This is a genomic window from Nocardia sputorum, from assembly GCF_027924405.1.
Taxonomy (GTDB): Bacteria; Actinomycetota; Actinomycetes; order Mycobacteriales; family Mycobacteriaceae; genus Nocardia; species Nocardia sputorum.
Genome location: NZ_AP026978.1, coordinates 1,198,902 through 1,254,217 on the forward strand (window position 1 = coordinate 1,198,902; position 55,316 = coordinate 1,254,217).

Sequence of the window (55,316 nt, forward strand, 5' to 3'; positions counted from 1 at the left end):
ACGCAGAACCGGATGACGACCTCGCCGGATGTGTCACGCGAGAAGACGCTGCTGTCGAATTCGAACAAAATCAAATATGGCAATCTGCTGACCTTGCCGGTCGCCGACGGCGGCATTCTCTACGTGGAGCCGTTCTACAACGAACGCAACACCGGGCCGAACACGGCGACCTTCCCGCAGCTGCTGCGGGTGCTGGTGAGCTATCGGGACGAGGCGGGCAACGTCAAGGTGGGCTACGCCTCGACCTTGACGGACGCGCTGAACCAGGTCATCCCGGGCGCGGGCACGCTGGCGACACCGTTCGGCGGTGACTCGGGCACCAGGCCGAAGCCGGGCACCGCTCCGGCGCCCGCCGAGGGCAACAACGGGACCGGCGCCGCGTCGACCCCGCCGCCCGCGTCGGTGCCGCCGCCCGCGCCGGGATCGTCCTCGGCCAAGGACGCCGCGGCGGCCGAGCTCAACCGCAAGATCGAGAACGTGCGAAACGCCATGCGCAGCGGGAACTTCCAGGACTTCGGCCGGGCGCTGGACGAGCTGGAAGCCGCCGTCAAGGCGTATCAGGACGCGGGTCGCTGACCGGCGACACCGGTCGGAGAGGCACTGATACGAAAGACGCCGCCATCGTGCCGATGGCGGCGTCTTCGTATTCGTGACGCGGGAGACGTCAGCGACCGAGCGAGTCGATCAGCGCGCTGTTCTGGCTGAGGATCTGCTGGAGCTGGTCCCGCACGCCGTACTGCTCGGCGAGGTCGGCCGCGGCGGACTCGGCCTGCTCGATCACCGACTGCGCGGCGCTCACGGCGGGCTGGGCGGGTTCGGGCACGGCGGGGAGTTCCTCCGCCTCGACGAGCGGCTCGGGCGCGGAGGTGCCCGGGCGCAGGTACTTGCCGCAGGACGGCCAGGCGCCGGGGCCCTGGGTGGCGAGCACGTTCTCCGCTACGCGGATCTGCTCTTCCTTGCTCGCGGTGTGGGCCGAGCCCTTGCCACCGTTGGCCGCCCAGGTGCTCTGCGAGAACTGCAGGCCGCCGTAGTAGCCGTTTCCGGTGTTGATCCCCCAGTTGCCACCGCTCTCACACTGCGCGACGCCGTCCCAGTCGTGGGTCGCCGCGGAGGCGGAAGCGGTGGAGAATGCGAACGGGACGGCAACAAGTGCGCCGGTGATGGCGGCGAGGCCGAAGGCGCGGGTGCTGATCTTCCGGTTCTCAGTCATGGTCGTTTCCCTCCCTGCGCCCGCCGGCACGGCGACGAATTACTGCCGTGTCCCTGTCCCCAGGTCGTCGGGGATCCTCGAACCGCGGGACAGGGTCACCGGTGTTCGGCGGTTCGAGTTCGAGCCCGTCTCGGATGATCCGGGCCGTGGAGTGACGGTAACGAAGAAATCTCAGCAGATCACATCTGGATAACGTCGGAATTGCATGAAGCGAATAACCCGAATATCCCCGTTTTTCCTGGTGGGAAACGTCATCAACACGCTGTGGTGATCGTACGTTATCGCATCGTTATGTGAGTGAGATCACTGCGATATAGTGAAGTACATCACGTTTGAAGTGGTTATCTCGTGGCAAATCTTGTGGGGCGCGGCGTCGGGGCGTGTCTTCCGGGCCGCGGTTGCGGCCTGGTATTTCCGGGGCGCCGGCGTCGGCTCCTGGCCGGCGTTCCGCGGCCTGTTCACCTTCCCGAAACCGCACCTGAGCTGGCGATTTGCAGTCTCAGCGAACGCGTGTGTAATGTTGTGTTCACCGACGCGGGGTGGAGCAGCTCGGTAGCTCGCTGGGCTCATAACCCAGAGGTCGCAGGTTCAAATCCTGTCCCCGCTACTAGCGAAACGGCCCGGAACCACGAGGTTCCGGGCCGTTTCGTTTGCGTTCGATGCCCCAGCGGGTGGCCATCGAGGAGTCGGCCGACATGCGGCTCCGACCCTCCCGCTGGTCCCGGTTGCGGCTATTGCCGGTGCAAGCGCTCCCGCACGGCGTCCATGCGGGCGCGGAGCTCCTCCGGCGTGATCACGCCGCGCTCCATCAGCGTGTGCGCGGTGACGACCACCGAGCGACTGCGTACCGGGAAATCCTGATAGATCGTCTCGCCCAGGGCGTCCTCGGCATGACGGCGTTCCAGGTTGTCCAGGGCGCCGCGCCAAGAGAGGCATTCGCAGGTGGCCTGCATGCTCGACTCCCACGGGTCGGGTGCGCGATCGAGTTCGGGCAGCGCACTCTCCCGGCGCGCCGCGGGATCCAAGGCGCTCAGCAGGACTTCGTACGGACCGCTCGTCACCGGCGTCCCTCCTTCCTCGTGGCGGACTCGACTCGGTTCGGTGGCTGCTGCGCGGTCCAATCGACCTGGGGCAGCGCCACACCGATCATGGTGTCCCGGGTGACGATGGCGGCCAGCTGCTCCTCGGTCCAGCCCTCGGTGCCCTCGGGGCGCATCGGCAGCACCATGAACCGCGACTTCTGGTTCGAATCGTGCACCCGGATCTCCACGTCGGGCGGGAAATGCAAGCCGAATTCGGCGAGCACCTCGCGGGGCCGGCGCACCATGCGGCGACGGTAGTTGGGCGTGCGATACCAATCCGGGGACATCCCCAGCACCGGCCGCGGATAGCACGAGCACAGCGTGCACACGATGACGTTGTGCACCTGCGGCGTGTTCTCCAGTACGTAGAAGTAGGTGTAGTCGCTCGGTGTCCCGGACCCGGTCGGATCGCGCCAGTCGATGCCGACCTCCTTGCACGTCTCGGTCCCGTCGGCGAGCAGGCGCGCCTTGAACTCGGGATCGGTCCACGCCTTGGCCACGAGTTTCGACCCGCCGTGCGGCCCGACCGATTCGGCCCACTCGCTGAACCGGCGGTGGTCCTCCTGGGAGAACAGGCCCTTCTCGATGGCGAGTTCCCGGACCGCCGTCTCGAGCACTTCGAACTCGCTGATCTCCTCGCTCGTCCGGATCGGCGCGTGCGCGTCGTGATCGTGGGTCCGGCTCACTGGGCATCCTCCTCCGCGGGCTCGAGCCAGCGCTCGGAGACCTCCGTCTCCAGGGTGTCGACGTCGAAGCCGGTGTATGTGGGCCACAAATCTCTCTGACGGAATCGCACGACGTAGAACGGTTCGACGCGACCGTCCTCGCGTCCCCACGCCTCGTCCTCCGGGATGATCCACTCCGGGCGGTGCTCGACGACGACCCCGGTGTGCCCCCGGGTGTAGGCCTGGGTGCGGGTGTGGAACATCGACGTGGCGTCGCGGACCCGCACACGATCGCCGATTCGGTACTTCCTGCTCATGCGCGCGCCTCCAGTCGGGCGCGTACTTCGTCCAGCTTGGCCGACAGTTCGTCGGGGGTGATCAGACCCTTGGCGACCAAGGTCTTCGCGGCGACGGTCGCCCAGCGCGCGTAGTAGGGGAGACCGAAGTACAACGTCGCGCCCAGGTCGTTCTCCGCTCGCCTGCGTTCTTCGGAATTCCACACGCCGCGCCAGCCGAGGCATTCGCAGGTGACGTAGGTGCTCATCTCCCAGGGCTGTTCCTCCTTCTCCCGGTATTCGACCGGGATGTCCGGCTGTCCGCCCACGTCGTGCAGCACGTGCCGGAGGGCGGCGAACAATTCGTTGGAGATCTCGTAGGGGGAGTCCAGCGGTTCGCGGAAGACCGGTGCGAGGTCCGCGACGCGATGCTGCAACTCGTCGAATCGGTTCGGTGCGCTCATGATGTCTCCGAAGTGACGGATCCGGTGTCTCCGGCGCGGCGTTCGCGGCGGGTGTATGGGCACGCGCCGCCACTCATCGAGGCGGGAGTGGAAACGAGCGCCATGGGGACTCCAGCGGGACGGCCGGCCCGGCCATCGGGCAGGCGGGTGCAGTCAGGCGGGGGGTGTGACCCCAGTCACAATCACATGGTTCGGAAGCCAAGGGTACACGTCAAGATCGATTTGCTGAAGGATGACTGCGGCGCGGGGCGACGGCGCGCATCCTCTCGGATCAGGCTCTTGACTAGCCGGAAATGTGGAGGAGACTAGTCATTACACCGGAACACCGGTAGGTGAGCGCACTGCCAGCTGAGACGTCGGCAGGCAGTGAAGGCAACCGACCCAGGATCCGGCTAGGCCCCCGGCAAGCCAGCCGAAATACCGGAGTATTCAGCGACGACTGAGGCTCACGGTTTCGACGAGACTACCGGGGACTGATCTGTGTAGGGGGTTTTTCACCTGGGTTCCAGGCGCGCGAGCGCGACGCGGCGCTCCGGCCGAATCGGCTCACTCCAACGGAATGCTGATGGTTGACTAGCCGTGTGCCGGCTGTCTCGGCCCGCACATCGGCAACCCATGTCAGGAGGCACCCGCAATGCCCACTCATGACGGAAGCTGGCCGCAGGGAACGCCGTGCTGGGTCGACTGCCAGGTCGACGACCCGGCGCGCGCCCGCGAATTCTACGGCGCTCTCTTCGGCTGGGAGATCGAGGACAGCCCGCCCGAGGCGGGGGGATATCTGATGGCGATGCGCAACGGCCGCCCGGCCGCCGGCATCGGACCCAAGCCGGAAGGCATGCCGATGCCGTCGGTGTGGACCACCTATCTCGCCGCCGACAGCGCCGACGCCGTCGCGCAGAAGGTCGGCGCCGCGGGTGGCTCGCTGATGATGCAACCGTTCGACGTGCTCGACGTCGGCCGCATGGTCGTCGGCGCCGATCCCACCGGAGCGGTATTCGGGGTCTGGGAGGCCAAGGCACACGCCGGCGCTGGCATCTACAACGAGCACGGCGCCTACTGCTGGAACGAGCTGCACACCAGCGACTACAAGCAGGCGCAACAGTTCTACGCCGACGTGTTCGGCTGGCACTACACCGAGATCGGCGACGGCGAGCACTTCGTGTACTCCACGTTCAGCCTGGCGCAGGACGGCGACGCCGTCGGCGGCGTGAACGACTCGACGAAGATGCCGGGTGACAACCCGTCGTATTGGCTGGCCTGGTTCCAGGTCGACAACACCGACGACGCGCTCGCCAAGGCGGGCGAACTCGGCGCGACCGTCATGTCGGGCCCCGACGACAGCCCCTTCGGCCGCATGGGCATCGTCCAGGGCCCGCAGGGCGAGGTCTTCGGCATCATCGATCCGACGACGACCGTCGGGGAACCGCCGACCGGCGGGTGAGCCATCGGCAGCGACAACCGAGCCACCGCGCTCGGTTGTCGCTGCCGCGTGGGGTCAGTCGGGGCGTGCCGATTCGGGCGACGCCAGACCGTGCTGATGGGCGTAGACGACGGCGTGGATGCGATCGCGCACGCCGAGTTTGGCGAGGATGCGGGAGACGTGCGTCTTCACCGTCTCCTCGCCGACACCCAGCTGTGCGGCGATCTCGGCGTTGCTGCGCGCGTCGGCCAGCAGGAGCAGCACCTCCAGTTCGCGCGCGGTGAGCTGCTGGACTTCCGGCGGGATGCGCGGCGGCGCGAGCGTGCTCGCGAAGCGGGAGACCAGGCGGCGGGTCATCGACGGGTCGATCAGCGCGTCGCCGCGTGCCGCGATCCGGATCGCCGTGACGAGTTCTTCGGGCGGCAGGCTCTTCAGCAGGAACCCGCTCGCGCCCGCCTGCAAGGCGCGATACAGGTTGGCGTCGCTGTCGTAGGTGGTGAGCACCAGGACATGCGTGCCGCCCGCGCCGACGATCGCGGCGGTGGCGGCCAAGCCGTCGAGTTTCGGCATGCGGACGTCGAGGATCGCGACATCCGGTCGCAGCCGGGCGGTCTCCGTGATCGCTGCGCGGCCGTCGCTCACCTCGGCGACGCAATCGAGGTCCGGCTGGCTGTCCACGACGGCGCGCAGGCCGGAGCGGAACACGCTGTGGTCGTCGGCGATCAGGACGCGGATGGGCGGGTTCACGATCCTCCGATCGGCACGGACACCGTGGTGTGCCAGTGCGTGGCGTCACGGCCGTAGTCCACCGCGCCGTCGAACAGCTCGGCGCGGCGGCGGATTCCGTTCAGGCCGCGCTGGATCGAGGGGTCGGCGGAGACCGGCTCACGGGGGAGGGGATTGGTCGCGCTCAGCACCACTCGCTTCGGCAGGTACTCCACGTCCAGGCGGACGTGCGTGCCGTCGCCGTGCCGGAGCGCGTTGGTCAGCATCTCCTGCACGATGCGGTACAGGGTGAGATTCAGCGAGTCCGGCAGTGTGACGGCGTCACCGCGCACGGTCGTCTCGACCTGCAGCCCGGCCGCGCGGACATGTTCGATCAGCCCGTCGATGTCGGCTAGTCCCGGCTGGCGCTGCCCCTCGTCCTCCCGTCCGTGCAGCAGGTCGAGCTGGCGGCGCAGATCCACCATCGCGGCCCGGCTGCTGGATTCCACCGCCGACAACGATCGGGCGGCGGCCGCGTTCGCCGTGCCGCCCAGGGCCAGCCGCGCCGCGCCCGCGTGGATGCCGATCGCACTGACGTGGTGGGAGATCACGTCGTGCAGGTCGCGGGCGATGGCCGCCCGTTCCTCGGTGACCGCGCGCTCCAACGCCGTCCGGTGCTCCTGCTGCCGCAGGCGGGCACGCTGCTCCAGATCGGCGATGTAGGCGCCCCGCGCCGCGGTGTAGCGGCCGACGAGCCACGGGACGCAGCCCGCGGAGACGGTCGCGGCCAGCAGCAGCCGCCAGTCCTGCGCCGCGGCGGTGTCGGTGACCAGGTGCGCCCCGGCGACTCCGGCGCACAGCGACAACATGGTCAGCACCGAACTCGGTCCGGCGAGCCACGCCCCCGCGCGGTATCCGGCCACCAGGAACCCCACGTCGGCGAACCGCACCGGGAATCCGTGCCGATACAGCAGCAGCGCGGCCAGCAGTCGCACGAGCACTTGCGCCACCGCGACCACGCCTGCGGTCCGGGGCGGGGCGGCCAAGGCGAGATCGGCGGCGACGATGGCCGTGACAGCGGCGACCGTCTGCCACGGCGCCACCGCGAAGACGCCGCACAGACCCAGCACCACCGCGTCGATGACGGCGGCCACCACGGCGACCACCACCGACTGGCGGGCCAGCGATCTGCTCACGTCCAACAGTTCGTCACCGCCTCCGTCCGGTTCCGGTGCCGGGTCCTGGGGCGATCCTAGTGATCCGGCTGATCGGAGACGCCGCACGGACGACAACTCTGCCCGCGCGCGGGCGCGCTCGCGTCCCCCGTGCGGGGGACGCGAAGTCCCTCGCCGGCGCGATGTTTCCCCAGGCCCGGGCACGTAGCGTCGAAGGCCGAGGCCAGAGGAAGAAGGAGAACTCATGGGTCGTGTGGAGTTCGAGTTGCTGACCTACGCCATTCCGGCGTTCGCGGTGCTCATGCTGGTGGAGTGGATCGCCTACCGGCGCGATCCCGACCGGTCCGGCAACGGCGGATCGGCCCGTGACACCGCTTCCAACCTGACGACGTTCACGGTGGGCAGGCTGGTCAAGCCGCTGATGCAGCATCTGGTGCCGTTCTCGGCCGTGGTCGTGGCCGCGGCGATCACGCCGCTGCACCTGTCGCCGCGATCCTGGTGGGTCTGGGTGCTCGGCTTGATCGTCACGGATCTGTGCTACTACTGGGCGCACCGTGCCGACCACCGGGTCCGGCTGATGTGGACCGCGCACAACGTGCACCACTCCAGCCAGCACTTCAACCTCTCCACCGCGCTGCGCCTCTCCTGGCTGCATCCGATCCCGAATATCCTGCGCGGGCTGGCGTGGGTGCCCGCGGCGCTGCTGGGCTTCCCCACGTGGATGATCTTCTTGTTGCAGGGCATCGGGCTGCTCTACCAGTTCCCGATTCACACCCAGCGCGTCGAGACGCTTCCGCGTCCGATCGAGTTCCTGTTCAACACGCCCTCGCACCACCGTGTCCACCACGGCTCGAACCAGCCCTACATCGACAAGAACTACGGCGGCATTTTCATCATCTGGGATCGCCTGTTCGGCAGCTTCGCCGCCGAATCCGAACCGGTCCGCTACGGCCTCACCAAGAACATCGGCACCGACAACCCGCTGAAGGTCAACTATCACGAATTGGCGGCGCTGATCCGCGACGTGCGCGGCGCGAGCACCTGGCGGGGGCGGCTCGGATACATCTTCGGCCCGCCCGGCTGGACCGAGCATGCCGTGCCGGTGCCCGAGCCGGTCGAAACTCCGGTGTCGGGGCGGGCCCGGGAACACGCCGGACAGCTCGCGTCGTGACCGGGTGCGGAGTTCGTTCACCGATCTGAGCTTGCCTTGAATCCGGTAGCCGGGTGCTTCGGTGCATCCGGCTACCGACGCGCGTGCTCGGAGGCGCCGAACTGACGCGTGACGGTCCGGGCAGGCGACCACGGGGGCGCGGGCATCGGCCGATGGCGACGACTCCGCGGCGGGCGATTCGCCGGGTCAGTCGCCGTCGAGATAGAACGTCACGCGCGCGATGCCTTCCCCGCTGCTCGCGAACTCCACGACGGCGACTCCGAATACCGCGCCGAGCCGGACGCTCGCCGTGACGGTGTGGCCGGCGGCGATCACCTTGCTCCAGCGCATGTTCCGCACCCGATTGGTGAATTCCTCCACCGACACCGGCGTGCCCGCGGGCAATTCGATCTCCGCCCGAGACCCGAGCAGCTCGCGCGCCCGGCTCAGATCGGTGCTCGCCGCGGCGGCGAAAAGCCTTGTGGTAGCTCGTTTTCCGCGGCGGCCCACGCCACCGAGCGCCCGCATCATGCCCAGCGCGCCACCGACGCCCTGGTTGACGATCAGCTGCGGCCCGAGCTTCAGCGCCGCGGCGATCCCGGGCAGCCCGGTGCGCAGCAGTTGCCAGATCATGTTCGCCAGTTCCCAGTGCGCGGCGAGAGAGGCGATCTTCCAGACGCCGTCCTGCTCGACCAGCCGGTAGCGCAGGTGCATCGGGACGAGGACGGTGGCGCCGGTCGACATCGTGGTGACGACAGTCAGATCGCGCAGCACCGTCGGCGGATGGACCAGGTCGCGGTCTACCCGGAACGCGATGGTGTTCGGCCCGATGAAGGTGTCGTAGAACCGTTCGATGGCGGCGCGGCCCACGTGCGGGCGGGACCCCACCGGGTCGTTGACCTCCGCCCCGGCGGCGAACAGACCCACCCACGCGGACTTGTCGTGTGCCGCGACCGCGCGCGGTGACGCCTCGACGGCCGTCAGCAGCGCTGCGGCCGAGGGATCCAGCGGCATGATGACAGAACCTCCGTAGACGCGAGCCGGACTGGACACATGGTAGAACAAGTTCTAATTTTGGCGTCGCGTTCCGGTGTCCCGCCGGTCGCGTCCGCAGGACAAGGGAACTCGATGGACTGGTATACCGGCAACACCGTGTACGACACAGTACTGACGATCGGCTTCGCGTTCGCGGCGTTCGTCGTGGTCGGCGGCTTGTTCGCGCAGAGTCCCTACGGCCGCTTCGCCTCCGGCAAGGTCGGTTTCAATCTCAATCCCCGTCTGGGGTGGTGGTTGATGGAGATCCCGGCGACGGTGGTGTTCGCCCTCTGCTATCTCGCGGGCCCGAACCGCTTGGAACCCACGGCGCTCGCCCTCGCGGCCATCTGGGTGCTGCACTACGGCAACCGTGGCTGGTTCTTCCCGCTGGCCATCCGGCAGGTGCCCGGCAAGCGGGGCAGCTTCAATGTCTCGGTGCTCGCCGCCGGTATGTTCGTCACGGCGCTGCACGGCTATCTCAACGGCTCCCTGTTCAGTCACGACTACCTCGATCAGTACGGGCCGGAATGGCTGACCGATCCGCGGTTCCTGCTCGGGCTCGTGGTCTATCTGAGTGGCTTCGCTCTGCTGGTGCGCTCCGAATCCATCGTGCGCAACCTGCGGGACAAGGCGGATCCGGGTGCGGCCGAGTATCGGATCCCCTACGGCGCGGGATTCCGGTTCGTCAGCAGCCCGGCCTATCTGGGCGAGCTGATCGCGTGGGCGGGCTTCGCGCTGGCGACCTGGTCGTTGGCCGGCGTGGTCATCTTCCTGATCACGGCGGGCAATCTTGTGCCGCGTGCCCTCGCCACGCACAAGTGGTACCGGGAGAAGTTCGCCGACTATCCCGTGGACCGGAAGGCGTTGATTCCGTTCGTGGTCTGACCTCCTTGCCGAACCGGGGTCGTCTATCCATCGATTGCCCAACGATCGAGTCATCGATTTGCATCGGAATAACTACTAGTAGCAGGCAAATATCTGGTGTTTGAAACTGTGTGCCAATGACCGATGCATAACCGATGCACTCCGTCGGTTTCGGACTAGAGTCGGGTCATGGGTATCGAGTACGCGAGCGTCATCGATCTACCCCGGTCCGAGGTGTTCGCCTGGCACGGTCGCCCCGGCGCGCTGGCCCGCCTGGCGCCGCCCTGGCAGCCGGTGTCGCCCCGCGCCGAATCGGACTCGCTCTGCGACGGGCAGGCGGTGCTCGGACTGCCCGGTGGCCTGCGCTGGGTGGCGCGGCACGATCCGGGCGAGTACGACCCGCCGCGCCGGTTCGTGGACGCGGTCACCGTCGACGGAATCGGCTCGCTGCCTGCCGGACTGCTGCCGTGGCGGCACACCCACGACTTCGAGGTCGTCGACGAGACGCGTACGCGGGTGGTGGACCGGGTGGACGCGCCGGTTCCCGCCACGGTGCTGCGCCCCATGTTCGCCTACCGGCACCGGCAGCTCGCCGACGATCTCGCGGCCCATGCGCGGGCGGCCGGAGCGGGCTTCGTGTCCAGGACCGTCGCGGTGACCGGAGCGTCCGGCCTGGTCGGTTCGGCGCTGACCGCGTTCCTGTCCACCGGCGGGCACCGTGTCGTGCGGCTGGTCCGGCACGCGCCGCGCGCCGCCGACGAAAGGCTCTGGGACACCGCCGACCCCGCGCCGGACCTGCTGGACGGTGTGGACGCCGTAGTGCATCTGGCGGGGGCCTCCATCGCAGGCCGGTTCACCGAGGGGCACAAGCGCGCGATCGCGGGCAGCCGGATCGGGCCGACCCGGAAACTCGCCGAGGTGGCGGCGCGCGCGGCGGTGCCGGTCTTCGTGTGCGCCTCCGCGATCGGCTACTACGGCGCCGATCGCGGCGACGAGGCGCTGACCGAGCGGTCGATGCGCGGTGCCGGTTTCCTCGCCGATGTGGTCGAGGAGTGGGAGGACGCGACGGCTCCCGCCGCCGAAGCCGGTGTGCGAGTGGTGCGCGTGCGTACGGGCATCGTGCAGTCCCCGCGCGGCGGCACGCTGCGGTTGTTGCGCCCGCTGTTCACCGCCGGGCTGGGCGGGCGCATCGGCAACGGCAGGCAATGGCTGTCGTGGATCGGGATCGATGACCTGATCGACATCTATCACCGGGCGCTCTGGGATGCGGGCCTGTCCGGCGCGGTCAATGCCGTTGCGCCGCAACCGGTCCGGAACGCGGAATACACCAAGATCCTCGCGAGCGTGCTGCACAGGCCCACCCTGTTCCCGGTGCCCGCATTCGGTCCCGCTCTGCTACTGGGCCGCGAAGGCAATCGGGAGGTGGCGTCCGCGAACCAACGCGTCGTTCCCGCGCGGCTGGCGGAGGCCGGGCATCAGTTCCGCACCCCCGCCCTGGAACCGGCGTTACGGCACCTGCTCGGCAGGCTCGCGGACTGAGCCCGGGGGCGTGTGCTTCGGTGGGCGAACGGGCGTGCCGAGTCCGGCGGCGTGTGCTCGCGTGGGGCCCGATCGATGCGGCCGGCGGTCCGCGCCCGCGACGCAGCGATCCGGCTGCACGCTGTGCCAGGATGCGGCCCGAGCGCGGAAGGATCTGTCAGGCACGGGCAGCCGCTGAATCGGCGTGCGCGAGATGCCGCCGCCCGCCGGATGATCGAACCCGGCCGAGCCGGGGCGGCATGGTCGGTGCGGCCGGAGAATCGCAGGCGCGGTGTGTGCACAGCGCTCACCGGTGACCGGTGCGGAGCTTTGCCGCACGACGAGGTCCGCTACCGCTGGGCGTTGCTGATGCGCCGGTGCCGAGATCCCATGATGCATCGATTTTGCATCGTACTGCCGACTGGGTGGAAAGGGTGGCCAACCGAGGTGGTCGGCCCCCAGCCCACCGCGCTGAACGGACGTGACGGCACAGTGTGAAGTCGCGCCACGCCGCCTTCGCTGTGCCCGGAAATGAACCCCCGAGGGCGGCCATCGCCGCCTCGGGGTTTGTCGAGTTCCATGACGGCCAGTTCGCTCAGCGCGTACTCGCCCGGCCCGAAGGCGTCCGGCCGACCGGCCTGGTAGACCCCAAGGTCGTGGCGGCTGCGGGTCGCCGATCCGAGCCGGGACGGTGTGCCGACGCGGGATCGCGGCGTGTCCGTTGATAGGGGCGGTTCGGCGGGATTCGCCCGGGGGTGCTCAGGCGAGCCGGTCGGCGGCGTCGACCAGGCTCTCGACCCGTTCCACGTCCTCGGGGAGGAAGACCACCTCCCACCCCGGGCCGCCGACCAGCACGCGGGCGCCCGCGCCGAGGCAGGCGCGCACCGCGGAGGTCAACGCCGTGGACTCCTGCTGCGACCACAGCAGTACGGCGGCGGGGCGGTCGAACCGGGCGAGGGTGTCGGCGAGCGCGGCGGCGGGCACGTCGGCGCCCAGCATCCGCGCCCCGGCGCCGCGTTCGGCGAGTGCCGCGCGCAGCACCTCCAGCGGCAGCGAGTGCGTCTCCCCGCTGGTGCAGGCGAGCACCACCGGCGCCATGCCGTCCGGGACCGGCGGCGGGTTCGTCCGGTGCAGCACCGAGACGACGCACCAGGAAAGCAAGTGCTCCACATCGATGCATCCCTCGCCGCCGAGCTGCCGATCGACGATGTCGGCGAACGCGGGGCGGCACAGCAGATTCCAGGTGTCCACCACGCCGAACGCGCGGACGTGCGCTTCGATCTGGTTCGACACCGCGGTGGTGTCCAGCGCGAAGGCCGCGGCCAGCAGCGCCTCCCGGCGGCCGAGTGTGGGCGCGGGCCCGCGCACCGCGGCCGCCGCGCCCGCCGGGCTCGCGCCCGCGCGGATCAGCGCCAGCATCCGTTCGAGCATGGCGATGTCGGCCTCGGTGTACAGGCGGTGCCGACCCGGGCGGTGCTGCGGCGGGCCGATGTCGTAGCGGCGGTTCCAGCTGCGCAGCGTGGCGGTCGGGATACCGAGACGCTCGGCGACCGCGCGCACCGTGTATCCCGCCGCGTCGGACACGGGGACGGGACCGGTGGGCATCGCCCCATTCTGCCCGCCGCCGCCGACGGGATCCGCTCCACCCGGCTGATCGGTGGGTCCGCGCGGCGGCATCAGGTCACCGTCGATTTCGTGCCGGGGCGTTCATGCGGGCCACCCCGGCGGTGCTTGCCCGGACGCGCGCAGGTCGGCCGCCGCCGTTCGGGAGGGTGAGCAGCGGCGGCGGGCCGGTGCGACGGCCTGGCCCATCCGCACGGCCCCACTGCCACGGGCAGAGGGGCGATCCGCCGGCTGGGCGGCCTCTCGCGTCGGCCGACCGCCAGGGCTGCTCGCGTGTGTGGGCTCATCGGTGCGAGTTCTGGAAAGCGTGATGCTGCGGCAGCGCCGGGGTGGGTGTCGTGCGGCCGGGCGCGCAGCTGGTTCCCGGGGCGTGTGCGAACCGGTTTCCGGCAGGCGTGGGGCCCTCGATGCTCGGCGCTGTCCTCCGCGTCATTGCTCCTCCGGGATGCGAATGCGTTGCATCAATTGTGCATCGTTCTATGCTAGAGTGGTCGGCATCGCCGATTTCCGAGGAGTTAGCGTGCACCGTCGCAACTTGCTGCGTACGTCGACCCGCCTGCTCGCCGGGCTGGTGTCGGCGCTGTCCGCGACCGCTCTGGCGGCGGGTGGCGCCTCCGCGGCTCCGAACCCGCTCGGCGGCCCCGCGCCGGTGCCGCGGCTGGAACTGGAGCGGTACACGGGGACGTGGCGTCAGCTCGCGGCCGTCCCGCAGTACTTCAACCTCGCCTGCGCGCGTGATACCCAGGCGAATTACGCACTCGACGCGGCGGGCGACATCGCGGTGCGCAACACCTGCACCACGTGGACCGGCACGCAGAACGAGATCAACGGCACCGCGACGGTCAACGACCGGGAGACCGGCGCCCAGCTGCACGTCAGCTTCCCCGGCGTGCCGACCCAGGATCGCCTGGACGGGCCGACCAACTACATCGTCACGGCGCTCGGCCCGGACTATTCGTGGGCGGTGGTCACCGACCCGAGCCGGATATCCGGATTCGTCCTGGCGCGCGCCGCGTCATTGGACGCGAATGCCTGGCAGCAGGTGCGCGCCGCGATCGTCGCGGCGGGCCAGAACCCGTGCCTGTACCTGACCTCGCCGACGACGGGCGGTGAGTCGCGCATCGTCCCGCTGTGCGCGGGGTGATCCGGCATGTTCGGCGCTCGCGAGGGTCGCGTCGGCGGCGGTGGGGCTGAGCCGCCCGACGCCGCGCCGGCGCGAACCCTCACGGGCGCCGAGCACGACCGCGCTCGTTCGACAAGGAGGCTCGATGACTGTCACTGCCACACAGCCTGAGCGTGCGCGATGACCGTCACGATCGCTCTGTTCACCCGGGACCTGCGGGTGCGAGACAACCCGGTGCTGACCGCCGCCCACCGGGAAGGCGCCGCGGTGTTGCCGTTGTTCGTGCTCGACGATGCCATCCTCTCCGGGCGCTTCGCCGCGCCGAACCGCGCCCGGTTCCTCGTCGCCGCCCTCGCCGAACTCGACGTCGAACTGCGCGCCCTCGGCGGCGGCCTGGTGCTGCGCCGCGGCGACGTGGCCGCGGAGGTCGACCGCGTGGCCGCACAGGTGCACGCCGAGAGCGTGCACGTGGCGGCCGACGTCAGTGGCTACAGCCGGCGGCGCGAACGGGCGCTGCGGGAGCGTCTCGCGCGGCGCGGCTGCCTGCTGCACACCCATTCCGCCACCGTCACCGTCGCCGATCCGGCGACGCTGCTGCCCGCAACCGGGCGTGACCACTTCGCGGTCTTCAGCCCGTATTTCCGGCGTTGGTCCGACGCGCCGCAGCGCAAGCCGCTGGGCAAACCGCGCAGCCTCATGGTGCCGCGGGTGCCGAGCCTGCCTCTGCCGGACGCGGGCGAGCTGTGCCAGGGACCGACGTCGCCGCAGCTCGCCGTGGGCGGTGAGACGACCGGGCGAGAAATCGTGCGCGATCGGCTGTCCGGGCCGGTCGAGCAGTACGCGCGCGACAACGACGACCTCGCCGCCGACGACACCTCGCGGCTGTCGCCGTATCTGCATTTCGGTTGCGTGTCGCCGGTGGAGTTGGTGCACCGGCTCGACCTGTCCACCGCGGGCGGGCACGCGTTCGCCCGCCAGCTGGCCTGGCGCGACTTCCACCACCAGTTGCTGGCCGCCCGCCCGTCGGCGGCCTGGTCGGACTATCGGCCCCGCTCGGTTCGCCCGCGTGACGACGAGCGGGCCGTCGACGCCTGGCGCGAAGGCCGCACGGGGCATCCGATCGTGGACGCCGGTATGCGGCAGTTGCGCGCGGAGGGGTGGATGCACAACCGCGCGCGGCTGATCACGGCCAGCTTCCTCACCAAGTCGCTGCGCGTCGACTGGCGGGTGGGGGCGGAGCACTTCTTGCGCTGGCTGGTGGACGGCGACCTGGCGAACAACCAGCTCAACTGGCAGTGGGTGGCCGGCACGGGGACCGACACCAGGCCGAATCGGGTGCTCAACCCGCTGCGCCAAGCGGAGCGTTACGACCCGGACGGCGAGTACGTCCGGCGCTGGGTTCCCGAGCTGGCGCACCTGCCCGGCGGACGTATCCACCGGCCGTGGCGCGAACACGTCGATCCGGCGGACTATCCGGCGCCGATCATCGACTTCGTCGGAATGTAGCGGTTCACCCGGGTCGACGGTCCGTGACGAGCATTGCGTCGGCGACCGACTCGAAGGCCTGCACCACGTTCTCCAGTTCGTCGCCGAGGTCACGCATCTCGGCGACCGCCATGAGGTCGTCGGTGTCGAAGTACCATCGCGCGAACAGGCGGCGGAAAGCGTCGTCGGCGTCGTCCGCCAGCCGCCGGATCTCCGCTCGATATCTCTGCGCCTCGATGGAATTCAGCGGGGCAGTCAGTGACCGGGCCGTGTGCTGCCCGCATTCCTCGACGATGCCGATCACCTCGGTGAGTTCGTCCACGAGCGTCGTCGCGCGGTGCCCGCTCGCGCGCTCGGCCGCCGTGCGCAGGTGGACGACGACGCTGTGCAACGCCCGGCCGAGCGCGCACCGGCCAGCCGCATCCGGCACGCCGAACAGTTCGCACACGAGTGCGTCGCTGCGATCGGCGACCACCACGAGCCGCGCGTGCGCCGCCGCGAGGTCTGCGGGGTCGCGACACAGCATGCCGAGTATCGCCGCGGCTTGCCCGACCGTGCCCGCCACGGACCGGAAACAGTCGTGCGAGTCCTCCCGGATCAACGGTTGCGATGACGCCACAGATACTCCTGACGGTGGATCGAGATGTCTGCGTGGTGTGGGGATTCCACGGCCGCGACCGGCGCCGCGACACAGATGATTCGAAGAGCGAGACACCGCGGATGAAATCTCGTGGATCCACCCGGGCGTGAGCTTCCGAATCCCGTTCGGGCGCGCTTGAATTGATATGTCGAGGATCTGCCACGCCCGAGGAAAGGGGCCTGTCATGGGCACCGTCGAAATCGCGATCACCATCGGCCGCATCGTGGACACGCTGCAGAAGGCGCTGATCCTGCTCATTCTCTGATCGACTCGGGAAGCCGGGCGCCCTGACGAAGGTTGCCCGAAAATCACCGAATACCTCGAATTATTCCTCGGTCGATCAGTCGCCGGACACCGACCGGTGGAATTCCCCTGCGTCGGAGACGATGTCGGCCAAGCCCGGGCGCCGCGTCTTCCAGCCGAGCCTGCTGCCCGCCTTGCCGCTCGCGGCCGGATCCCCCCGCCTGCGCGAGCCGTAGCGCACGGGAAGTCGTGTCCGGTGATTTCCCGCGCGGTATCGAGCACCTGCCGGTTGGAGTAGCACGTGCCGATACGGGTACCGATTCAGTTGCCAGGAGTTTCCCAGCAGGGTATCGGGCTGTCTCGAGATCCCGCGTCGAGGATCGTTTCCGCGGTCGAAGTGCGGCCGAGGGCCCGACGGGCCGGATGAAGGCAGGTATGCAGGTGTCTTCCCGGGCACACCGCTGTCAGGTCGATTACCTCGCAGGTAATCGACCTGAGCGGCGTTCTGGGCGAGGCTCGGGGCATGGCGACGAACAACATGCGGCAAACCCGCTCCCCCTTGGCTGGTGCGCTGCGCGGCCTCGCGGTCGGACGGATCGCGCTGGGGTCGGCCGCTGTCCTGGCCCCGCGAACGTTGAGTAAAAGGTTGGGTGTGCGCCCCACACCCGAACTCGAGTACATGACCCGGATCTTCGGCGCGCGGGCGATCGCGCTGGGCCTGGGATATCTGACGGCGCCGGCCGAGGAGCTGCCGCGCTGGCAGCGCCTGGCGTTGCTGGTGGACATCCTGGACACCACACACGGCGGGGTGCGGATCCTGCGCAGCGACGTCCCCCGGCCGACCGCCGTCGCGCTGGTCGCTCTGACCGGCGGTTACATGCTCGTCGGCGCGACCCGGCTGGCCACGGACCTGTGGTGAAAGTCTTTGGCACACTGGTGCGATGGCGACCGTTGTGGCATTCCACGCGCACCCCGACGACGAGACGCTGCTGACCGGCGGGACGCTGGCGAGGCTGTCCGCCGCCGGGCACCGGACCGTGATCGTGGTGGCCACCGACGGCCACATGGCCGATCTGGACGGCCGCGAACCGCTGCGGCTCAGCGAGCTGGAGGCGAGCGCGGCAGCGCTCGGCGTGCACCGAGTGGTGCACCTCGGCTACGCCGACAGCGGACACGGTGCGGTGCTGTACGCCGACCCGCCGGACCGGATGCGGTTCGCCCGCGCGGACCCGGAGGAGGCGGCTCGGCGGTTGGCCGCGATCCTGCGCGAGGAGCGCGCCGAGATTCTGCTCAGCTACGACCGCAACGGCGGGTACGGGCACCGCGACCACGTCCGCGTGCACGAAGTGGGCAAGCGCGCGGCCGAACTCGCAGGAGTGTCGCGCGTCCTGGACGCGACCCTGCCGCGTGAGGGTTATACGCGCCTGGTTCATCTGTCGCGGCGGCTGCGGGCCCCCGTGAACTACGACCCGTCGGTCCTCGACTCGCTGTACAGCCCACGCTCGGCGATCACGCACCGCGTCGACGTCGGCGCTCACGCCGCGCAACGGAAGACCGCACTGGCGGCGCACCGCTCGATCCTCGAGGGCTCCAGCCGCTTCGCCACCATCGCGAAGGTGCTCCTGCGCATGCCCACCCCACTTCTCGCCCGGGTGATGCGCTGGGAATGGTATGCCGAAGAAGGCGTCATTTCCGCACCGGCGGTCCCGCTCGACGACATCTTCCGGCCCGCGTCCCGTTGAGCGGTTCCGCCGCTGGGTCGGCGATGGCCGGATACACCGGCTACCCGGATGGTGTTCGGTCGACCCGGGGCTGCGGATCGGCGGGCTCGCGCGGCAACACCACCGTGAAGGTCGCCCCACTCCCGGGTTCGCTGTCCACCGATACCCGTCCGCCGTGGGCGGTGACCAGCGCTTGGACGATGGACAGGCCGAGGCCGGTACCGCCGCTGGCCCGGGTGCGGGAGGCGTCCGCGCGATAGAAGCGTTCGAACACCCGGGCGGCGGCCTCGGGTGACAGGCCGGGTCCCGCGTCGATGACATCGATGCGGACGCGATCGGGCGCGGGTGTGAGTCGCACGGTGATCGCCGCTTCGCGTGGGGTGTGGGTGAGGGCGTTGCCGAGCAGGTTGCCCAGCACCTGGCGCAGGCGGGCCTCGTCGCCGACGACGTCCATGGTGCCCGAGCCGTCGCCCACCACCAGCGTGATCGGCCGGTCCGGCGCGTCGGGTGCGGGTTTCTGGCGGGCGGCGATGGCCCGGGCGTTGTGTACGGCGTCACCGGCGAGCGCGAGCAGGTCGACGGGTCTGCGCTCCAGCGGCCGCTTCTCGTCCAGTCGCGCGAGCAGCAGCAGATCTTCGACCAGCAGGCCCATCCGCTCGGCCTCGGCCTCGATCCGGCCCACCACCATTCCCGCGTCGGTGCTGGCGCCCTGCCGGTACAGCTCGGCGAACCCGCGGATAGTGGTCAGCGGCGTGCGCAGCTCATGGCTGGCATCGGCGACGAAGCGGCGCATCCGCGCCTCCGAACGGCGGGCCGCCTCCTCCGAGGCCTCGGTCGCCGCGACGCCGTGCTGGATCTGCGCGAGCATCTCGTTCAGCGACCGCGCCAGATGGTCGACCTCGGTGTCGACGCCGCGCACCGGGACCCGCCGGTGCAGATCGCCGCCCGCGATCGCCGCGGCGGTCTGCTCCACCTCGCGCAGCGGCCGCAGGCTGCGCCGGATCACCAGGTAGCCGATGGCGCCCAGGGCCAGCAGAGCCGCGGCTCCGGTGCCGATCTCGAAGAAGATCAGCCGCGAGACCGTCTCCTGGTTGTCGGTCAGCGGCAGGCCGACCGTGGTGGAACCGTACTGGTTGGTGGTGGTCAAAACGCGCCAGCGCACCGGGGAACCGTCCGAGGAATCCACCGTGCGCGGGGTATGCGCGTTCGCGCCGTCGAGATCCGGGGTCCCCGCCGCGCTGCCGGCGCCGGGTAGGTCTTGATACACCTGCCCGTCGGCTCCGGTGCGCAGTTCGAAGAACCGGCGCGGCTGCTCGCCCGGCGACCTCGGCGGTACGGGCGCGGCCGGCAAATCGGCCGGAATCCATTGCGTGCGGCCGTCACTGGTCGTCACCTGCCGCATCGGCCGCGGCTCCGCCCAGGACCGGGCCGCGTCGTAGAGCTGCTCGTCGGTGCGTTGGGTCAGCGACCGGCTCAGCGCCGAGGTCACCGCCGCGCCCGACGCGAACAGCGCCGCTGTCGTCAGCAGCAGCAGCACGATCACCAGCCCTACCCGCAGCGGGACCGCCGAGATCCGCCGCGCGAGTTTCTCCCGTACGCTCACGCCCGGCTCGCCTGTGGTTCACGCAGCACGTATCCCACGCCGCGGAGCGTGTGCAGCAGTTTCGGTTCGGTGGTGTCGACCTTGCGCCGCAGATACGACACGTACGACTCGACGACGCCCGCGTCGCCGCCGAAGTCGTAGCGCCACACGTGGTCGAGGATCTTCGGCTTACTCAGCACCTTGCCCGCGTTGACCATGAAGTACCGCAGCAGGGTGAACTCGGTCGGCGACAGCGACACCGGCACGCCCGCCTTCCACACCTCGTGGCTGTCGTCGTCGAGCACCAGATCGCCGACCGTCATCCGGTTGACGCCCGCCTCGGCGGACTGTCTTCCGCTGCGGCGCAAGATGACCCGCAGGCGCGCGATGACCTCCTCCAGGCTGAACGGCTTGGTGACGTAGTCGTCCGCACCGAGGGTGAGCCCGGTGAGCTTGTCGTCGACGTCGTCGCGGGCGGTGAGGAACAGCACGGGCGCGGTGACCCCGTCGGCGCGCAGCCGCCGCAGCATCCCGAATCCGTCCATGCCGGGCATCATCACGTCCACGATCAGCGCGTCCGGCCGGAGTCCGCGCACCCGGTCCAGCGCCTCGGTTCCGCTGAGCGCGGTGGCCACCTCGAAGCCCTGGAACCGCAGGCTGACCGCGAGCAGTTCGATGATCATGGGTTCGTCGTCCACGATGAGGACGCGGGCTTCGGGTTCGGTACCGGTCATGCACCCATGGTTACGCTGCGAGCCCTGAGCAATCTGCGAGCAAGCTGGATGTTTCCTGTGAACGCGTCGACCGTCGCGTGTGCTGCGGCCCGGGCGGCGCGGCTTGCTGCTGCCGCTGCCACCCATGATGCACAACCGGCTACGCGTGCCGAGCGGGGTGGTCCGTCTGAACGGCTCGGTCACAGACCGAACAGCAATGCCCCGGCCGATGTCGGTGCTCGACGTCAGGGCGGCCCCCAGCGGAGCGTCGATGGGTGGCGGCGTCGCAGGCCATGCCCCGGACGGTGGCCGTGTGCCGACGTTCCTGCCAGCGGCATTGTTGAGCGGTCGTGACGCCGCACGGTCCCCGAACCGCGGACGCGATATCGCCGCGTCGTGGGACGCGGCGATATCGCGGACCGGATCGGTCAGCTGATCGGCGCGGTCAGGTCGTAGACCGTGACGTTGCCGACCGTCTTCGCGGTGTAGTGGGCCTTGACCCACTCGGTGATCTCGTCCGCCGCCGACTTCTCGCCACCGGAGCCGGGCCGCATACCCTGCCCCTGCGCGATGAAGTAGTGCACCTCGCCATTCGCCACGTATCGCTGGAACTGGGCCAGCGTCGGCGCGTCGTCGCCGCCGCTGAAACCGCCGATCGCGATCACCGACGTGCCGGTGCGCAATTCCAGGCTCGACGCGGTGCCGGAGCCGATGCTCGCCGCCGACCACCGGCTGTCGGTGTTCTCCAGCAGGGCGTCCAGTTCGGCGTTGTCCGCGCTGCCGCCCGGTCCGCCGCCGGGAGCGCCACCCGCAGGAACTCCGTCTTCGGTGGGCGGTTCGGTGCCGGTGGGAGCCGCATCGCTGGTCAGCGGTTCGGTGCCGGTGGTAGCCGCGTCTCCGGTTGTGCCGGACGCTCCGTCGGCGGCGTCGGCGCGGCCGTCGTCCGCCGCCGCGCCCTGGCCGGGTCCACCGCGCCCGCCCGCGCCGGGGCCGCCCATAGAACCCGCCTGCGCGGGTCCGGAGGCCGGGATGCCGCCGCTGTGCGCGTGCGTGACCGTTTCGACCGCGTAGGCCGTCGATCCGGCGAACCCGGCCACCAACGCCGTGGCCGCGATCACGACGGCGATCCGGCGCGACCGATGCGCGCCGATGACCAGCGCGATCGCGGCGATCGCGGTCACGATCAGCACGGTCCAGCGCAGCCAGGGCAGCCAGTCCGGCGTGCGATGCAGCAGGACGAAAGCCCACGCGCCGGTGGCCGCCGACAGCAGCGCCAAGGTGAGCCGGGCCGCCACGTGCCCGCGCCGCCGCCACAACTGCGTCACCGCGACCGCGGCGACACCGGCGACGGCCGGCGCCAAGGCCACCGTGTAGTACGGGTGGATGATGCCGCTCATGTAGCTGAAGACCAGGCCGGTGCCGAGCAGCCAGCCACCCCAGAGGATCATCGCCGCGCGCACTCGATCGGTGCGCGGCGCGCGTCCACTGAGCCAGAGCCCGGCGACCAAGCCGATCAGCGCCACCGGCAGCAGCCAGGACACCTCGGTGGCCATGGTGCCGCTGAACAGCCGGGCCAACCCGGTGTCGCCGCCGAACGCGCCGCCCATGCCGCCGCCGCCCGGTCCGCCGGATCCACCGCTCGGGTTGCCGCTGCCGCCCAGCAACCGGCCCATGCCGTTGTAGCCGAGTGCCAGTTCCCACAGGCTGTTGTCGGTCGACCCGCCGATGTAGGGGCGCGAATCCGCGGGCCACAGTTCGACCAGCAGCACATACCACCCGCCCGCCACCACCATGGCCGCGCAGGCGGTGACCAATTTGACGATCCGGGACCAGAAGCCCCCCGCCCCGGCGACCAGGAACACCAACCCGAGCGCGGGGAGGACAAGGAACGCCTGCATCATCTTGGTCAGGAACGCGAAACCGATGGCGACACCGGCCAGCGCCAGCCAGCCGGTACTCGCCGCCCGCAAGCGCGGGCCGGGCGCGTCGATCGCTCGCACCGTGCAGTACGCCGCCGCGACCAGCAGCACTGTCAGCAGCGCGTCCGGGTTGTCGAAGCGGAACATCAACGCGGCGACGGGAGTCGCCGCCAATGCCGCACCGGCCAGCAGGCCCGCGCCGGGCCCGCTCCATCGCCGCACCGCGGCATACAGCAGGGCCACCGAGCCGACGCCTATCAAGGCTTGGGGCGCCAGCAGCGACCACGAGCCGAAGCCGAACAGCCGCCCCGACAGCCCCATCACCCACAGGGCCGCGGGCGGCTTGTCCACCGTGATCGCGTTGCCCGCGTCGTGCGCGCCGAACAGCAGTGCCTTCCAGCTCTGCGTGCCCGCCTGCGCCGCGGCGGCGTAATACTCGTTCGCCCACCCGGATACCGTCAGATTCCACAGATACAGCACCGCGGTCGCGACGAGCAGCGCGAGCAACGCCGGACGCGCCCACCGCGGTTGGGTCGACGGCCCGAAGAACACGCGATCCGCCCGGGATCGCCGGGAGGCCGGGGCGCGATGGGCGCCGACGGGTCTCGCGACGGCCTCCACGCCCGGCGGGACGGTCGTAATCGACGCCATGGATGTTCGCCTTCCTTCTCGTGTGCACCTCTTTCGAAGGCTAGGAAGGCCGGCTGCCCACAACCTGGGGCAAAGCTGGGAGTGCGCTGTGCGGGCCGGGCGGGCCTCGGCTCAGTCGTGGACGACGCGCCGCGAGCGGGTCAGCAACGCGCCGTCGGCGCGGATGAGCACGTCGTGCACGACGCAGCTCGGCGCGATCTCCGGCTTGCTGTTCGGGCGGATCTTCACCACCAGGCAGTAGGCGGTGGACACGATGGTCCCGTCGTCCTGCGGCTGCAGGTTGATCATGTTGAACCAGTGCCTGCGCTGCATCGGGTCGTGCTCGAAACGCTTGTGGAACTCGACCAGGTCGGCGATGATGCCCGCCCTGGTGCGGGCGGGCGGGATGCCGGGGGTGTGCTCGAATTCCGCGTCTTCGGTGAAAGTCGCGGCGTAACCGGGAATGTCGCGGTTGTCCAGGCGCTGCATCTGCTCGGCGTAGAACTGCTGGACCTCGGCGTACAACTCGGTGCGGCTGGCGACGGTCGTCATGGTTGCTCCTGTGGTCGCGGCGGGGTTCGGGTCGCACGCCAGGTTGACCGACGCCGCTAGAGCTTCGGTCGAGCCGAATCCGGCGACCGGCGGTTGACCGGATCTATAGGACGCGGGTCGACCCTGGTGGTCGAGAAGGGCGAGTTCGGAAGTTCGACCGATGGAGGAGTCATGGCGGAGAATCGGCGCGTCGCGCTGGTCACCGGAGCGACCAGTGGAATGGGCCTGGAGATCACGAAAAACCTTGCCGCGCAGGGAATCGCGGTGTTCCTGTGCGCTCGCGATCAGCAGCGGGTGACCGACACGGTGAAGAGCCTGCAGGACGACGGTCACGAGGTGGACGGCACCGTCTGCGACGTCGCCGACGCCGCGCAGGTGCGCGAGTACGTCGACGCGGGTGTGCGGCGCTACGGCCCCATCGACATCCTGATCAACAACGCGGGCCGCAGCGGCGGCGGCGTCACCGCGCAGGTGCCCGACGACCTGTGGTTCGACGTGATCAACACCAACCTCAACAGCGTGTTCCTGATGACGAAGGCGGTGCTGAACGCGGGCGGCATGCTGGAACGCGGCAGCGGCCGCATCGTCAACATCGCCTCCACCGGCGGCAAACAGGGCGTGGTGCACGGCGCTCCGTACTCCGCGTCCAAGCACGGCGTCGTGGGTTTCACCAAGGCGCTGGGCCTCGAACTGGCCAAGACGGGAATCACCGTGAACGCCGTCTGCCCCGGATTCGTGGAGACGCCGATGGCCGAGCGGGTCCGCGAGGTGTATTCCGGGCTGTGGGGCGTGGACACCGACGAGGTGCACGCCAGGGTCAGCGCGCGGGTGCCCATCGGCCGCTACGTGCAGCCGTTCGAGGTGGCGGCGATGGTCGACTACCTGATCGGCCCCGGGGCGGGGGCGGTCACCGCGCAGGCGCTGAACGTCTGTGGCGGACTGGGCAACTACTGACGAGGAGGGACGGCGATGACCGCAGTAGAGGAAAATGCCCCCGCCACCGGGCACGAGGACTATCTCCGGGTGCTGGAAGCGATCCAGACCGGTGCGCTGCAGTTGCTCGCGGGGTTCCCGCAGCAGCCGAGCGCGTTGCGCTTCCAGGTGGGGGAGGTGACCGTCGAGGCCGAGTGGCAAGCAGCCGCCCCGGCCGCGCCCGCGGCTGCTCCGGTGGAAGGCATTGCCGCGCCGGAGGTTCCGGCGCTCGGCGCCGTCGTGCGCGCTCCCAGCGTCGGCGTGTTCTATCGATGCCCCGAGCCGGGCGCGGACCCGTTCGTGGAGGTAGGCGACCGCGTGAGCGCCGGGCAGCAGGTCGGCATCGTCGAGGCGATGAAGCTGATGATCCCGGTGACGGCCCAGGCGGGCGTGATCACCGGGATTCTCAAAGAAGACGGTGAGCCGGTTCAGTTCGACGAGCCGTTGTTCTCGTACTCCCCGGAATGACGGTTCGGTTGGGGCGGGCGGCTGCGGCGCCAGGTGAGCACCCGGCGTTGCGTCCGCCCGCCGACCTGTGCGGCGCCGATCAGCGTCAGCACGTCTCCGTCCAGCGACATTCGCCGCACCTGCTCGGTCTGCGCCCACGCCGGGTTGGAGCACACGCTGATCGCGTGCACCACCTCCGCGCCGGTCAATCGCCAGGTGCCCGCGTAACCCATGAACGGGTTGGCTCCCGCGGCGCTGTCCGTGCGCATCATGCTCACCGACATGTAGCCGTGCGCGCCGTAGATCAGCAGGCCGCGCGGGGCGTCGCCGAGCGGGCCCTGGCTGGTGCCGTTCTGCTCATCGAGGTCGTAGTAGGACACCAGTTCCCAAGTACCCACGAGATCGCTTGCGTTCATGGCGGCCGCCGCTCTGATCACGCTGTAGCCGGTTGCCGGGCGAACCGGTGACTGACCCGCACCAGTCGCCAGACGATGTCCAGCTCCGCGTGATCGCGCGGCCCGTAGATCATCACCAGCGTCCCGGGCAGGTACCCCTGCCGAGCCATCGGATGCGGTTCCGCCCAGCCCTGCCGGACGGCCTCGGCGACAACGCCTTTCGGCAGGCACATGTGCAGACTGCCGTCGCCGTGCCCGTGCAGGTGGGCGAATTCGGTGCCGACGAGATACGCCTCGGCGGGCCCGTGGGCGATCGTCGGCCGCAGGTGCAGGGCGCGGGTGTCGGGCACAGACACCCCGCTGCGACCGGGCAGGACGCCGTCGAGCGTGGTCATCCGCGACCACAGTTCCTCTTGCAGCTCGGGTGGCGCGGTCTGGCTGAGCTGCTGGTGCGGATTGTGTTCCCGGGTGCGCGGCCGGTCGCCGGAGCGAGGCGGCAGGTCCAGGCGCCCGTCCGGTGTTGTCGTCGTCATGACTGTGCTCCCTTCGGATTTCGCATTCTGGCGACCCTTGGGACCACGTTACTTTCCAAAGTATAGTAGTAACCAAGGGGAAAGTGACTTACCGGGAGGATGTATGACCGCCGGGCCCGAGACGCCCATCGATCCCTGTCCGATCACGCCGGTCATCGACCTGGTGTTCGGCCGCTGGTCCACCCAGGTGCTCTGGGTGCTCACCCACGACGGCCGGCTTCGGTTCACCGAACTGCAACAGCGCATCCCCGGCCTGACGCCCAAGGTCCTCACCCAGCGCCTGCGTCAGCTGGAACGCGACGGCCTGGTCGCGCGCACCTACCACCCAGAGGTGCCGCCCCGGGTCGAATACGAGGCGACCGCGCTGGCCAGGACGCTGACGCCGGTGTTCGGCAGCATCGTGGACTGGTCCGCCGAACACCTCGGCGAGGTTCTCGCGGCCCGCGCCGCCTACGACGCGGGGGAGCGCGCGAGCTGACCCGTGGCCACGGGACCCGAGATCATCGGGCGGACGCTGGATGCGACGCCGACGTGATCAGGCATCCGGCCAGCTCGCGCGGCATCGTGATCATGCAGTCGTGCCCGGTGGGTAGCACGTGGAGGCGGTCGGCGGGCAGGTCCGCGGGCGGCAGGGTGCGCGGCATGGCCGCGCGCATCGCCTTGAAGTCCTCGCCGCCTTCGCCGCAGTGCACGTGCGTCACCGGAATCGCCTCCAGCGCTTCCGGATTCGTCAATCGCACGGGCTGCTGGAAGGTCTTCAGCGATTGCGGCGTCTGCATGGACGCCAGCCAGCTGAGATCGGGTTCCTCGGTGACGCCGTACAGTCCGCCGTCGCCGGTCGGTTCGGTTTGCGGCGGCACCCGCCAGCCGTCGCCGGTGGCGGCCGCCGCGGCGGCGAACGCCTGGACCATGCCCGGCATGATGTCGGCCACCGCCTCGCCGTCGCGCGGCACGAAGGTGTCGAGGTAGACGAGGCCGGCGATGCGCTCCGGCACGGCGTCGGCCAGGGCGGTGACGACGATGCCCGCATAGCTGTGACCCACCAGGACGATGTCGGTCAGGTCCTCGGCGGTGACCAGGTCGACCAGATCCTGGACATGGGTGTCGAGGCCCACGTCGGCGGTCAGTAGATGCGCGCGGTCGCCGAGGCCGACCAGCGAAGGAGCCAGGACGCGGTGGCCCGCGTCTTCCAACAGCGGGGTCACCCGCTGCCAGACCCAGCCGCCGTGGAAGGCGCCGTGGATGAGCAGGTAGGTCGACACGATCAGTTCTCCCTGAGTTTCGTCAGTGCCGTGCCGGTTTGGTTCGACGCGGCGGGCGGCACGGGTTCGGGGCGGACGCCGACGCCGATCACCCGGGCGACCAGGCGGGGCAGCCGCGGGAAACGGCGGAGCAGCCGGACCAGCAGCGGGTTGTCGGTCCCCGGGCGTCCCGCGCTGGGGTAGAGGTCGGCCAGCAGGCGCAATTGCGCGAATTGCACCACGCGCATAGGGAACTCGCGGCGGCGCTGGATGGCGCGCAGCTGGGCCGTGGTCGGCGTCGCGCCCGCGGTGAGGATCGGCGCGAGCAGCCGGGCGGCGGCGATCGCATCCTGCACCGCCAGATTGATCCCGACCCCGCCCGCCGGGGACATCGCGTGCGCCGCGTCCCCGATCGCCACCAGCCCCGGCCGGTACCAGCGGCGCAGCCGGTCCACCCGGACGTCGAGCGGCTTCACGTCGTCCCAGCCCAGGATCTCCGCCTCCAGATACGGCGCGAGCACGGGATAGATGGCGGCCAGATCCGCGCGGAACCGTGCGGGCCCCGCCTCCCGGATCGTCGCGAAGCCACCCTTCGGGATCATGTACGCGACCTGGAGATAGTCTCCGCGGTCGATGCAGACGATGAAGAACCCCTTCCCGCTGCGCACGGTGGGCAGCCGTTCGCCCTCCGGCTTGCCGACCCGGAACCAGAGCACGTCCATCGGCGCCGCGCTGGCGGCGACCTCGAGCAGCCCCGACCGGCGCACGATCGAATGCCGCCCGTCGGCCGCGATGACCAGGTCGGCGGTGACCTCCAGCGGTCCGCCGGCCGTCGTGGCGCGGACGCCGGTCACCGCGCCGTCGCGCTGGATCAGCTCGGTGACCTCGGCTTCCTGCACCAGCCGGAAGCCGGGGTAGCGGCGGCCCGCCTCGGCGAGGAAGTTCAGCACATCCCACTGCGGCATGAACGCCACGAACGGGAAAGGTCCGGGCAGGGCACTGAAATCCGCGAACACCACCGGACCGGTCGCGGTCGCCATCGGCAATCGAGGCAGTTCGACGTGCGGCAGCGCGAGGAACTCCTCGGCCAGGCCGAGGTCGTTCATCGCCAGCAGCGTCGAGGTGTGCACGGTGTCGCCGCGAAAATCCCGCAGGAAATCCGGATGCTTCTCCAGCACGAGAACTTCCACGCCGGAGCGGGCCAGCAGCAACCCCGTCATCAGTCCGGCGGGGCCGCCGCCGATCACGCAGACCCGTACCGATTCGGTCCTCACGCCAGGCATGTCGGCACCTGCCCGCCGTTGTAGAGCACCATCTCGTCGAAGATCGCCAGCACGTCCAGCGGTTCACCGGGCGGGCCGCCGGTCAGTTCCGCGTCCGCGCGATAGAGGTTGCCCACCAGCCGCTCCTGGTCGACCAGCTCGGTGAACTCGCCGTGGTCGGCCTCCAGCGCGATCGCCAGCGGCGTCAGCCCGAGCGCGCGTCCCTCCGCGGCCAGCTCCTGCACCCAGCGCAGATACCGCAGCGTCTGGTCGAAGATCTCCGGCCCGGTGACCGGGCCGTGCCCCGCGACCACCGTCTCCGCGCCCAGCGCGGCCAGCCGCCGGACCGCGGTGATCGAACCGCTGACCGAACCCATCAGGCAGAACGGCGCCGCGCCCGCCATCACCAGGTCGCCGGCGAACAGCACGCGTTCCTCGGGCAGCCACGCCACCACGTCGTTGGTGGTGTGCGCGGCGGTCCCGAAGTGGATGAGCTCCACCCGGCGCTCGCCCCGGTGCAGAGTCAGGTGGTAGCTGAACGTGATGCTCGGCAGCGTGACTCGCACGTCACCCCATTCCACGTCCGGCCACAGCTTGGTCAGTGCCAGGCCGGTCTCGATCATCTCCGGCCGGATCCGGTCGTGGCCGACGACGACGGCGGCCGGTCCGAACAGGTGGTTGCCGAAATTGTGGTCGCCATGGTGATGGGTGTTCACGATGGTGCGGGCGGGGCCGGTACCGAGCCCGTCGACGAACTCGACGAGGGCGCGGGTGCGTCCCTCGGTCGCCAGCGTGTCGATGACCACCGCGCCGCCCGGCGCGGTCAGCACCCCGGCGTTGCTGACGCACCAGCCGCCGCGGCTGTGCGTGTAGGCGTAGACGCCGTCGGCGAGCTCCTGGACGCGCGGGGCGGCGGCCGTCTCGGTGGCGGTCATGTCGGCGACTTCGTCGTGGCGGCGTAGCGCTCGGCGCACCGCAGCGTGTTGCGGCTGTTGCTGGACAGCGCGTCGGTCAGGTACGCGCGGGCGTCGGCGAGATCGGTGTTCGCGCCGAGGATCTCGCGCGCGGCGGAGGGATTGATCGCGACCGTGTGCCGTGCGGTCACGACCGCGCCGTCGGGTCCGTCCGCGAACTCCCACCCACCGCTGTGGCCGAACAGTATCGCGGGCGGCACCAGCTGCTTGTACTCGATCCGCTCGCCCGGGAAGCACACCCGGATCGACTTGGTGGTGTGCGGAATCCCGCCCGCGGTCACCGTGTCCATCTCCATCAGCTGCACGCCCTCGGCGTCCTCGGTGAGCTCGATGCGGCCGACGTGCGGCACCTGCTCGGGCCACCGTTCGCTGTGGTAGACGAAGTCGTACGCCTCGGCGGCCGAGCAGTTCAGCGTCACCGTGTCCGCGAAGGTGTGGATCACCTCGTCCACCGGGTGACCGAGTTCGGCGATGCGGGCCAGCGCGGCGAGCTCGGTTTCGCTGTTGCGGTCCACCGCCGCGGCCACCTGCCCGGGATCGACCCCGTCCACCACCGTGAAGTGGTGATCCAGGGTGACTTCGGTGCTGCCCGGACCGATCGCACGGAACGACCAGGCGCCGCCCATCGACGCGATCGGCGCCTGGCTGCGCTCCTGCTCGAAGCCGATGCGGCGCTGCCCGGCGTCCAGCACCCGCCGCGACGTCCAGTTCCGCACCGCGCCACCGACGGTCGCCCACAGCCGGAAGCGCTCCTCGTCCGGTCCGCGGTGCAGGTGGCGTACCAGCACGCTCGGCTCGAAGATCACCGGCCACCTGGTCACGTCGGCGACCAGGTCGTAGACGACCTCGGGCGCGGCTTGCACCACTGTGGTGTGGGTCATCACTTCGGCGCTCATGCTCTGTCCTCTCCGGCATGGGCGGGGCCCTGCGTGGTTACGCTGCGCTGCCGCCTCCGGGCCTGACCGCTCATGCTGTGTCTGTTGTCGGCATGAGCGGGGCCCTGCGTGGTCACGCTGCGCTGCCGCCTCCGGGGCTGACCGCTCATGCTGTGTCCGATTTCGGCATGAGCGGGGCCCTCCGTGGTCACGCTGCGCTGCCGCCTCCGGGCCTGACCGCTCATGCCGCACCTTGCAGCTGGGTGTTGACGATGTCGACCAGCTCTTGCGGCGTCTTCACCTCGACGAGCTGTTCCTCCGGGATGGTGACGCCGAAGTCGCGCTGGATGCGCGCGGCGGTTTCGATGAGCGCGAGCGAGTCGTAGCCCAGCTCCTCGAATTCCACGGCGGCGATGTCGCCGTCGAGTTCGGCGAGGTCCTCGCCGCCCGCGCAGTCCACGAGAATCCGGCGTAGTTCGGTGATGGTCATGGTCATGAGTCGCTCCTCGGCAGATCTCGGTCGGACACGGCGCGCACGACGACCGCGGAGTTGAAACCCCAGCGTCCGCGAGCCAGGACGAGCGCGCCGCCGACGGTGGCGGTGCGCGGGGCGCCGAGGACCAGGTCGATCCGGCAGTCCTCGGCGAGCGCGGTGGTGCGGGCGGTCGGCGGGATCACCGAGTCGCGCATCGTCAGCAGCGCGGTGACGACGTCGAGCGGACCCGCGCCGGAGAACAGCCGCCCGGTCAGCGCTTTCGACGCGGTGACCGGAACGCCGCAGGGCCCGAACAGCGCCTCGATGGCGGCGGCTTCGTCGCGGTCGCGGTCGGGGATGCCGGAGGCGTCGGCGAACACCACATCGATGTCGGCCGGTGTCATCCCGGCGTCGGCCAGCGCCAGTTCGGCGGCGCGGCGCAGGCCCGAGGGCCGGCCGGAACCGGGCGGCGGGTCGAAGGTCGAGGCGTAGCCCGCGATCTCGCCGTGCACCTTGGGCACACCGCGGGCGCGCGCGGCGGCGGCGTCCTCGACGACCAGCATGGCACCGCCCTCACCCGGCACGTATCCCGCCGCTGCGGCGTCGAACGGCAGATAGGCGCGGTCGGGGTCGGTCGCGGTGCTCACCCCGCCGCTGGACAGATGCGAGGCCCAGCCCCACGGATCCAGCGCCGAGTCGACGCCTCCGGTGACCACCAGCGGCGTCCCGCGCCGCACGGTGCGCCGCGCGTGGCCGATCGCGTCCAAGCCGCCTGCCTGCTCGGCGACCAAGGCGCTGCTCGGCCCGCGCATGCCGTGCCGGATGGAGATCTGGCCGGTGTTGACCGCGTAGAACCACGCGAAGGACTCGTACACGCTGACGTGCTCGGAGCCGAGCGACCACAGCTTGTTGAACTCCCGATGGGTGAATTCGAAACCGCCAGAGGCGTTTCCGGTGACCACGCCCATGTCGTAGTCGGTCATCGTCGTGGTGTCGACCTTGGCGTCGTCCAGCGCCCACTGCGCGGCGACCAGCGCCATTCGCGTGGAGATATCCGTCTGCGGCAGCAGCCGGCTCGGCAGGTGTTCACCGGCGTCGAAATCGGCCACCTGGCCGGCCAGGCGGGCCGCCGAACGGGAAGCGTCGAATCGGGTGAGCGGCGCGATCCCGCCGCGGCCGGCCAGCACGGCGTCCCAGAAACGTTCCACGCCGGCACCGTTCGGCGCGAGCACGCCCATTCCGGTCACGAGGATCATGCCGCCACCGCTTCCGCCTTGCGCAGCACCATCGCGCTCTGGAAGCCGCCGAACCCGCTGCCTACGGTGAGCACGGTGTCCATCCGATGGTCGCGGGCGACCAGCGGCACGTAGTCCAGATCGCATTCGGGGTCGGGTTCGTGCAGGTTCGCCGTCGGCGGCACCACTTGGTACTCCAGCGCCAGCAGTGAGGCGGCGATCTCGACCGAGCCGATCGCCCCGAGCGAGTGTCCGACCATCGACTTGATCGAACTCATCGGCGTGGCGTAGGCGTGCGCGCCGAGACTGCGCTTCACCGCGGCGGTCTCGTGCCGGTCGTTCTGCCTGGTACCGGAGCCGTGCGCGTTGATGTAGTCCACGCCGGTCGGGTCGATCCTGGATTCGTCGAGCGCCACCCGGATCGCCTCGGCCATCTCGCGGCCGTCCGCTTTGAGCCCCGTCATGTGGTAGGCGTTGCACCGGGTCGCGTAGCCGGTGATCTCGGCGTAGACGTGCGCACCCCGCTTGCGCGCGCTCTCGTACTCCTCCAGCACGAACATCGCGGCGCCCTCGGCGAGCACGAACCCGTTGCGCGAGTTGTCGAACGGCCGTGAGGCGACCTCCGCCTCGTCGTTGCGCGGCGTCGTCGCCTTGATCGCGTCGAAGCAGGCCACCACGATCGGCGTGATGGGCGTGTCGGACGCCCCCGCCACCATGACGTCGGCGGAGCCCTCGCGGATCAGCTGCACCGCGTGGCCCACCGAGTCCAGACCCGACGTGCACCCGTTGGAGACCATCGCCACGGGTCCCTCGGCGCCCACGCTCCAGGCCACTTCCGCGGGCATCACGCTGGGGATCATGTAGTCGAACATGTGCGGGGAGAGATACGTCTCGTCGACCAGCCAGTTCTTCCCGGAGTCCGACAGCACCAAGTACTCGCGCTCCAGGCTGGTGGCCGCAGCGACCGCACTACCGAGGCTCACGCCGAGCCGGTGCGGATCGACCGCCGCGAGGTCGAGCCCGCTGTCGGCCACCGCCTCCCGCGCGCAGACCACGGCGAACTGCACCGCGCGGTCCATGCGCCGAATCTCCCTGGGGGACAGACCCTCCCGCGCCGGGTCGAAGTCCGCCTCGCCGGCCACCTGGGACCGGTAGGGCGAGGCGTCGAAGAACGAGATCCGCCGCGTCGCGGTGCGGCCCTCGGACAGCAGCTTCCAGAACTCGTCCTTGCCCGACCCGCCGGGCGCGCGGACGCCGAGCCCGGTGACGACAACGCGGCGGCTCATCGCGGACCACCGGATGCATTGGTGTTCATGGCGTTCTCCCTTCGATGGTGCGATCGAGCATCGGGGACGACCCTCGAACCTCGCTCGAGCGAGCGGGTCGAGTTGTTCTCGAGCGGCGCGGCGCAGGCTGACGCTGTGATCGCCCGGCCGGCGCCGTCCGGACCGATCACCCGTTCCCGAGCACAGGAGACACGCGTGATGAAGTCAGCACACGGCCAGGACGGCGCCGCGGACTGGGTGCTCTGCCCGGCCTGCCTGATCCCGCTGTACGGCAAGCGGTTCGCCCGCGATCTCGGTGTCTGCGGCGAGTGCGGCAGGCACACCCCGATCACCGCGCGGCAGCGCATCGAGCAGCTCGCCGACGACGGACGCTTCGAGCCGCTGCCGATCGCCGCCACCGACGACGACCCGCTGACCTTCACCGACACCAAGTCCTATCCGGACCGGCTGGCGGCCGCCCGCGCCCGCACCGGCATGCACGACGCGGTGCTGTGCGCGCAGGCCGCGATCGAGGGCAGGCCGGTGCTGATCGCCGCCATGGACTTCCGTTTCCTGGGCGGCAGCCTCGGCACCGCGGTGGGCGAGATGATCACCGCCGCCGCCGAGACCGCGCTGGCGCGGCGTCTTCCGCTGATCGTCGTCACCGCGTCGGGCGGCGCGCGGATGCAGGAGGGCCCGCTGTCGCTGATGCAGATGGCCAAGACCAGCGCGGCACTGGAGCAACTGGACCGGGCGGGCATCCTCACCGTCAGCCTGATCACCGACCCCACCTACGGCGGCGTGGCGGCCTCCTTCGCCACCCTCGCCGACGTGCTGATCGCCGAGCCGGGCGCGCGCCTCGGCTTCGCCGGACGCCGGGTGATCGAGCAGACCATCCGGCAGCAATTGCCGCCGAAGTTCCAGACCGCCGAATTCCTGCTGGAACGTGGGCTCATCGACATGATCGTGCCCCGCGCGGGCCTGCGCCAGGCGCTCGGCGCGCTGCTGCGGGCCGCGGGACCGGTCGATCCCGCCGGGACCTTCGTCCCCGCGGACGCCGGAGCGATCACCGATCCGGACCGCATCCCCGCGACCGATCCCTGGACGCAGGTGCGCCGGGCCCGCTCTCCGCAGCGGCCGACCGCGCTCGACTATTTCGCCCTCGCTTTCGACGAGTTCCGCGAACTGCGCGGCGACCGGGTCTCGGGCGACTGCGCCGCCGTGGTGGGCGGAACGGCGTGGCTCGGCGGGCGCCCGGTGATGGTGATCGGCCACCAGAAGGGCCACGATCCGAAGGAGTTGATGGAGCGCAACTTCGGCATGCCGACCCCGGCCGGCTATCGCAAGGCGGCACGGCTCATGCGGCTGGCCGAGAAGCTCGGGTTGCCGATCGTCACCTTGATCGACACGCCCGGCGCGTACCCGGGCGCCACCGCCGAGGAGCAGGGGCAGGCGATCGTCATCGCGGAGAACATCCGGTTGATGTCCGCGCTGCGGGTGCCGGTGGTCAGCGTGGTGATCGGCGAGGGCGGCAGCGGCGGAGCCCTGGCGCTCGGCGTCGCCAACCGGGTGCTGATGTTCGCCAACGGCACGTACTCGGTGATCAGCCCGGAGGGCTGCGCGGCGATCGTGTGGAACGACCCGGCCGCCGCGCCCGAGGCCGCCGCCGCGCTGGCGCTCACCGCGCGGGACCTGCTGCGTCTCGGAGTGGTCGACGCGGTGCTGCCCGAGCCGGGCGACGACGTGGGCGCCGCGCCGATGGCCGCGGCCGAGCAGCTGCGCCGCGCCCTGGCCGCGACCCTCGGTGAGCTCGCCGAGCGCGGCGGCGCGGAGCTGGCCGAGGAGCGCCGCGCACGTTTCCGGCGCTTCGGCGCGCGGCAGCAGGTCCTGGTCCGGTCGGTCGCGTGAGGGTGGCGGAATGTTCGAGAAGATCCTGATCGCCAACCGCGGCGAGATCGCGCTGCGCGTCGCGCGCACCTGCCGTGAACTCGGCGTGCGCACGGTGGCGGTGCACTCGGTCGCCGACGCCGAGTCGGCGGTGGTCCGCTTCGCCGACGAGGCGGTGCAGATCGGCCCGTCCGCGGCCAAGCGCAGCTACCTGAACGCCGCGGCGATCCTGGCCGCCGCCGAGCTCACCGGCGCGGACGCGATTCATCCCGGATACGGATTCCTCTCGGAGTCACCGGATTTCGCCGACGCGTGCCGTGCGGCGGGCATAACGCTGATCGGCCCGCCCGCCGACGTGATGGCCCAGTTGGGCGACAAACAGTCGGCGCGCACGCTGATGGCGAAGGCGGGACTGCCGCTACTGCCGGGCAGCCTCGATCCGCTCGAGCTCGACGAGGCGCACGCGCTCGCGGATTCGATCGGCTTCCCGGTGATCATCAAGGCGGCCGCGGGCGGCGGCGGGCGCGGCATGCAGGTGGTGCACGCGAGCGCGGCGTTCCCGCGCGCCTATCAGGAGACCAGGGCGACGGCGCGGATGCTGTTCGGCGACAGCCGGGTGTACCTGGAGAAATATCTCGCCGCGGCCAGGCACGTCGAGATCCAGGTGCTGTGCGACGGACACGGCACGGGCGTGCACCTGGGCGAACGCGACTGCTCGGTGCAGCGCAGGCATCAGAAATTGATCGAGGAATCACCGGCTCCGCTGCTGCCCGAAGGGCTTGCCGCGCGAATGGGCGCATCCGCTGTGCACGGTGTGCTGGAGGCCGGCTATGTCGGCGCCGGAACCGTGGAATTCTTGGTCGACCGGGACGGTAACCACTATTTCATGGAGGTGAACTGCCGTATTCAAGTGGAACATCCGGTCACGGAAATGGTGACCGGCATAGATTTGATCGCCGAACAGATCCGTATCGCGGCGGGGCAACCTCTCGGCATTACGCAAGAAGACATCATTGCACACGGCGCGGCGATCGAATGCCGCATCAATGCCGAAGATCCCGCCGCAGAATTCGCGCCCGCCCCGGGAATCCTGGCGGAATTCACCCCGCCAGGCGGGCCGTTCGTGCGCGTCGACACCCACGCGCACGCCGGTTATTCGATACCTCCGCACTATGATTCGCTGCTGGCCAAACTGGTGGTGTGGGCGCCGGACCGCGAGCGGGCGCTCGCCCGGATGCGGCGGGCACTGGAGGAATTCCGGATCTCCGGCGCCCGCGTCGCGACCACCCGGGATTTCCTGCGCGAGGTGCTCGACCATCCGGCCATGCGCGCCGCGACGCACACCACCGGGTTGGTCGATGAACTCCTCGGACGGGGGTGAGCCCGCGGCCCGTGCGCCCGGCCGCCCCGCACTTCGGAGCCGGTCAGGCGGGCTCGGCGGCCGCCGCGCTGAATTCGGGCGAGTGCCACCCGATCAGGTAACGGGCGTGGCGGCTGTTGAGCATCGCGCTCACCGAGACGTCGGAGGCGGCCAGGATGTCCCGGTGCAGTTTCTGCAGCTTCTGGCACGGGTCGAGCCCCAGTTCGGCCTGCATGGACTTGCTGAACCGCTGATACGAGGTCAGGGCGCGGTCGCGCCGGCCCGACCGGCACAAGGCGAACATGTAGTACGCCTGGAGTCGCTCGTGCAGCGGATGCTGCATGGTCAGCCGCGCGAGATCGGGACACACCTCGCGGTGCCTGCCCAGCCGCAACTCCGCCTCCACGCGCAGTTCGATGTTGGTCAGCCGCAGGTGGTCCAGATGCGAGATCTCGGCGGCGAGCGGAATGCCGCCCTCCACGTCGACCAGCGCCGGACCGCTCCACAGCGCCTCCGCGGCGCTGAACAGATCCACCGCCCGCTGGTCGTCGCCGGTCTTGGCGGCGCACCGGGCGGCCTCGGACATGGACTGGTAATCGCGGAGATCGAACACGCAGTCCTTGACGTCGAAGGAATAGCCTTTGCTGCGCGTGCGCAGAAAGCGCTCGGCCACCTCGGCCTGCCCCACCCCGAGTCGCTCCGCTATCTTCTTGCGAATTCCGAGTACATAGGTCTGCACGACGGTCACCGCGCTGCGCGGCGGATCGTCGTTCCACAGTTCTTCGATGAGGGTCGTTACCGGAACAACGGTGTCGTGCCGGACCAACAGTAGGGCCAGCAACTGCCGCTGCTTCTGCGCAGTCGGCGTCGCGTTGTGATTGTTCAGAGCAAGCGTCAACGGGCCTAACACGCGAGCGCAAACTGGATACTTCACTGGGAACTCTCCTACGGGCGACTATCCCCCCGACCGACGTGAGATTCTCGATTCCCACCGCGCTGTAGGCACCGTCCACAGTAGCGAGAAATCGGTATCGCCGCCATGAATCCTGGGTAATATCGGAGTTAATTCCATGCGGTGGTTATTCGAATTCTCCTCGAGTGCAAGGAGATTCGCCCGTTATTTGCGCCCCGGTCAGTCGCGGCGAATTCGTAGGATGTTGTCCTTTCGCGTGCCCGGTTGCCCTTCGGGGCCCGGATGCTCGCGCTCGACGACCTCCTCGACTTCCACCCGCCATTCGGCCGGGTCGAGCGCGAGATCGGCACGCACCTCGGCGGTGGTCGGAAAGTGTACGTCGGCGGGTGGTTCCGCGACCCAGGTCGGCCATTCCGCATGCCCGACGATCAGCAACAGCCCGCCGGGCGCCACCGCCTCGGCGGCCCGGCGCAGGATCCGCGTCCGTTCGCCGTCCCGGGCGAGCGGCGAGTGCAGAAATTGCGCCGAGACGAGGTCGAATCGTCCGGCCGGGAAGGTGTGGTCGAGATCGTGCCGCTGCCAATCTATTTCGCCGGAAAGTTCCTGTCGTTCGGCGTGGGCCCTGGCGCGAGCCAGCGCGGTCTCCGAGACGTCCACCGCCGTGACCCGCCAGCCGCGTTCGGCCAGCCAGATCGCGTCGGCGCCCTCTGCGCAGCCCAGGTCCAGTGCCCGGCCCGGCGCGACCGCTTCGATCTCCCGCACCAGCAGGAAGTTCGGCCGGCCCGACCAGACCTGCTCGCGCTCCTGGTAGAAGGACTCCCAGTATTCGACCGTCGTGGGCGTCGTCCGATCGGCGTGGTGGTGTGTGGCGCTCATGTGTCCCACCATCCATCGACTTGGCCGGATCGGCAAATATCGTTGCCGATCCGGCAACCGCACCGGCGTCGGTGCTCGTCCCGCGCGGCCCCTACCCGCCCGCGCGCGGGTCAGCAGTCGTCGAGCGGGTCGCGCAGGATCATGCCCTCGGCGGCGCGCAGGCGCGTGGTCATGGTCGTCAGCAGATCGACGGAATCCTCGGAGAGGCCGATGGCCGTGTGTAGCAGCCTGCGCAACCGCGGGCTGGTGAGCCGGTCGGCCACGGTGCTGTCGTGCTCGGTCGGTTCGGCGTCGAGCTGTCGGTCGAGATTCACGGGAAGGTACTCACAATCGGTCATCGGGCCCCCAGAAACCATTGTCGATGCGCCGTCCGCACCCGGAACGACGCGTGGGCACGGGCGGGATCGTTCCGGGGCGCAGCGTACATCGCGCACAATTGGTCGCTGGACCGGGTCGGAATGGTTACAGGTGGCCTCCGTGCCGCAGTCGGGTCGGTTCGTCCGTGCCGTGGCCGTGCCCGCTCCGGTGCCGAGACCGCACTCATTGTTCCACTCTCCCTGCGGAATTCGGAAAAGGACCCCGTCGGCGTAGGTCGCGGACGCGCGGTCCACCGCTGTGCGCGCCGAAATGTATCACCGCCGGCCCGTCCCCAGCTCTGGGAAATCGCCCGCCGACGGCCCGGCCCACCGGAAAAACGCGAGCTCACGTCGGCCGCGCATGACACGATGGTGGCGGCCGAAGCAGGGACCGACCGAGGAGAGGCCAGTCATGGGAAACCTCGACGACCGGGTAGCCGTGATCACCGGTGGTGCCCGCGGACAGGGGCGCGCGCATGCCGTGGCGCTGGCGAACGCGGGTGCGGACATCGTGGTGTGCGATATCGCCGCACCCCTGCCCGGTCTTCCCTACGAGTTGAGCACTCCCGACGACCTGGCCGAGACCGCCGCCCTCGTCGAGCGGACCGGCCGCCGCTGCGTCGCCGTCCAGGCCGACGTGCGCAGCCTGGAGCAGATGCGGATGGTCGCCGAGCGCGCGCTCGAGGAATTCGACCGCATCGACATCCTCATCGCCAACGCGGGCATCGCGTCCAACTCGCCCGTCGCCGAGATGGACGAGCAGTTGTGGCGGGACATGATCGACACCAACCTGACCGGCGTCTTCCACAGCTTCCGTGCGGTCGTGCCGCACATGATCGAACGCCGCTGGGGCCGTGTGGTGGCCACCTCGTCCATCGTGGCGAAGATGGGCGTGCGCAACGCGGCCCATTACGCCGCGAGCAAATGGGGTGTGCTCGGCTTGGTGAAGTCGCTGTCGCTGGAGGTGGCCGAGTATGGGATCACCGTGAACGCCCTGCTGCCGTCCGGCGTGGACACCGACATGATCCAGAATCCGGCGACTTGGCGGCTCATGGTGCCGGACAAGGAGAACCCGACCAAGGAGGACTGGATGGCGATCATCGAATCCGGCCCGCCGAACGGCGATCTCATCCAGCCCGCCGAGGTGGCCGAGGCGGTGTTGCTGCTGGTCTCCGAGCACGGCCGCCATTTCAACGGAGAGGCTGTCACCATCTCCTGCGGCGGGAGCGCCGGCACGTCCTAGAGCCGCGAGTCATGGCCCGGAAAGCGCGGTCGCCGAACGCGGTTCGCGCCTGTACAGACCTGCGGCACCGTGCTTCACTGGAAGCGCAACGTCTGTGCACTGCCAGCTTCCGGCCAGGAGTCAGCGCATGTCACGTCACGCCGAATGGGCTGTTCCGCTGCAGTTTTCGGTGTGCCGCCCGCGGCGCGACGTCACCATGCTGATGATCGCGGGCGATATCGATGCGGCGACCGCGCCGAGCTTCCGTGCCGAACTCTCGTGCGCATACGTGCGCCGCGCGGCCACGCTCGTGCTCGACCTCTCTCCGGTCACCTTCCTCGCGGCGGCGGGCTTGAGCGTTCTGGTCGAGGCGCAGGCCGAAGCCACGCGCGCACGCCGCCGGATGCTGCTGATCACCACCGTGCGACCGGTGGACCGCGCCATCGACGTCACCGGCCTCGCCGACCGGTTCCAACGGGTGGCCTCGCTCGACGCCGCCCTCGTGGTTCTGGGACCCGGCTACGACGAGACCGCCTGACCCGGGGGTCCTTCCCGACGTGCCGTGCCAGGAGTCGGCGATACGGAAGGCGCAGGGGCTCACAGCGACTGTCCGGTCCGTCAGGGTCGGCGGGCCGAGTGCCGAAGGGAGCGCCTCAGCGGGGAGGCAGAACGCTACGCACGAGACCGGCGGCGACCGGTGCCGCGAACCGTCCGATGGACTGCCGCACGTCGGTGACCCCGCCGAGTGCTTACGTCACGCGTCCGGTGCGACCGGTGCCGCGAACCGTCGGATCGACTGCCGCACGTCGGTGAACCAGCAGAACGCTACGGCGACCCGGTGGACCGCCGTAGCGCCTGGGTTCGCCGCCGCGCCGGAGCGAGGCGGCGTCCCGAGGGTCAGTGGCGACGCGATTCGATCGCCTCGCGGGCCGCGTGTGCCGTCTGTGCTCCGCGCTCGCGGGCCAGCTGCGCGGTGTGCGCGCCGCGTTCCCGCGCGGCGTCGGCGATCTCCGGTCCGCGCTCTTTGGCGATCTCCGCCCATTCGGTCCCGCGCTGCTTGGCCAGATCCGCGAGTTGTGCACTCCGCTCTTTGGCGATTTCGGCCCACTCCGCGCCGCGCTCTTTAGCGATCTCAGCCAACTCCGCGCCGCGTTCCTTGGCGACTTCGGCCCAGTCGCTGCCGCGCTCTTTGGCGACTTCGGCCCAGTCGCTGCCGCGCTCTTTGGCGATCTCCGCCCACTCCGACCCGTGTGCCTTGGCGGTCTCGGCCAGGTCGCCGCCGTGTTCCTTGGCCGCTTCCGCCCACCCCGGGCCGTGACGCTGGGCCGATTCGGCGAGCTCGGAGCCCTTGCTCGCGGCCACCGCGCCGAGCGCGCGCGCTCGCTCGGCGGCCTCGTGCGCGTGCTTGCGCAACGCCGCGCCGGTGTTGGTGTCCGAGGCAGCGCCGAACGGCAGCGCGGCGGTGACCGCGGCGGCGGCGTCGCGTGCGGCCCGGCGGCCGCGCCAGCCCAGCGACGGCTTGCCCTCGGTGTCCGCCGCGGCGATCATCAGGCCGCCGAGCAGCCCGAGATCCTTGAGGAAAGCGTTCCGCTTCGCCGACTTGCGGGCGGGGTCCTGTTCGTTCCAGAAGTCCTGCTCGGTGACGGCCGCGGGCACGACGGTCGCCGCGAGCACCAGGGCGGCCAGGCGCGGCGCCTTTCCCAGGGCCAGCAGGACGCCGCCGCTCACCTGGGCGAGGGCGTTGACCTGCACGACGGTCGTGGGATTCGACGGCAACTTCGTGGCGATTTCTTCGGGGAGCTGCCGGTGCCCCCGTTCCAGTAGTGCGTTCGCGGCCTTGACCCGCTCGTCCGGGCGCCGCAGCGTATCTACCCCGTCTACTACGAACGCGGTGGCCAGTAGCGGCCGGGCGAGTCGGCGCAACAACATGACAGAACCCCTTCCCTTGATGTCGTCATGTTTCGGATTCCCGCGCGATTCGTGACCAAACAAGCCGGTCCGCCGCCGTGTGAAAGCCACCTCATCCGGGTAACAGCTAATGGAGAGAGATCGATCCAGGGGGAAAGGCACCGCGGCCCGCACCGGCCTGCGCTCTCGCCTCCCGCCCTGTCCCGCCGGAAGGTATCTGCTGTGAACACCCGTACGGCCACAACGGCTTTCGACGCCGTCGTCGCCGAGTTGCCCGCCGCGCCGACCTGCACGTTCCGGTTCGATTCGGTGCCCTGCCGTCATCGCGCGGAATGGTTCATCCGTAAACGATCCTGCTGCCACCCTGCGGGCGTGGATTTCCTGTGCGAAACCTGCCATACCCGCATCCACTGGATGCTCGATATCGGCGTGGTGTTCGAATGCACCGGCTGCGGCGTGCACTCGGCCAGTTTCGCCGAGCTCTGCCCGACCGCGGCTCCGCTGTGAGGGCGGTTCAGTGGCCGCCGGACTGCTTCGGCACGAGCACGTTCGTGGCGGCGAGAAAATCGGTGATGATCGACGTGACCCGCTCGGGGGCCTCCACCATCGGAAGATGACCGCAGTCCGGGAGTTCCACCGCCGTATGCGGGCGCAGCCTGCGGTTGAGCCGCCCGCCCGCCTTCGCCGACAGAATGCGATTGCGCCGCCCCCAGATGGTGCAGATCGGCGGGAATCCTTCGGGCGGATCGAACGTGTCCAGCGTGCGGTAGGACGGGAAATCCTGCACCAGGCCGTGCAGGGCTTGCAGCCTGCCCCGATCGGTCCAGTGCGCCCGCACGCGCGGCTCGTGCTGGTTCTTGCGGGCCCGTCCGCGGGGGCCGAGCTGATTGCCGACGATCAGGGAGACGACCGGGCTCGGCAGCGTGATCCGGCGGGCCAGCGGCGCCAGCGGCAGCCGCGCGTCCAGCCAGGCCAGGCCCGCCGACTGCCCGGAGCTGACGGTGTCCAGCGTGAGCGGATTGAGCAGCACGAGCGCGCACACCCGCGGCGCGTGGCCCATGGCGTAGCGCAGCGAGGTGGCGCTGCCGAGGCAGTTGCCGATCAGCACCACGTCGGTGAGGCGGTATGCGTCGAGGAACGCGGTGAGCATGTCGACGTAATCGGTGAGGCGGTAGCCCGTGGCGGGCTGGTCGGATTGCCCGTAGCCGGGCAGATCGAGCGCGTAGACCTCGTGGTCGTCCCGTAACGCGGCGACCTGGTCGTCCCAGATGCGGCGTTGCGTGCCGGCGTTGTGCAGGAACACGACCGGGGATCCGCTGCCGGTGCGGTCGAAGACCACGGCCCTGCCCCGATGTTGGAAAACGTCCACGCCGACTCCTACGAACCGTCGGCGAGCGAGCCGGCGATATCCCGCGATTCTACGTGGCCGTCCGCCCGGGCAGGGCCGATCGGATCAGCGGACCGCGGTCGCCGCGCGAAGGAACCGGCCGGTCCGGCGGCTGCCGAGCGCCGGGGCGGGAGTGCCGTCGCCGAAGACCGGCACTCCGCCGACGAACACCGCGGTGACCGCTTCGTCGTTGCGATTCACCATGCGCGGCAGGTTGTCGAACGGGGCGATCGGGGATTCGTGATAGGCGTCGAGCGAGTCGTCCAGGCGGGCCGGGTCCAGCACCACGGCATCGGCTCGGTCGCCCACCCGCAGGTGCCCGGCGTCCAGGCCGTACCAGTCCGCGAGTTCGCCGGTGAGCCGGTGCACCGCCTGTTCCACCGAGAGGAACGGACGACCGGCATCCGCGGCGTCGCGCACCCGGCGCAGGAAGCGGAGCCCGAAGTTGTAGAACGCCATGTTGCGCAGGTGCGCCCCCGCGTCGGAGAAGCCCAGCTGCACGCCGGGGTCGGCGGCGAGCCGATCGAGGACCGCGGGTCGATGATTGGAAATCGTTGTCCGCCAACGGACCTTGTTGCCGTGCTCCACCACCAGATCGAGGAAGGCGTCCACCGGATGCGCGCCGCCGCGGTCCAGGCCCACTTGACCGAAGGTCTTGCCGATCACCGCTGGGTCGGGGCATTCGACGATCCGCGCGTCGAAGAAGTCGCGGTGCCAGACCCGTGGACCGAATTTCTTGTCGTAGTCCGCGCGGAAGCGGCGCCGATAGCGTTCGTCGCGCAGCAGTTCGCGGCGTCGGTCCACCTGATCGGCCAGGTGCAGCGCCTCGGCGCCGGAGCCGAACTCTTCGAAGACCACCAGGTCGATGCCGTCGGCGTAGACCTCGAAGGGCACCGGAAGATGCTGCCAGCGGAAGTCGGCGCCCAGCGCGTTCAGGACCCGCGCGATCAGCGGAAACACGTGCACCACACCGGGAATCGCTTTGATGTCGGCGGCCGAGAGCAGGCTGACCTTCAGCGGCCTGCGGAACAGGCCGAGGCTGCCTGCCGCCATCGTGACCAGGCTGTGCGGCCGGGATACGTCGGGTCCGCCCTGCAACGCCCCGCCGCGCCGGCGCAGCACGGAATTGAGCCGGCGCCGTTCCCTGGCCGTCGCGTAGGTGGACGGCAGTGTGCGGGAGCGGCACACCTGGCCGTCCAGTTTGTCGAACAACAGTTGCTGGGAGGACATGCCGACGAACCCCGCGTCCAGCGCCTCGGTCAGTTTCGCTTCCATCCCGGCCAGTTCGGCGGTGTCGGGACGGACATCCTTGCGCGTCGCGCGGTCCAGGCCCATTTCGGCGGCGCGGATGTCGGAGTGCCCGATGAACGCGGCGACGTTCGGGCCCAACGGCAGTCGCTCCAGCGCGTCCGCGTACTCGTGCGCCGAGCGCCAGGTCTTGTGCTCGCCCACCGCCGCGACGACGTGCTTGCGCGGGATCGCCTCCACCCGCGCGAACAGGTCGCCCGCGTCGGAGGCGTCGACGTGCACGGTGGACAACGAGCACGAGCCGAGCAGCACCGTGGTGATGCCGTGGCGGACCGATTCGGTCAGCGCCGGATGTTGCAGCACCTCCACGTCGTAATGGGTGTGGATGTCGAGCATGCCCGGGATCACCCACTTCCCGGTGGCATCCACGACATTCGGACAGGCGGGGTCGTCGATGGGCTCCGCCGAGATGGTCTTGATCCGCCCGTCGTGGATGCCGAGGTGGCGGATCGCGGACGGCGCGCCGGTGCCGTCGAACCAGCGGCCGTTCGCGATGATCGTGTCGTACATGGGTCTACACCTCGAGATCGGCCCGCACGACCTTGCCGGTCGCATTGCGCGGGAGGGCGGTGGTGGTGAGCCGCCAGCGGGCGGGCACCTTGTAGTAGGCGAGCCGCTCGGCGGTGAACGCGCGCAGCTCCGCTTCGCTGGTGGCCGTGCCGCTTTCGACCACCACCAGGGCGGCGACCTGCTGGCCGAGGTCGGCGTCGGGCACGCCGAGGACCGCGCATTCGCGCACCGCGGGATGCTCCTCGAGGCACTGCTCGATCTCGGTGGGGTAGACGTTCTCCCCACCGCGCAGGATGAGATCCGAGCGGCGCCCGGACAAACGCAGTCGCCCGTCCTCCAGCACCCCGATGTCGCCGGTGCGCAGCCAGCGGTCCGGGGTGATCGCCGCGGCGGTGGCGGCATCGTCCTGCCAGTACCCGAGCATCACATACGGGCTGCGCACCCAGATCTCGGCTTCGGCGCCGTCGGGGACCGCGTTGCCCGCGCTGTCGCGGATCTCCAGCGTGACCCCGACGACCGGGCGTCCCACGGTGTCCGGGAACGCCGCCAGCTCGGCCGGGCTCGCCAGCGTCGCGGCGGTGCTGCATTCGGTGAGGCCGTAGCTGGTGACCAGCGCGTTGCGCGCGACGGGCAGCTGATCGCGCAACTTCTGTTGCAGCGCGGCCGAGGACGGCGCCGAGTTCAGCGAGAAGGCGGCCAGCGAGGACAGGTCGTAGCCGGACAGGTCCAGTTCGAGCATCCTGGTCGCCATGGTCGGCATCGCGCCCCAGTTGGTGACGCGTTCGGCCTCGATCAAACGCAGCACCCGATCGGCGTCGAACGACCCCTGGTGGATCACCGCCGCGTCGCCGGTGACCAACCGGGGGACCACGAGGTTGTGCAGGCTGGCGATATGGAACAGCGGTGAGGTGAGCAGGAAGCGTCGCCCGCTGGGCAGTTCGGTCGCCCCGGTCAGCGCGGCGGCCAGTGCGTCGTTGAACACGTGATAGTCGGTGACGGCCACCAGATTCCGGTGGGAGTGCACCGCCCCCTTGGGCCGTCCGCTGGTGCCGCTGGTGTACAGGATCACCGCGGGATCGTCTTCGTCGATCTCGGCGTAGGGCAGCTCGTCGGTCCGGTATTCGGTGATGAGCGCGGATACGTCCTGCTCCATCGTGAGGACCGGGATCCGGATGTCCAGCTCCGCCACCAGCGCGGCGCGTTTGGCGTCGACGACGAGCACGGCCGGTGCGGTGTGCTCGACGCCGTAAGCGATCTCGCGCGGCGCCCACCACGCGTTGTAGCCCACCGCGATCGCGCCGAGCGCTTGGGCCGCCCAGAACGTGAGCACCCATTCGGGTGTGTTCGCCGCGAGAATGCCGACCCGGTCGCCCTTGCGGACTCCGCATCGGTCACGCAGGGCCGTGGCCAGTGCCGCGACCGCGGCGGCGTGCTCGGCGAAGGACATCTTGCGCTCGGCGGTGACCAGATAGTCCCGGTCGCCGTGCTCGGCCGCGGCGACGAGCATCTCGCGCAGCGAGGACTTGCGGTGGCGCACCACCGGCATGGGCGCGCCGAGCACGTCCTCGACCACCATCTCGAATCGGCCGCCGGGTCCGGTGAGCCGGGCCGCGGCTTCCGCCACGTACGCCTGCGGGTCGAAGGGTTTCGTCATATCGGGTACTTCCTCGTCACTGCGCGGGGTCGATTCATCACGGTTCCGGGACCAGGACCGCGCGGCCGGTGATCAGGCCGCGTTCCAGCCGGTCGAGGGCGGCGCGGCCCTCGGCCAGCGGATAACGCTCCACCTCGACGCGGAGCTTTCCCGCCGCGGCCAGCGCCACGGAGTCGATCAGGTCGGACTTGGTGCCGCCGTAGGACTTGCGCACCGACGCGCCCCACGGCCAGCCCGCGCCACCGGCCGGCGCCGCCGTGATCTCCGGCGCGCCGCCGCCCAGGCCGATCATGCGGTACGCCCCGTTGGGCGCCACCGACTCCACCGCGAGTCGTGCGGTCGCGTCGACGCCGACGAAGTCGAACACCGCGTCCGCGCCGCGGCCCTGGGTCCGGTCGAGGATCTCGCGGGCGGTGTCGTCGCCCGCCAGGAGTCCTTCCGCCGCACCGCAGCGCGCGGCGAGTTCCAGTTTGTCGGTGCTGACGTCCACCGCCAGCACCCGGGCCGCCGTGGTCGCGGCGAGAATCTGCACCGCGACGTGACCGAGCCCGCCGATCCCGATCACCACCGCCACCGATCCCGGCCCGAGCTGCTCGCGCGCGCCGCGGATGGCGTGATAGCTCGACAGCGCGGCGTCGGCCAGCGGCGCGGCTTCGGTGAGATCCAGGTCGCCGATCGGCACGAACGAACTCGCGGGCACCCGGACGTAGTCGGCCATTCCGCCGTCCGGCCCGAGACCGGGGCACGGCGGCATGGCGGTGCGGCCCGCGGCGCGGCAGACGTTCTCGTTACCGCCGGTGCACTCCCGGCAGACCCCGCACGACCAGCACAGATACACGATGCCGCGCTCACCTGCCCGGCGGCCGTCCACCGCGTCGCCGACGGCCTCGATGGTGCCCGCGATCTCGTGGCCGAGGGTCAGCGGCTCCTCGCGCATCCGGAAGGGGATGTGCAGCACGTGCAGGTCGGAATGGCAGATGCCCGCCGCGCCCACGCGCAGCAGCAGGTCGGTGGGTCCGATCCGTGGGATCGGTACTTCGCGCAGTTCCAGCACCCCGGGCGCGGTGAGCTGCAGTGCCCGCATCATCCGCGTACCGCCGCGAACGTCGCGCGCAGGTAGGCGTCGGCGCGGTCGGAGCCGATGAGGCCGGGGGCCATCCGGTTCATGGTGTAGGCGAACGTGGTGCGGTGCTCGAGGTCGTTGACCACCATCGCGCCTCCGTACCCGGCCCACCAGCACACCCGGCCGTCCGGCACTTCCGGGGCGGTCTGCCGCTGCGGCAGACCGTAACCGATGCCGAACCGCAGCGGCACCGCGAGCGCGAGATCCACGCCGTCGGACTGCTGCTGGAAGATCAGGTCGATCGTCTTCTCCGACAGCAGCCGCCGCCCGTCCAGCTCGCCGCCGCAGGACACCAGGGATTGCACCCGCGCCACCGAGCGGGCGTTGCCGTGGCCGTTCACCGCGCCGATCTCGGCCTGCCGCCAGCCCGCGCTCGCGGTCTCGGCGATGTCGAGCAGCGGGCTGGTGAGCGTCTTGACCAGCACGCTGTCCTGGTCGAGGGCGGCCAGGTCGAATTCCGGCACGGCGGGCGGGATCAAGGTGGCGATGCGCCCGTGGTGCTCGGGCGCGGTGCCGATGTGGAAGTCCGCGCCCAGCGGCCCGGCGAGTTCTTCGGCGAAGAACTCGCCCAGCGAGCGTCCGGTGACGCGGCGGACCACCGCGCCGATCAGGTGGCCGTAGGCCAGCGCGTGATACCCCGACGCGGTGCCCGGCTCCCACCACGGCGGTTGGCTCGCGAGGCGGGCGGCGGAGGCTTCCGCGTCGTAGATGTCGGCCAGCTCGATCGGCGGCTGCCAGCCCGAGACTCCGGAGGTGTGCGCGAGCAGATGACGAATCTCTATGTCCCCCTTGCCGTTCGCCGCGAACTCCGGCCAGTACCTGGCCACCTTCGCGTGCACGTCCAGTTCGCCGCGCTCGACCAGCAGCAGCGCGCTCAGCGCGGTCATGGTCTTGGTGAGGGAGAAGACGTTGACCAAGGTGTCCTCGGTCCATGGCGCGGTGCGTCCCGGATCGCGGTAGCCGCCCCAGAGATCGACGACCGGTTCGCCGTCGACCGTGACGCAGATCGACGCGCCCAGTTCGTCCCCGGAGGCGAGCCGGGTCTCCAGTTCCGCTCGGACCTGCTCGAATCGCTCCGCGCAGAATCCCGACGTGGCGGTTCCCGTGGTAGTGGTCATCGCCGCCTCACACGCGTTCGAGCGTGCGGGCCGGAACCGGCAGCGCGTTCCCCGCCGCGGCCGCGCGTTTCGCACCGCGCGCCAATTCCCGCTGCATGTCCCGCACATACGGTTCGAATTCGATCTGGATGGTGTGCCTGGGCGAGTCGTAGTAGCGGCCCGTCCGGGCCGACTCCGCGGACCGGATGGCCGCCCGCATCTCCTCCGCCGACGGCAGGTGATAGCGCCCGGTCAGGTAGGCGGCGACCAGCTTGCTCTGCTGCTCGGCGAAGTTCACCAGCGTGGGCAGCGGCTGGGCCAGACCGAGGAAGAACAGATTGTCGACGCCGGGCTTGATCATCTGCTTGAACAGCGGGAAGCGGTTGTCGGCGTCGGGCAGCAGTTCGGGATCGGAGAAGAACGGGAAGGAGATGCGGTAACCGGTGGCGCAGACGATCACGTCCACCTCTTCGACGCTGCCGTCGGCGAAGCGCACCCGCGGCCCCTCCAGCGCGGTGATCGCGGGCTTGAACGTGACGTCGCCGCAGCCCGCGCGATGCAGGAACTCCTCGCTCGCCGAGGGATGCGCCTCGAAGGGCAGATGGTCGGGTTTGGGCAGGCCGTAGTCCTCCATGTTGCCGCGGAACTTCCGGACGAAGCGCTGCTTGAGTTTCAGCCCCAGCTTCGGCGGCATCCAGCGCGGCATCGAACGTTTGTCGCCCACCTTGCCGTTGACGTACTTCGGCAGCACCCACACCCCGCGCCGGGCGGAGACGAAGAGCTTCGCGGCGATGAACCGCTGCGACAGCTCGGAGGCGATGTCCAGGCCCGAGTTGCCCATGCCGACCACCACGACGCGCTTGCCGCGCATGTCGACGGGGTCGAACGGGTCGTTGTAGGCGTGGCTGTGCAGCAGCGTGCCGTCGAATGTCCCGGGATAGTCCGGAAGGCGGGGGTCCCAGTGATGCCCGTTGCAGACCACGAGCGCGTCGTAGTCCTTGGTGCGTCCCTCGCTCGTGGTGATCAGCCAGCGGCCGTCGGCCGCGCGTTCGGCGGCGGTCACCTCGGTGTCGAACACGATCCGGTCGCGGATGCCGAAATGGTCCACGTAGTCGCGGAAGTACTGGAACAGCTGGGAATGGTGCGGGAAGTCCGGCCACTCGTCGGGCGCGGGATAGTCCTCGAAGGCCAAGCGGAACTTGGACGTGTCGATGTGCAGGCTCTGGTAACAAGCCGACATGCCGTTCGGGTTCTTGTAGTACCAGTTGCCCCCTACTTCGTCGGACGCCTCGTAGCAGTCGAAGGGGATGCCGTGGTCGTTCAGGCGTTTGGCGGCGGTGATCCCGGAAGGGCCCGCCCCGATCACGCAGACGCGGGGGAGTGCGGTTGACGTCATTCACTGTCCTCGTGCTGGAGGGCCGTCCTCGACGACGGCCGAACCGTCCGGCGCGGAACCCGCACCGGAGTGACGTAGGCAACAAACTAACACTCACTAGACATACTGTCTAGTGAGTGACGAGCTGTCCATCCAAGCCTTCGATGCGTAGACTCCCTTAACGGAAGCAGCACGTCAGGACGGCTTTTACGAATTCGAGGTACTTGTCCACCATGCGGACGAACGCGAACACGAACCTGCGGGACGAGCAGAAGCAGCAGACCAGGGCCCGGCTGACGGAGGCCGCCAAGGAGCTGTTCGCCGCCCGCGGCTACGCGGCCGTGCGCGTGGACGACATCGCCGCCGCGGTCGGTTGCAGCCGGGCCACGTTCTACCTGCACTTCGCGGGGAAGCAGGAGATCTTGCGCGCGATCGCCGAACAGGGCACCGTGCCCACCGCGCTGCACTTCTATCAGGACCTCGACCGGGTGCTGGAGACCGGTTCGCGCGCCGAGTTCGCGGGCTGGGTGGCCCGAGCGATCGAGTGGTTTCACGAGTACAAGGACCTGCTGCCCGCCTGGGACGAGGCGACCGCACTGGAACCGGAGTTCCGCGAGATCGCGCGCACAGGCATCCTCGCCTTGCCCAACGCGATGACCGCCTACCTCGCCGGGTGGCCCGCCGACCGGCGCGACGAGGCGCGGCTGCGCGTGGAATTGCTTGTCGCTCAACTGGAAAGGTTCTTCACCCGCTGGGCTATGCAGGGCACCATCGACGTCTCGGTGGACCAAGCCGTCGAGGTGCTCACCGACATCTGGTTTCCCGCTCTGCGCGCGCCGACGACGAGCTGATCGCGCCTGGTCGCCCGCTCGGCATCGCTGCGCCTATCCGGCGTGAACCGGTGGCGGCGTGGGAATCGGAGCGGCCGTGCGCCGTCGAAAGGCGATCGCGCCTCAGGTGTTCCGGCGATCATCCTGATCGCGAGCACACCGGCGGCCGACGCGGTGCCGACGCTCGTGCCGACGCGGGGACTTCGGGGCTGTTGCCAGATATTCGCTGAATGCGCGAACCGAGGTGTCCGCAGGCCGGATTCGACGGTGGCCCGCAAATCTGTCGGCGTCGTGGGGCATCATCTGTGCACGCAGCCAACCACGAATCGCTCGGAGTCACCATGCCGTCCCCACGAACCAAGCCGCAACCTTTGTCGGACAGCGAGATTCAGCAGATCGCCACGGACATAGCCGGTGGCCGTCCGCCCATGGTGTGGTTCACCGCCGCCGCGGTCGGCGTTCCGGAGGGGCGCTCGGGCAAGGTGATCGCGCTCGGCGATCCGGCCGACGGTGACTTCCTGCAGGTCCGGCCGACCGGATCGAAGGATGTACTGTCCTTCTCTCCCATCGAGGTGACCTTGACCAAGCCGCCGCGAGGGGCGGCGGGCGCTACCGCCCAGCCGAAGTCGACCAGGAAGGAATCTTCTGTGACCCAGTCGTCGACCACGACGAACACCACCGCGCGACCCGAACCGGCGAGCGCACCCGAGCCTCCGGCCGCCCCGAAGCCGGCCGAGGCGTCCGGGGAAGCGGGCCGCGCGGGCAAGCACGCCCCGGCGGCGCCCGCGCCCAAGCCCGCCAAGACCGCCGCCGCCCGCAAGGCCAAGGCGCCCGAGGTCACCGTGACGCTCACCGGCACCGCCGACGGCGAGTGGACGATCGACGTGGTCAGCGGAAAGAAGCGCACCCTGCGCGGTATCCCGGTGGCCGGCTCCGCCGTGGCGCAGGCGGCGAAGATCCTGCATCCCGAGGTCGCCGAGGTGGTCTCCGGGGTCTTGGAGGCGTTGCGCGGGGTGCAGGAGGCCAAGGTGCAGCAGTTACAGGCCGAGCTCGAGGAGGCCAGGCGCCTGCTCGATGAGCTGAGCGACTGAGTCACACCGCCGGACTGGCGGATCGGGCGGCGGCGCGCCAGATCCGGCGTTCGGTGTCGGGCGGCGCGCGCCGCACGTCGTCGTGGAACGCGTAGCCGAGCGAGTGCTGCTTCGCGTGGTACATGGCCGCGTCCGCGTCGCGCAGCAGGCGGTGCATGTCGGTGTCCGAGCTGCGCGGACCGGCGCATGCCACGCCGACGCTCGCGGTGATCGGGATCTCGCCCGCGCTCAGCCCGAACGGCCGGACGAACGCGCCGAGCAGCCGTTCGGCCAGCACGGCGGCGTCCGGCCGGGCGAGCGGGGCGAGCACGACGAATTCGTCGCCGCCGTAGCGGGTCACCACGTCCTCGCGGCGCACCACCCGCCGGATCCGGCTCGCCGCTGTCGCGATCAGCTCGTCGCCGACGGCGTGGCCGTAGCTGTCGTTGACCCGCTTGAAGCCGTCGAGATCGATGAACAGCAGACAGATCGGCTGCTCGGCCCACTGCTCCCCGCGCTGGCGCAGGGCGCGCAGCAGCGCGGCCCGGTTCAGCAAACCGGTGAGCATGTCGTGGTCGGCCTGGTACTGCGCGCGCCGCTCGCTGCGCGCGCTGCGCACGATCGCGCGCTCGCTGCGCACCAGCATGCCGATCAGCAGCAGCGCGAACAGCGACGACACCACCACGCGGTCGAGCGGCCGCAGGCTGGATCCGACCACCGGGACCAGCGAGGCCACGATCAGCGCGATCGCGATGAGGCTGGCGCGCTGTCTGGAATGGTGCGGGTGGATGCGCCGCGGCGTGCCCAGCGTGGCCATGGTCGGGTGCAGCGCCGCGACGCCCACGGTGGCATAGGCGGCGAGCAGGGGAGCCAGCAGCACCTCGCGCCCGAGCGCGGTCGCGCCCGCGGTCTCCAAGGTGTAGCCCAGGTCGCCGAGCAGCACCGCGATCAATCCGGCGTGCAACAGCCACAGTGAAGTCTCCGCGCGCGTGGAGGTGGCCATCGAGTGCGCCACCAAGGTGAGCAGCAGCGCGTCGAGCACCGGGTAGGCCGCCGCCACCAGCGCGTCCAGTCCGGTCACGGTGGACTGCAGGATCGGTGAGATGAGGAAGGTCCAGGAGGCGAGCAGCGCGCCGAGTCCGATGAGGGCCGAGTCCAGCATCAGGTCGTAATTGCCGTGCACTTGGCGCGGCCACAGCCAGATCAGCGCGGCGAACCCGACACCGAGATAACCGAGCAGGCTGAACGCGTCGTCGAGCGGGTGCACCGCGTGGTCGCCGACGTCACGCAGCGTGGTGCCGGTGGCGAACAGCACCGCCGAACCGGACAGCAGATACCACGGCAGCGGATGCGCGGGCCGGTGCGTACGCATCCCGACGGCGACCATGGCTACGGTCTCGCCGACGATGACCACCATCGTCACGAACGCCACCAGTTGCGAGTCGAGCGCCAGGTGGACCGCGATCGCGGCCCCGCTTCCCCCCAGAAGCACCGCGTACCAGCCCGTTCCGATACTGCGCCGACAGTTGGTCTGTGGCTGTTCACTGGGTGTCATCAGCCCCCCTTGGTCGCTCCGTCCCCGGTGCACCGGGCCGCGTAACAGATCTGGGAATCCTCCACCGCGACTTCGACGTTCGCCTGTTCGCCGAGCACCGCCCGGATGCTGTCGGCGAACGCTAACCGAGTGTTGTTGTACGAGCAGATGTCCCAACCGACCGCTGCGCGCTCGGCAACCAATACCTGGACAACTGATTTGATCATGGCATGGAATGCCGCTTCTTCGCGGGCAGTTGCGCAACAAGGGTGAAACCCGTCGACGTGCGCCGTGACTTCCGCAGGCGGGGTCGGCCATCCCGCCCGGAACTCCGCGGCATGCGCTACCTGCCGGGCGACGGCATTCGCCCGCGGCCCGAATGTCTTCGCGCGGGTGGGGGCACGGACGCGGCACGAGATATCGCAGGCCGGTCTTCCGCCGCAATCGATGGTGCGTCCACGAACGCCGATCACGCGGCCGAGCGCGCGGACAGAATGCTCGCGCGCGTGTCTCGTACCCTTGCACCGACCGAGACAGCGAGGAGCGAGTGTGCGGACATGGGTGGCGCCGGGCCGGGTCAACATCATCGGCGAGCACACCGATTACAACGACGGCTACGTCCTGCCGATCGCGTTGCCGCTGGTGATGCGATGTACGGCGGCGGCGCGCGCCGACGGGGCGGTGCGAGTCGGCTCGCGGCAGCGGCCCGGCGAGCCGGTGCTGGTCGCGGTGTCCGACCTCGCCGCGGAGCGGGCCCGGATGCCCGCGTGGGCGCGTTATCCGCTCGGGGTGGTCGCGGAGTTCACCCGGCGCGGGCATCGGATTCCCGGCGTGGATCTCGACCTCGACGGTGAGGTGCCGATCGGCGCGGGCCTGTCGTCCTCGGCGGCGCTGTCCTGCGCGGTGGCGGTCGCGCTGCGTGATCTGTTCGCCCCCGGCCTGACCGACCGATCGTTGATCGACGTGGCCCGCACCGCAGAGAACGACTACGTCGGCGCGCCGACCGGCTTACTGGACCAATCGGCCGCGCTGCTGTGCACGGCCGGGCACGCGCTGCTGCTGGACGTGCGGGCCTTCGCCGCCGACACCACCGCGCCGCGCGGTACCGGGCACGAGCAGATCCCCTTCGACCTCGCCGCCTTCGGACTCGAACTACTCGTGATCGATACCGGCCAGCCGCACGAACTGGTCGACGGCCGCTACGGCGAGCGGCGCGACGAATGCGCCGCGGCCGCCGCGGCGCTCGGCGCAGGCACCTTGCGGGATGTGACGACGACCGACACAGGCCGGATCGCCGACGACGTGCTGCGCCGCCGCGCCAGGCACGTGGTGACGGAGAACGCCAGGGTGCTCGCGGTTGCCGAGAAATTGCGAGAAGGCGCCGATCCACGGGGCATCGGCCCGATCCTGACGGCGGGGCACGCGTCGCTGCGGGATG

General features: G+C 70.0%; 56 protein-coding genes and 1 tRNA gene (2 of these 57 cut by a window edge). 21 read left to right on the top strand and 36 right to left on the bottom strand.

The genetic code is table 11. From position 1 onward, the window contains the following. Positions 1 to 576, top strand: the final stretch of a protein-coding gene (locus QMG86_RS05335) for a UPF0182 family protein (protein ID WP_281878022.1). Its footprint begins 2,424 nt before the window's first position; the window shows 576 of its 3,000 coding nt (coding positions 2,425-3,000); its start codon lies beyond the left edge, outside the window; the stop codon is at positions 574 to 576. 88 nt (positions 577 to 664) lie between these two features. On the opposite strand, the gene QMG86_RS05340 is transcribed toward QMG86_RS05335, so the two are convergent. Then, positions 665 to 1,210, bottom strand: coding sequence for a transglycosylase family protein (locus tag QMG86_RS05340; protein WP_281878023.1), 546 nt, complete (start codon positions 1,208 to 1,210; stop codon positions 665 to 667). Positions 1,211 to 1,743: 533 nt separating this feature from the next. Here QMG86_RS05340 and QMG86_RS05345 point away from each other — a divergent pair. Further along, positions 1,744 to 1,817 (top strand) — tRNA-Met (locus QMG86_RS05345). Positions 1,818 to 1,941: 124 nt separating this feature from the next. On the opposite strand, the gene QMG86_RS05350 is transcribed toward QMG86_RS05345, so the two are convergent. The 4 genes from QMG86_RS05350 to QMG86_RS33530 are packed head-to-tail and all read right to left on the bottom strand — an operon-like array spanning position 1,942 to position 3,696. Beyond that, entirely contained in the window at positions 1,942 to 2,271 is a 330-nt protein-coding gene (locus tag QMG86_RS05350; RefSeq protein WP_281878024.1) for an SH3-like domain-containing protein, read from the bottom strand. Continuing rightward, positions 2,268 to 2,978 carry a thiocyanate hydrolase subunit gamma gene (gene scnC, locus QMG86_RS05355; RefSeq protein ID WP_281878025.1) on the bottom strand — a complete coding sequence of 237 codons (711 nt, stop codon included), beginning with the start codon at positions 2,976 to 2,978 and terminating at the stop codon, positions 2,268 to 2,270. The genes QMG86_RS05350 and scnC overlap by 4 nt, the downstream gene beginning before the upstream one ends. Then, positions 2,975 to 3,274, bottom strand: coding sequence for an SH3-like domain-containing protein (locus QMG86_RS33525; protein ID WP_350356367.1), 300 nt, complete (start codon positions 3,272 to 3,274; stop codon positions 2,975 to 2,977). Before QMG86_RS33525 ends, scnC begins: the two co-directional genes overlap by 4 nt. After that, positions 3,271 to 3,696, bottom strand: a complete 426-nt coding sequence (locus tag QMG86_RS33530; protein WP_350356368.1) for a hypothetical protein — start codon at positions 3,694 to 3,696, stop codon at positions 3,271 to 3,273. The genes QMG86_RS33525 and QMG86_RS33530 overlap by 4 nt, the downstream gene beginning before the upstream one ends. 634 nt (positions 3,697 to 4,330) lie before the next feature. On the opposite strand from QMG86_RS33530, the gene QMG86_RS05365 reads away from it, so the two are divergent. Continuing rightward, entirely contained in the window at positions 4,331 to 5,137 is an 807-nt protein-coding gene (locus tag QMG86_RS05365) for a VOC family protein (RefSeq protein ID WP_281878027.1), read from the top strand. A 54-nt stretch (positions 5,138 to 5,191) separates the two neighbouring features. Here the strand turns inward: QMG86_RS05365 and QMG86_RS05370 are convergent, their stop codons facing one another. Next, on the bottom strand, positions 5,192 to 5,863 hold the full coding sequence (locus QMG86_RS05370) for a response regulator (protein WP_281878028.1): 672 nt from the start codon (positions 5,861 to 5,863) through the stop codon (positions 5,192 to 5,194). Then, positions 5,860 to 7,017, bottom strand: a complete 1,158-nt coding sequence (locus tag QMG86_RS05375) for a sensor histidine kinase (protein WP_281878029.1) — start codon at positions 7,015 to 7,017, stop codon at positions 5,860 to 5,862. Before QMG86_RS05375 ends, QMG86_RS05370 begins: the two co-directional genes overlap by 4 nt. 223 nt (positions 7,018 to 7,240) lie before the next feature. Between QMG86_RS05375 and QMG86_RS05380 the strand changes: the two genes are divergently transcribed. Further along, complete coding sequence (locus tag QMG86_RS05380) at positions 7,241 to 8,167, top strand: sterol desaturase family protein (protein WP_281878030.1); 927 nt, start codon at positions 7,241 to 7,243, stop codon at positions 8,165 to 8,167. A 186-nt stretch (positions 8,168 to 8,353) separates the two neighbouring features. Here the strand turns inward: QMG86_RS05380 and QMG86_RS05385 are convergent, their stop codons facing one another. Beyond that, positions 8,354 to 9,160, bottom strand: coding sequence for a nuclear transport factor 2 family protein (locus QMG86_RS05385; RefSeq protein ID WP_281878031.1), 807 nt, complete (start codon positions 9,158 to 9,160; stop codon positions 8,354 to 8,356). Between the two features lie 114 nt (positions 9,161 to 9,274). On the opposite strand from QMG86_RS05385, the gene QMG86_RS05390 reads away from it, so the two are divergent. Beyond that, a complete protein-coding gene (locus QMG86_RS05390) occupies positions 9,275 to 10,066 on the top strand; it encodes a phosphatidylethanolamine N-methyltransferase family domain-containing protein (protein WP_281878032.1) in 792 nt (263 codons plus the stop codon). 168 nt (positions 10,067 to 10,234) lie between these two features. Continuing rightward, positions 10,235 to 11,584: a TIGR01777 family oxidoreductase gene (locus tag QMG86_RS05395; RefSeq protein WP_281878033.1), complete on the top strand. Its 1,350-nt coding sequence runs from the start codon at positions 10,235 to 10,237 to the stop codon at positions 11,582 to 11,584. Between the two features lie 738 nt (positions 11,585 to 12,322). Here the strand turns inward: QMG86_RS05395 and QMG86_RS05400 are convergent. Then, positions 12,323 to 13,168, bottom strand: a complete 846-nt coding sequence (locus tag QMG86_RS05400) for a MerR family transcriptional regulator (RefSeq protein ID WP_281878035.1) — start codon at positions 13,166 to 13,168, stop codon at positions 12,323 to 12,325. Between the two features lie 538 nt (positions 13,169 to 13,706). Here QMG86_RS05400 and QMG86_RS05405 point away from each other — a divergent pair. Further along, a complete protein-coding gene (locus QMG86_RS05405) occupies positions 13,707 to 14,330 on the top strand; it encodes a lipocalin family protein (protein ID WP_434085544.1) in 624 nt (207 codons plus the stop codon). A gap of 159 nt (positions 14,331 to 14,489) precedes the next feature. Further along, positions 14,490 to 15,815, top strand: coding sequence for a cryptochrome/photolyase family protein (locus QMG86_RS05410; RefSeq protein WP_281878036.1), 1,326 nt, complete (start codon positions 14,490 to 14,492; stop codon positions 15,813 to 15,815). Positions 15,816 to 15,819: 4 nt separating this feature from the next. Here the strand turns inward: QMG86_RS05410 and QMG86_RS05415 are convergent, their stop codons facing one another. After that, positions 15,820 to 16,413 (bottom strand): hypothetical protein, encoded by a 594-nt coding sequence (locus tag QMG86_RS05415; protein WP_281878037.1) that lies wholly within the window; start codon positions 16,411 to 16,413, stop codon positions 15,820 to 15,822. A gap of 361 nt (positions 16,414 to 16,774) precedes the next feature. Next, positions 16,775 to 16,918: a hypothetical protein gene (locus QMG86_RS05420; RefSeq protein WP_281878039.1), complete on the bottom strand. Its 144-nt coding sequence runs from the start codon at positions 16,916 to 16,918 to the stop codon at positions 16,775 to 16,777. 282 nt (positions 16,919 to 17,200) lie between these two features. On the opposite strand from QMG86_RS05420, the gene QMG86_RS05425 reads away from it, so the two are divergent. Together QMG86_RS05425 and QMG86_RS05430 are read left to right on the top strand one after the other, a co-directional pair. Next, entirely contained in the window at positions 17,201 to 17,596 is a 396-nt protein-coding gene (locus tag QMG86_RS05425; RefSeq protein WP_281878040.1) for a hypothetical protein, read from the top strand. 22 nt (positions 17,597 to 17,618) lie between these two features. Further along, positions 17,619 to 18,419, top strand: coding sequence for a PIG-L deacetylase family protein (locus QMG86_RS05430; protein ID WP_281878041.1), 801 nt, complete (start codon positions 17,619 to 17,621; stop codon positions 18,417 to 18,419). Positions 18,420 to 18,459: 40 nt separating this feature from the next. Here the strand turns inward: QMG86_RS05430 and QMG86_RS05435 are convergent, their stop codons facing one another. From QMG86_RS05435 to QMG86_RS05450, 4 genes are all read right to left on the bottom strand, one after another. After that, complete coding sequence (locus QMG86_RS05435; RefSeq protein WP_281878042.1) at positions 18,460 to 20,001, bottom strand: sensor histidine kinase; 1,542 nt, start codon at positions 19,999 to 20,001, stop codon at positions 18,460 to 18,462. Further along, the gene (locus QMG86_RS05440; protein ID WP_281878043.1) at positions 19,998 to 20,714 is read right to left on the bottom strand and encodes a response regulator transcription factor; all 717 of its coding nucleotides are present in this window, start codon (positions 20,712 to 20,714) and stop codon (positions 19,998 to 20,000) included. Before QMG86_RS05440 ends, QMG86_RS05435 begins: the two co-directional genes overlap by 4 nt. 407 nt (positions 20,715 to 21,121) lie before the next feature. Further along, positions 21,122 to 23,263, bottom strand: a complete 2,142-nt coding sequence (locus QMG86_RS05445; RefSeq protein ID WP_281878044.1) for a glycosyltransferase family 39 protein — start codon at positions 23,261 to 23,263, stop codon at positions 21,122 to 21,124. A gap of 111 nt (positions 23,264 to 23,374) precedes the next feature. Then, entirely contained in the window at positions 23,375 to 23,794 is a 420-nt protein-coding gene (locus tag QMG86_RS05450; RefSeq protein ID WP_281878045.1) for a nuclear transport factor 2 family protein, read from the bottom strand. Positions 23,795 to 23,965: 171 nt separating this feature from the next. On the opposite strand from QMG86_RS05450, the gene QMG86_RS05455 reads away from it, so the two are divergent. Together QMG86_RS05455 and QMG86_RS05460 are read left to right on the top strand one after the other, a co-directional pair. After that, positions 23,966 to 24,748, top strand: coding sequence for an SDR family NAD(P)-dependent oxidoreductase (locus tag QMG86_RS05455; RefSeq protein ID WP_281878046.1), 783 nt, complete (start codon positions 23,966 to 23,968; stop codon positions 24,746 to 24,748). A gap of 15 nt (positions 24,749 to 24,763) precedes the next feature. After that, a complete protein-coding gene (locus tag QMG86_RS05460; RefSeq protein WP_281878048.1) occupies positions 24,764 to 25,234 on the top strand; it encodes an acetyl-CoA carboxylase biotin carboxyl carrier protein in 471 nt (156 codons plus the stop codon). Here the strand turns inward: QMG86_RS05460 and QMG86_RS05465 are convergent. Then, positions 25,195 to 25,629, bottom strand: coding sequence for a lipocalin-like domain-containing protein (locus tag QMG86_RS05465; RefSeq protein WP_281878049.1), 435 nt, complete (start codon positions 25,627 to 25,629; stop codon positions 25,195 to 25,197). The two genes, QMG86_RS05460 and QMG86_RS05465, sit on opposite strands and share 40 nt — an antisense overlap. Positions 25,630 to 25,646: 17 nt before the next feature. After that, positions 25,647 to 26,141 carry a luciferase domain-containing protein gene (locus QMG86_RS05470; protein ID WP_281878050.1) on the bottom strand — a complete coding sequence of 165 codons (495 nt, stop codon included), beginning with the start codon at positions 26,139 to 26,141 and terminating at the stop codon, positions 25,647 to 25,649. 103 nt (positions 26,142 to 26,244) lie between these two features. Here QMG86_RS05470 and QMG86_RS05475 point away from each other — a divergent pair, with 103 nt between their 5' ends. Then, on the top strand, positions 26,245 to 26,619 hold the full coding sequence (locus tag QMG86_RS05475) for a winged helix-turn-helix transcriptional regulator (protein ID WP_281878051.1): 375 nt from the start codon (positions 26,245 to 26,247) through the stop codon (positions 26,617 to 26,619). 22 nt (positions 26,620 to 26,641) lie between these two features. Here QMG86_RS05475 and QMG86_RS05480 read toward each other — a convergent pair whose 3' ends face one another. The 7 genes from QMG86_RS05480 to QMG86_RS05510 all read right to left on the bottom strand — a co-directional run bounded on the left by QMG86_RS05480 (position 26,642) and on the right by QMG86_RS05510 (position 33,489). After that, complete coding sequence (locus QMG86_RS05480; protein WP_281878053.1) at positions 26,642 to 27,403, bottom strand: alpha/beta fold hydrolase; 762 nt, start codon at positions 27,401 to 27,403, stop codon at positions 26,642 to 26,644. A gap of 2 nt (positions 27,404 to 27,405) precedes the next feature. After that, positions 27,406 to 28,665 (bottom strand): FAD-dependent oxidoreductase, encoded by a 1,260-nt coding sequence (locus QMG86_RS05485; RefSeq protein WP_281878054.1) that lies wholly within the window; start codon positions 28,663 to 28,665, stop codon positions 27,406 to 27,408. Further along, positions 28,653 to 29,579 carry an MBL fold metallo-hydrolase gene (locus QMG86_RS05490; protein WP_281878055.1) on the bottom strand — a complete coding sequence of 309 codons (927 nt, stop codon included), beginning with the start codon at positions 29,577 to 29,579 and terminating at the stop codon, positions 28,653 to 28,655. The genes QMG86_RS05485 and QMG86_RS05490 overlap by 13 nt, the downstream gene beginning before the upstream one ends. Further along, the gene (locus QMG86_RS05495; RefSeq protein WP_281878056.1) at positions 29,576 to 30,514 is read right to left on the bottom strand and encodes an aromatase/cyclase; all 939 of its coding nucleotides are present in this window, start codon (positions 30,512 to 30,514) and stop codon (positions 29,576 to 29,578) included. The genes QMG86_RS05490 and QMG86_RS05495 overlap by 4 nt, the downstream gene beginning before the upstream one ends. 220 nt (positions 30,515 to 30,734) lie before the next feature. After that, the gene (locus QMG86_RS05500; RefSeq protein WP_236567302.1) at positions 30,735 to 30,989 is read right to left on the bottom strand and encodes an acyl carrier protein; all 255 of its coding nucleotides are present in this window, start codon (positions 30,987 to 30,989) and stop codon (positions 30,735 to 30,737) included. Continuing rightward, entirely contained in the window at positions 30,986 to 32,224 is a 1,239-nt protein-coding gene (locus tag QMG86_RS05505) for a ketosynthase chain-length factor (protein ID WP_281878057.1), read from the bottom strand. Before QMG86_RS05505 ends, QMG86_RS05500 begins: the two co-directional genes overlap by 4 nt. Next, entirely contained in the window at positions 32,221 to 33,489 is a 1,269-nt protein-coding gene (locus QMG86_RS05510; RefSeq protein WP_281878058.1) for a beta-ketoacyl-[acyl-carrier-protein] synthase family protein, read from the bottom strand. Before QMG86_RS05510 ends, QMG86_RS05505 begins: the two co-directional genes overlap by 4 nt. A 198-nt stretch (positions 33,490 to 33,687) precedes the next feature. On the opposite strand from QMG86_RS05510, the gene accA reads away from it, so the two are divergent. Next, positions 33,688 to 35,376 carry an acetyl-CoA carboxylase carboxyl transferase subunit alpha gene (gene accA, locus QMG86_RS05515; RefSeq protein ID WP_281878059.1) on the top strand — a complete coding sequence of 563 codons (1,689 nt, stop codon included), beginning with the start codon at positions 33,688 to 33,690 and terminating at the stop codon, positions 35,374 to 35,376. 10 nt (positions 35,377 to 35,386) lie between these two features. Then, on the top strand, positions 35,387 to 36,736 hold the full coding sequence (locus tag QMG86_RS05520) for an acetyl-CoA carboxylase biotin carboxylase subunit (protein ID WP_281878060.1): 1,350 nt from the start codon (positions 35,387 to 35,389) through the stop codon (positions 36,734 to 36,736). A 43-nt stretch (positions 36,737 to 36,779) separates the two neighbouring features. Here the strand turns inward: QMG86_RS05520 and QMG86_RS05525 are convergent, their stop codons facing one another. From QMG86_RS05525 to QMG86_RS05535, 3 genes are all read right to left on the bottom strand, one after another. After that, entirely contained in the window at positions 36,780 to 37,613 is an 834-nt protein-coding gene (locus tag QMG86_RS05525) for an AfsR/SARP family transcriptional regulator (RefSeq protein ID WP_281878061.1), read from the bottom strand. Positions 37,614 to 37,847: 234 nt separating this feature from the next. After that, complete coding sequence (locus QMG86_RS05530) at positions 37,848 to 38,504, bottom strand: class I SAM-dependent methyltransferase (protein WP_281878062.1); 657 nt, start codon at positions 38,502 to 38,504, stop codon at positions 37,848 to 37,850. 110 nt (positions 38,505 to 38,614) lie between these two features. Then, complete coding sequence (locus QMG86_RS05535) at positions 38,615 to 38,842, bottom strand: hypothetical protein (protein ID WP_281878063.1); 228 nt, start codon at positions 38,840 to 38,842, stop codon at positions 38,615 to 38,617. A 430-nt stretch (positions 38,843 to 39,272) separates the two neighbouring features. Between QMG86_RS05535 and QMG86_RS05540 the strand changes: the two genes are divergently transcribed. Then, positions 39,273 to 40,103 carry a mycofactocin-coupled SDR family oxidoreductase gene (locus tag QMG86_RS05540; protein ID WP_281878064.1) on the top strand — a complete coding sequence of 277 codons (831 nt, stop codon included), beginning with the start codon at positions 39,273 to 39,275 and terminating at the stop codon, positions 40,101 to 40,103. Between the two features lie 127 nt (positions 40,104 to 40,230). Then, positions 40,231 to 40,620, top strand: coding sequence for an STAS domain-containing protein (locus QMG86_RS05545; RefSeq protein WP_281878065.1), 390 nt, complete (start codon positions 40,231 to 40,233; stop codon positions 40,618 to 40,620). 359 nt (positions 40,621 to 40,979) lie between these two features. Here QMG86_RS05545 and QMG86_RS05550 read toward each other — a convergent pair whose 3' ends face one another. After that, positions 40,980 to 42,011, bottom strand: coding sequence for a DoxX family protein (locus tag QMG86_RS05550; protein ID WP_281878066.1), 1,032 nt, complete (start codon positions 42,009 to 42,011; stop codon positions 40,980 to 40,982). A 201-nt stretch (positions 42,012 to 42,212) separates the two neighbouring features. Between QMG86_RS05550 and QMG86_RS05555 the strand changes: the two genes are divergently transcribed. Beyond that, a complete protein-coding gene (locus tag QMG86_RS05555) occupies positions 42,213 to 42,497 on the top strand; it encodes a hypothetical protein (protein WP_281878067.1) in 285 nt (94 codons plus the stop codon). Positions 42,498 to 42,504: 7 nt separating this feature from the next. On the opposite strand, the gene QMG86_RS05560 is transcribed toward QMG86_RS05555, so the two are convergent. The 6 genes from QMG86_RS05560 to QMG86_RS05585 form a co-directional block, all read right to left on the bottom strand. Then, positions 42,505 to 43,359, bottom strand: coding sequence for an alpha/beta fold hydrolase (locus QMG86_RS05560; protein WP_281878068.1), 855 nt, complete (start codon positions 43,357 to 43,359; stop codon positions 42,505 to 42,507). Between the two features lie 84 nt (positions 43,360 to 43,443). Continuing rightward, complete coding sequence (locus QMG86_RS05565; protein WP_281878069.1) at positions 43,444 to 45,195, bottom strand: N-acyl-D-amino-acid deacylase family protein; 1,752 nt, start codon at positions 45,193 to 45,195, stop codon at positions 43,444 to 43,446. A gap of 4 nt (positions 45,196 to 45,199) precedes the next feature. Next, positions 45,200 to 46,849, bottom strand: coding sequence for a steroid-24-oyl-CoA synthetase (gene casG, locus QMG86_RS05570; protein WP_281878070.1), 1,650 nt, complete (start codon positions 46,847 to 46,849; stop codon positions 45,200 to 45,202). A 37-nt stretch (positions 46,850 to 46,886) separates the two neighbouring features. Continuing rightward, positions 46,887 to 47,933, bottom strand: a complete 1,047-nt coding sequence (locus QMG86_RS05575) for an NAD(P)-dependent alcohol dehydrogenase (RefSeq protein ID WP_281880794.1) — start codon at positions 47,931 to 47,933, stop codon at positions 46,887 to 46,889. Beyond that, positions 47,933 to 49,090, bottom strand: coding sequence for a serine hydrolase domain-containing protein (locus tag QMG86_RS05580; protein ID WP_281878071.1), 1,158 nt, complete (start codon positions 49,088 to 49,090; stop codon positions 47,933 to 47,935). Before QMG86_RS05580 ends, QMG86_RS05575 begins: the two co-directional genes overlap by 1 nt. Before the next feature lie 7 nt (positions 49,091 to 49,097). Continuing rightward, a complete protein-coding gene (locus tag QMG86_RS05585; protein ID WP_281878073.1) occupies positions 49,098 to 50,465 on the bottom strand; it encodes a flavin-containing monooxygenase in 1,368 nt (455 codons plus the stop codon). A 212-nt stretch (positions 50,466 to 50,677) separates the two neighbouring features. Here QMG86_RS05585 and QMG86_RS05590 point away from each other — a divergent pair, with 212 nt between their 5' ends. Both QMG86_RS05590 and QMG86_RS05595 read left to right on the top strand, forming a co-directional pair. Continuing rightward, positions 50,678 to 51,295, top strand: coding sequence for a TetR/AcrR family transcriptional regulator (locus QMG86_RS05590; protein ID WP_281878075.1), 618 nt, complete (start codon positions 50,678 to 50,680; stop codon positions 51,293 to 51,295). 320 nt (positions 51,296 to 51,615) lie between these two features. Further along, a complete protein-coding gene (locus QMG86_RS05595) occupies positions 51,616 to 52,365 on the top strand; it encodes a DUF6319 family protein (protein WP_281878076.1) in 750 nt (249 codons plus the stop codon). Position 52,366: 1 nt separating this feature from the next. Here the strand turns inward: QMG86_RS05595 and QMG86_RS05600 are convergent, their stop codons facing one another. Both QMG86_RS05600 and QMG86_RS05605 read right to left on the bottom strand, forming a co-directional pair. After that, complete coding sequence (locus QMG86_RS05600; protein WP_281878077.1) at positions 52,367 to 53,899, bottom strand: GGDEF domain-containing protein; 1,533 nt, start codon at positions 53,897 to 53,899, stop codon at positions 52,367 to 52,369. Further along, positions 53,899 to 54,105: a hypothetical protein gene (locus QMG86_RS05605; protein WP_281878078.1), complete on the bottom strand. Its 207-nt coding sequence runs from the start codon at positions 54,103 to 54,105 to the stop codon at positions 53,899 to 53,901. The genes QMG86_RS05600 and QMG86_RS05605 overlap by 1 nt, the downstream gene beginning before the upstream one ends. A 322-nt stretch (positions 54,106 to 54,427) precedes the next feature. Between QMG86_RS05605 and galK the strand changes: the two genes are divergently transcribed. Then, positions 54,428 to 55,316: the 5' portion of a galactokinase gene (gene galK / locus QMG86_RS05610; RefSeq protein ID WP_281878079.1), read on the top strand. It continues 236 nt past the right edge of the window; the window shows 889 of its 1,125 coding nt (coding positions 1-889); the start codon lies at positions 54,428 to 54,430; its stop codon lies beyond the right edge, outside the window.

Excerpts from the sequence above, each read along its gene's own strand:
- QMG86_RS05340 (WP_281878023.1), bottom strand. The coding sequence starts at position 1,210 with ATGACTGAGAACCGGAAGATCAGCACCCGCGCCTTCGGCCTCGCCGCC.
- QMG86_RS33525 (WP_350356367.1), bottom strand. The coding sequence starts at position 3,274 with ATGAGCAGGAAGTACCGAATCGGCGATCGTGTGCGGGTCCGCGACGCC.
- QMG86_RS33530 (WP_350356368.1), bottom strand. The coding sequence starts at position 3,696 with ATGAGCGCACCGAACCGATTCGACGAGTTGCAGCATCGCGTCGCGGAC.
- QMG86_RS05365 (WP_281878027.1), top strand. The coding sequence starts at position 4,331 with ATGCCCACTCATGACGGAAGCTGGCCGCAGGGAACGCCGTGCTGGGTC.
- QMG86_RS05380 (WP_281878030.1), top strand. The coding sequence starts at position 7,241 with ATGGGTCGTGTGGAGTTCGAGTTGCTGACCTACGCCATTCCGGCGTTC.
- QMG86_RS05385 (WP_281878031.1), bottom strand. The coding sequence starts at position 9,160 with ATGCCGCTGGATCCCTCGGCCGCAGCGCTGCTGACGGCCGTCGAGGCG.
- QMG86_RS05390 (WP_281878032.1), top strand. The coding sequence starts at position 9,275 with ATGGACTGGTATACCGGCAACACCGTGTACGACACAGTACTGACGATC.
- QMG86_RS05395 (WP_281878033.1), top strand. The coding sequence starts at position 10,235 with ATGGGTATCGAGTACGCGAGCGTCATCGATCTACCCCGGTCCGAGGTG.
- QMG86_RS05400 (WP_281878035.1), bottom strand. The coding sequence starts at position 13,168 with ATGCCCACCGGTCCCGTCCCCGTGTCCGACGCGGCGGGATACACGGTG.
- QMG86_RS05410 (WP_281878036.1), top strand. The coding sequence starts at position 14,490 with ATGACCGTCACGATCGCTCTGTTCACCCGGGACCTGCGGGTGCGAGAC.
- QMG86_RS05425 (WP_281878040.1), top strand. The coding sequence starts at position 17,201 with ATGGCGACGAACAACATGCGGCAAACCCGCTCCCCCTTGGCTGGTGCG.
- QMG86_RS05430 (WP_281878041.1), top strand. The coding sequence starts at position 17,619 with ATGGCGACCGTTGTGGCATTCCACGCGCACCCCGACGACGAGACGCTG.
- QMG86_RS05440 (WP_281878043.1), bottom strand. The coding sequence starts at position 20,714 with ATGACCGGTACCGAACCCGAAGCCCGCGTCCTCATCGTGGACGACGAA.
- QMG86_RS05445 (WP_281878044.1), bottom strand. The coding sequence starts at position 23,263 with ATGGCGTCGATTACGACCGTCCCGCCGGGCGTGGAGGCCGTCGCGAGA.
- QMG86_RS05450 (WP_281878045.1), bottom strand. The coding sequence starts at position 23,794 with ATGACGACCGTCGCCAGCCGCACCGAGTTGTACGCCGAGGTCCAGCAG.
- QMG86_RS05455 (WP_281878046.1), top strand. The coding sequence starts at position 23,966 with ATGGCGGAGAATCGGCGCGTCGCGCTGGTCACCGGAGCGACCAGTGGA.
- QMG86_RS05460 (WP_281878048.1), top strand. The coding sequence starts at position 24,764 with ATGACCGCAGTAGAGGAAAATGCCCCCGCCACCGGGCACGAGGACTAT.
- QMG86_RS05465 (WP_281878049.1), bottom strand. The coding sequence starts at position 25,629 with ATGAACGCAAGCGATCTCGTGGGTACTTGGGAACTGGTGTCCTACTAC.
- QMG86_RS05470 (WP_281878050.1), bottom strand. The coding sequence starts at position 26,141 with ATGACGACGACAACACCGGACGGGCGCCTGGACCTGCCGCCTCGCTCC.
- QMG86_RS05475 (WP_281878051.1), top strand. The coding sequence starts at position 26,245 with ATGACCGCCGGGCCCGAGACGCCCATCGATCCCTGTCCGATCACGCCG.
- QMG86_RS05485 (WP_281878054.1), bottom strand. The coding sequence starts at position 28,665 with ATGCCTGGCGTGAGGACCGAATCGGTACGGGTCTGCGTGATCGGCGGC.
- QMG86_RS05490 (WP_281878055.1), bottom strand. The coding sequence starts at position 29,579 with ATGACCGCCACCGAGACGGCCGCCGCCCCGCGCGTCCAGGAGCTCGCC.
- QMG86_RS05495 (WP_281878056.1), bottom strand. The coding sequence starts at position 30,514 with ATGAGCGCCGAAGTGATGACCCACACCACAGTGGTGCAAGCCGCGCCC.
- QMG86_RS05500 (WP_236567302.1), bottom strand. The coding sequence starts at position 30,989 with ATGACCATGACCATCACCGAACTACGCCGGATTCTCGTGGACTGCGCG.
- QMG86_RS05505 (WP_281878057.1), bottom strand. The coding sequence starts at position 32,224 with ATGATCCTCGTGACCGGAATGGGCGTGCTCGCGCCGAACGGTGCCGGC.
- QMG86_RS05510 (WP_281878058.1), bottom strand. The coding sequence starts at position 33,489 with ATGAGCCGCCGCGTTGTCGTCACCGGGCTCGGCGTCCGCGCGCCCGGC.
- accA (WP_281878059.1), top strand. The coding sequence starts at position 33,688 with ATGAAGTCAGCACACGGCCAGGACGGCGCCGCGGACTGGGTGCTCTGC.
- QMG86_RS05520 (WP_281878060.1), top strand. The coding sequence starts at position 35,387 with ATGTTCGAGAAGATCCTGATCGCCAACCGCGGCGAGATCGCGCTGCGC.
- QMG86_RS05530 (WP_281878062.1), bottom strand. The coding sequence starts at position 38,504 with ATGAGCGCCACACACCACCACGCCGATCGGACGACGCCCACGACGGTC.
- QMG86_RS05535 (WP_281878063.1), bottom strand. The coding sequence starts at position 38,842 with ATGACCGATTGTGAGTACCTTCCCGTGAATCTCGACCGACAGCTCGAC.
- QMG86_RS05540 (WP_281878064.1), top strand. The coding sequence starts at position 39,273 with ATGGGAAACCTCGACGACCGGGTAGCCGTGATCACCGGTGGTGCCCGC.
- QMG86_RS05545 (WP_281878065.1), top strand. The coding sequence starts at position 40,231 with ATGTCACGTCACGCCGAATGGGCTGTTCCGCTGCAGTTTTCGGTGTGC.
- QMG86_RS05550 (WP_281878066.1), bottom strand. The coding sequence starts at position 42,011 with ATGTTGTTGCGCCGACTCGCCCGGCCGCTACTGGCCACCGCGTTCGTA.
- QMG86_RS05565 (WP_281878069.1), bottom strand. The coding sequence starts at position 45,195 with ATGTACGACACGATCATCGCGAACGGCCGCTGGTTCGACGGCACCGGC.
- casG (WP_281878070.1), bottom strand. The coding sequence starts at position 46,849 with ATGACGAAACCCTTCGACCCGCAGGCGTACGTGGCGGAAGCCGCGGCC.
- QMG86_RS05575 (WP_281880794.1), bottom strand. The coding sequence starts at position 47,933 with ATGCGGGCACTGCAGCTCACCGCGCCCGGGGTGCTGGAACTGCGCGAA.
- QMG86_RS05580 (WP_281878071.1), bottom strand. The coding sequence starts at position 49,090 with ATGACCACTACCACGGGAACCGCCACGTCGGGATTCTGCGCGGAGCGA.
- QMG86_RS05585 (WP_281878073.1), bottom strand. The coding sequence starts at position 50,465 with ATGACGTCAACCGCACTCCCCCGCGTCTGCGTGATCGGGGCGGGCCCT.
- QMG86_RS05590 (WP_281878075.1), top strand. The coding sequence starts at position 50,678 with ATGCGGACGAACGCGAACACGAACCTGCGGGACGAGCAGAAGCAGCAG.
- QMG86_RS05595 (WP_281878076.1), top strand. The coding sequence starts at position 51,616 with ATGCCGTCCCCACGAACCAAGCCGCAACCTTTGTCGGACAGCGAGATT.
- QMG86_RS05600 (WP_281878077.1), bottom strand. The coding sequence starts at position 53,899 with ATGACACCCAGTGAACAGCCACAGACCAACTGTCGGCGCAGTATCGGA.
- QMG86_RS05605 (WP_281878078.1), bottom strand. The coding sequence starts at position 54,105 with ATGATCAAATCAGTTGTCCAGGTATTGGTTGCCGAGCGCGCAGCGGTC.